53 protein-coding genes and 5 tRNA genes (2 of these 58 running past the window's edge) are annotated in these 54,955 nt (G+C 72.7%); 36 read left to right on the top strand and 22 right to left on the bottom strand.

Annotated features, from left to right (window positions below; translation table 11 throughout):
- From ACI3ET_RS13510 to ACI3ET_RS13520, 3 genes are all read left to right on the top strand, one after another.
- Positions 1 to 361 carry the final stretch of an alpha-ketoacid dehydrogenase subunit beta gene (locus ACI3ET_RS13510; RefSeq protein ID WP_405033585.1) on the top strand. It extends 689 nt beyond the left edge of the window, so the window shows 361 of its 1,050 coding nt (coding positions 690-1,050); the start codon falls outside the window, past its left edge; it ends in the stop codon at positions 359 to 361.
- A gap of 32 nt (positions 362 to 393) precedes the next feature.
- Positions 394 to 1,851 carry a dihydrolipoamide acetyltransferase family protein gene (locus tag ACI3ET_RS13515; RefSeq protein ID WP_405033586.1) on the top strand — a complete coding sequence of 486 codons (1,458 nt, stop codon included), beginning with the start codon at positions 394 to 396 and terminating at the stop codon, positions 1,849 to 1,851.
- A 157-nt stretch (positions 1,852 to 2,008) separates the two neighbouring features.
- The gene (locus ACI3ET_RS13520; RefSeq protein WP_405033587.1) at positions 2,009 to 2,413 is read left to right on the top strand and encodes a hypothetical protein; all 405 of its coding nucleotides are present in this window, start codon (positions 2,009 to 2,011) and stop codon (positions 2,411 to 2,413) included.
- A 72-nt stretch (positions 2,414 to 2,485) separates the two neighbouring features.
- Here ACI3ET_RS13520 and ACI3ET_RS13525 read toward each other — a convergent pair whose 3' ends face one another.
- From ACI3ET_RS13525 to ACI3ET_RS13535, 3 genes are all read right to left on the bottom strand, one after another.
- Positions 2,486 to 3,319 (bottom strand): patatin-like phospholipase family protein, encoded by an 834-nt coding sequence (locus ACI3ET_RS13525; protein WP_405033588.1) that lies wholly within the window; start codon positions 3,317 to 3,319, stop codon positions 2,486 to 2,488.
- Positions 3,320 to 3,327: 8 nt separating this feature from the next.
- Positions 3,328 to 4,251 (bottom strand): maleylpyruvate isomerase family mycothiol-dependent enzyme, encoded by a 924-nt coding sequence (locus ACI3ET_RS13530; protein ID WP_405033589.1) that lies wholly within the window; start codon positions 4,249 to 4,251, stop codon positions 3,328 to 3,330.
- Positions 4,252 to 4,322: 71 nt separating this feature from the next.
- Entirely contained in the window at positions 4,323 to 4,838 is a 516-nt protein-coding gene (locus ACI3ET_RS13535; protein ID WP_405033590.1) for a hypothetical protein, read from the bottom strand.
- A 226-nt stretch (positions 4,839 to 5,064) separates the two neighbouring features.
- Here ACI3ET_RS13535 and ACI3ET_RS13540 point away from each other — a divergent pair, with 226 nt between their 5' ends.
- The 5 genes from ACI3ET_RS13540 to ACI3ET_RS13560 all read left to right on the top strand — a co-directional run bounded on the left by ACI3ET_RS13540 (position 5,065) and on the right by ACI3ET_RS13560 (position 10,759).
- Positions 5,065 to 7,128 (top strand): bifunctional copper resistance protein CopD/cytochrome c oxidase assembly protein, encoded by a 2,064-nt coding sequence (locus tag ACI3ET_RS13540; RefSeq protein WP_405033591.1) that lies wholly within the window; start codon positions 5,065 to 5,067, stop codon positions 7,126 to 7,128.
- Positions 7,125 to 8,018 carry a carbon-nitrogen family hydrolase gene (locus ACI3ET_RS13545; protein WP_405033592.1) on the top strand — a complete coding sequence of 298 codons (894 nt, stop codon included), beginning with the start codon at positions 7,125 to 7,127 and terminating at the stop codon, positions 8,016 to 8,018. Before ACI3ET_RS13540 ends, ACI3ET_RS13545 begins: the two co-directional genes overlap by 4 nt.
- 34 nt (positions 8,019 to 8,052) lie before the next feature.
- Complete coding sequence (locus ACI3ET_RS13550) at positions 8,053 to 8,286, top strand: DUF6458 family protein (RefSeq protein ID WP_405033594.1); 234 nt, start codon at positions 8,053 to 8,055, stop codon at positions 8,284 to 8,286.
- Between the two features lie 93 nt (positions 8,287 to 8,379).
- On the top strand, positions 8,380 to 8,883 hold the full coding sequence (locus ACI3ET_RS13555) for a GtrA family protein (protein ID WP_405033596.1): 504 nt from the start codon (positions 8,380 to 8,382) through the stop codon (positions 8,881 to 8,883).
- A 100-nt stretch (positions 8,884 to 8,983) separates the two neighbouring features.
- Complete coding sequence (locus ACI3ET_RS13560) at positions 8,984 to 10,759, top strand: N-acetylmuramoyl-L-alanine amidase (RefSeq protein WP_405033598.1); 1,776 nt, start codon at positions 8,984 to 8,986, stop codon at positions 10,757 to 10,759.
- A gap of 20 nt (positions 10,760 to 10,779) precedes the next feature.
- On the opposite strand, the gene ACI3ET_RS13565 is transcribed toward ACI3ET_RS13560, so the two are convergent.
- On the bottom strand, positions 10,780 to 12,639 hold the full coding sequence (locus tag ACI3ET_RS13565; protein ID WP_405033599.1) for an acyl-CoA dehydrogenase: 1,860 nt from the start codon (positions 12,637 to 12,639) through the stop codon (positions 10,780 to 10,782).
- Between the two features lie 131 nt (positions 12,640 to 12,770).
- Here ACI3ET_RS13565 and ACI3ET_RS13570 point away from each other — a divergent pair, with 131 nt between their 5' ends.
- The 10 genes from ACI3ET_RS13570 (at position 12,771) to cutA (ending at position 22,888) form a co-directional block, all read left to right on the top strand.
- Positions 12,771 to 14,348: an ABC transporter substrate-binding protein gene (locus tag ACI3ET_RS13570; RefSeq protein ID WP_405033600.1), complete on the top strand. Its 1,578-nt coding sequence runs from the start codon at positions 12,771 to 12,773 to the stop codon at positions 14,346 to 14,348.
- A 70-nt stretch (positions 14,349 to 14,418) separates the two neighbouring features.
- Positions 14,419 to 15,369: an ABC transporter permease gene (locus ACI3ET_RS13575; RefSeq protein ID WP_405033601.1), complete on the top strand. Its 951-nt coding sequence runs from the start codon at positions 14,419 to 14,421 to the stop codon at positions 15,367 to 15,369.
- Complete coding sequence (locus ACI3ET_RS13580) at positions 15,366 to 16,241, top strand: ABC transporter permease (protein ID WP_405033602.1); 876 nt, start codon at positions 15,366 to 15,368, stop codon at positions 16,239 to 16,241. The genes ACI3ET_RS13575 and ACI3ET_RS13580 overlap by 4 nt, the downstream gene beginning before the upstream one ends.
- A complete protein-coding gene (locus tag ACI3ET_RS13585; protein ID WP_405033603.1) occupies positions 16,238 to 17,248 on the top strand; it encodes an ABC transporter ATP-binding protein in 1,011 nt (336 codons plus the stop codon). The genes ACI3ET_RS13580 and ACI3ET_RS13585 overlap by 4 nt, the downstream gene beginning before the upstream one ends.
- On the top strand, positions 17,245 to 18,108 hold the full coding sequence (locus ACI3ET_RS13590; protein ID WP_405033604.1) for an ATP-binding cassette domain-containing protein: 864 nt from the start codon (positions 17,245 to 17,247) through the stop codon (positions 18,106 to 18,108). The genes ACI3ET_RS13585 and ACI3ET_RS13590 overlap by 4 nt, the downstream gene beginning before the upstream one ends.
- Positions 18,105 to 19,283 (top strand): P1 family peptidase, encoded by a 1,179-nt coding sequence (locus tag ACI3ET_RS13595; RefSeq protein WP_405033605.1) that lies wholly within the window; start codon positions 18,105 to 18,107, stop codon positions 19,281 to 19,283. The genes ACI3ET_RS13590 and ACI3ET_RS13595 overlap by 4 nt, the downstream gene beginning before the upstream one ends.
- A gap of 10 nt (positions 19,284 to 19,293) precedes the next feature.
- Complete coding sequence (gene purU, locus ACI3ET_RS13600) at positions 19,294 to 20,160, top strand: formyltetrahydrofolate deformylase (RefSeq protein ID WP_405033607.1); 867 nt, start codon at positions 19,294 to 19,296, stop codon at positions 20,158 to 20,160.
- Between the two features lie 32 nt (positions 20,161 to 20,192).
- Positions 20,193 to 21,029: an SDR family NAD(P)-dependent oxidoreductase gene (locus tag ACI3ET_RS13605; RefSeq protein ID WP_405033608.1), complete on the top strand. Its 837-nt coding sequence runs from the start codon at positions 20,193 to 20,195 to the stop codon at positions 21,027 to 21,029.
- A 114-nt stretch (positions 21,030 to 21,143) separates the two neighbouring features.
- Positions 21,144 to 22,511: an aspartate aminotransferase family protein gene (locus ACI3ET_RS13610; RefSeq protein ID WP_405033609.1), complete on the top strand. Its 1,368-nt coding sequence runs from the start codon at positions 21,144 to 21,146 to the stop codon at positions 22,509 to 22,511.
- The gene (gene cutA / locus ACI3ET_RS13615; RefSeq protein ID WP_405033610.1) at positions 22,508 to 22,888 is read left to right on the top strand and encodes a divalent-cation tolerance protein CutA; all 381 of its coding nucleotides are present in this window, start codon (positions 22,508 to 22,510) and stop codon (positions 22,886 to 22,888) included. Before ACI3ET_RS13610 ends, cutA begins: the two co-directional genes overlap by 4 nt.
- A gap of 21 nt (positions 22,889 to 22,909) precedes the next feature.
- On the opposite strand, the gene ACI3ET_RS13620 is transcribed toward cutA, so the two are convergent.
- Positions 22,910 to 22,980: transfer RNA gene (locus ACI3ET_RS13620), tRNA-Gly, on the bottom strand.
- A gap of 135 nt (positions 22,981 to 23,115) precedes the next feature.
- Here ACI3ET_RS13620 and dcd point away from each other — a divergent pair.
- On the top strand, positions 23,116 to 23,697 hold the full coding sequence (gene dcd, locus ACI3ET_RS13625) for a dCTP deaminase (protein WP_405033611.1): 582 nt from the start codon (positions 23,116 to 23,118) through the stop codon (positions 23,695 to 23,697).
- A gap of 73 nt (positions 23,698 to 23,770) precedes the next feature.
- Here the strand turns inward: dcd and ACI3ET_RS13630 are convergent, their stop codons facing one another.
- Complete coding sequence (locus ACI3ET_RS13630) at positions 23,771 to 26,086, bottom strand: (Fe-S)-binding protein (protein ID WP_405033612.1); 2,316 nt, start codon at positions 26,084 to 26,086, stop codon at positions 23,771 to 23,773.
- Positions 26,087 to 26,218: 132 nt separating this feature from the next.
- On the opposite strand from ACI3ET_RS13630, the gene cysK reads away from it, so the two are divergent.
- Complete coding sequence (gene cysK / locus ACI3ET_RS13635) at positions 26,219 to 27,154, top strand: cysteine synthase A (RefSeq protein ID WP_405033613.1); 936 nt, start codon at positions 26,219 to 26,221, stop codon at positions 27,152 to 27,154.
- On the top strand, positions 27,154 to 27,774 hold the full coding sequence (gene epsC, locus ACI3ET_RS13640) for a serine O-acetyltransferase EpsC (RefSeq protein ID WP_405033614.1): 621 nt from the start codon (positions 27,154 to 27,156) through the stop codon (positions 27,772 to 27,774). The genes cysK and epsC overlap by 1 nt, the downstream gene beginning before the upstream one ends.
- 69 nt (positions 27,775 to 27,843) lie before the next feature.
- Here the strand turns inward: epsC and ACI3ET_RS13645 are convergent, their stop codons facing one another.
- The 3 genes from ACI3ET_RS13645 to ACI3ET_RS13655 all read right to left on the bottom strand — a co-directional run bounded on the left by ACI3ET_RS13645 (position 27,844) and on the right by ACI3ET_RS13655 (position 30,190).
- Positions 27,844 to 28,188, bottom strand: a complete 345-nt coding sequence (locus tag ACI3ET_RS13645; protein WP_405033615.1) for a YtxH domain-containing protein — start codon at positions 28,186 to 28,188, stop codon at positions 27,844 to 27,846.
- Positions 28,189 to 28,405: 217 nt separating this feature from the next.
- Positions 28,406 to 28,488: transfer RNA gene (locus ACI3ET_RS13650), tRNA-Ser, on the bottom strand.
- Between the two features lie 73 nt (positions 28,489 to 28,561).
- Complete coding sequence (locus ACI3ET_RS13655) at positions 28,562 to 30,190, bottom strand: LCP family protein (protein ID WP_405033616.1); 1,629 nt, start codon at positions 30,188 to 30,190, stop codon at positions 28,562 to 28,564.
- Between the two features lie 190 nt (positions 30,191 to 30,380).
- Here ACI3ET_RS13655 and ACI3ET_RS13660 point away from each other — a divergent pair.
- Positions 30,381 to 30,472: transfer RNA gene (locus ACI3ET_RS13660), tRNA-Ser, on the top strand.
- A 115-nt stretch (positions 30,473 to 30,587) separates the two neighbouring features.
- Here ACI3ET_RS13660 and ACI3ET_RS13665 read toward each other — a convergent pair.
- Positions 30,588 to 30,863 carry a hypothetical protein gene (locus ACI3ET_RS13665; RefSeq protein WP_405033617.1) on the bottom strand — a complete coding sequence of 92 codons (276 nt, stop codon included), beginning with the start codon at positions 30,861 to 30,863 and terminating at the stop codon, positions 30,588 to 30,590.
- The gene (locus ACI3ET_RS13670) at positions 30,860 to 32,686 is read right to left on the bottom strand and encodes a phosphoenolpyruvate carboxykinase (GTP) (RefSeq protein WP_405033618.1); all 1,827 of its coding nucleotides are present in this window, start codon (positions 32,684 to 32,686) and stop codon (positions 30,860 to 30,862) included. The genes ACI3ET_RS13665 and ACI3ET_RS13670 overlap by 4 nt, the downstream gene beginning before the upstream one ends.
- Before the next feature lie 147 nt (positions 32,687 to 32,833).
- Between ACI3ET_RS13670 and ACI3ET_RS13675 the strand changes: the two genes are divergently transcribed.
- The 4 genes from ACI3ET_RS13675 (at position 32,834) to ACI3ET_RS13690 (ending at position 35,668) form a co-directional block, all read left to right on the top strand.
- A complete protein-coding gene (locus ACI3ET_RS13675; RefSeq protein ID WP_405033619.1) occupies positions 32,834 to 34,129 on the top strand; it encodes a cation:proton antiporter in 1,296 nt (431 codons plus the stop codon).
- Positions 34,130 to 34,144: 15 nt separating this feature from the next.
- A tRNA-Arg gene (locus ACI3ET_RS13680) sits at positions 34,145 to 34,217 on the top strand.
- Positions 34,218 to 34,352: 135 nt separating this feature from the next.
- A complete protein-coding gene (locus ACI3ET_RS13685; protein ID WP_405033620.1) occupies positions 34,353 to 35,255 on the top strand; it encodes an NAD-dependent epimerase/dehydratase family protein in 903 nt (300 codons plus the stop codon).
- Between the two features lie 128 nt (positions 35,256 to 35,383).
- Complete coding sequence (locus ACI3ET_RS13690; RefSeq protein ID WP_405033621.1) at positions 35,384 to 35,668, top strand: hypothetical protein; 285 nt, start codon at positions 35,384 to 35,386, stop codon at positions 35,666 to 35,668.
- Here the strand turns inward: ACI3ET_RS13690 and ACI3ET_RS13695 are convergent.
- Positions 35,665 to 36,633: a 2-hydroxyacid dehydrogenase gene (locus ACI3ET_RS13695; protein ID WP_405033622.1), complete on the bottom strand. Its 969-nt coding sequence runs from the start codon at positions 36,631 to 36,633 to the stop codon at positions 35,665 to 35,667. The genes ACI3ET_RS13690 and ACI3ET_RS13695 overlap by 4 nt on opposite strands.
- Positions 36,634 to 36,746: 113 nt before the next feature.
- Here ACI3ET_RS13695 and ACI3ET_RS13700 point away from each other — a divergent pair, with 113 nt between their 5' ends.
- Complete coding sequence (locus ACI3ET_RS13700; protein WP_405033623.1) at positions 36,747 to 38,159, top strand: sugar porter family MFS transporter; 1,413 nt, start codon at positions 36,747 to 36,749, stop codon at positions 38,157 to 38,159.
- Positions 38,160 to 38,184: 25 nt separating this feature from the next.
- Here ACI3ET_RS13700 and def read toward each other — a convergent pair whose 3' ends face one another.
- Positions 38,185 to 38,754, bottom strand: a complete 570-nt coding sequence (def, locus tag ACI3ET_RS13705) for a peptide deformylase (protein WP_405033624.1) — start codon at positions 38,752 to 38,754, stop codon at positions 38,185 to 38,187.
- 47 nt (positions 38,755 to 38,801) lie between these two features.
- On the opposite strand from def, the gene ACI3ET_RS13710 reads away from it, so the two are divergent.
- Positions 38,802 to 39,434: a hypothetical protein gene (locus ACI3ET_RS13710; protein ID WP_405033625.1), complete on the top strand. Its 633-nt coding sequence runs from the start codon at positions 38,802 to 38,804 to the stop codon at positions 39,432 to 39,434.
- A gap of 9 nt (positions 39,435 to 39,443) precedes the next feature.
- Here ACI3ET_RS13710 and ACI3ET_RS13715 read toward each other — a convergent pair whose 3' ends face one another.
- The 4 genes from ACI3ET_RS13715 to upp form a co-directional block, all read right to left on the bottom strand.
- Entirely contained in the window at positions 39,444 to 40,160 is a 717-nt protein-coding gene (locus ACI3ET_RS13715; protein WP_405033626.1) for a PH domain-containing protein, read from the bottom strand.
- Positions 40,161 to 40,169: 9 nt separating this feature from the next.
- Positions 40,170 to 40,355 carry a hypothetical protein gene (locus tag ACI3ET_RS13720; protein WP_405033627.1) on the bottom strand — a complete coding sequence of 62 codons (186 nt, stop codon included), beginning with the start codon at positions 40,353 to 40,355 and terminating at the stop codon, positions 40,170 to 40,172.
- 106 nt (positions 40,356 to 40,461) lie between these two features.
- Positions 40,462 to 41,622 carry an aminotransferase class I/II-fold pyridoxal phosphate-dependent enzyme gene (locus tag ACI3ET_RS13725; RefSeq protein ID WP_405033628.1) on the bottom strand — a complete coding sequence of 387 codons (1,161 nt, stop codon included), beginning with the start codon at positions 41,620 to 41,622 and terminating at the stop codon, positions 40,462 to 40,464.
- 1 nt (position 41,623) lies between these two features.
- Entirely contained in the window at positions 41,624 to 42,262 is a 639-nt protein-coding gene (upp, locus tag ACI3ET_RS13730) for a uracil phosphoribosyltransferase (protein ID WP_405033629.1), read from the bottom strand.
- 106 nt (positions 42,263 to 42,368) lie between these two features.
- On the opposite strand from upp, the gene ACI3ET_RS13735 reads away from it, so the two are divergent.
- Entirely contained in the window at positions 42,369 to 42,803 is a 435-nt protein-coding gene (locus ACI3ET_RS13735; RefSeq protein WP_405033660.1) for a nucleoside deaminase, read from the top strand.
- A 23-nt stretch (positions 42,804 to 42,826) separates the two neighbouring features.
- On the opposite strand, the gene ACI3ET_RS13740 is transcribed toward ACI3ET_RS13735, so the two are convergent.
- Positions 42,827 to 43,135: a MerR family transcriptional regulator gene (locus ACI3ET_RS13740; protein WP_405033630.1), complete on the bottom strand. Its 309-nt coding sequence runs from the start codon at positions 43,133 to 43,135 to the stop codon at positions 42,827 to 42,829.
- Positions 43,136 to 43,274: 139 nt separating this feature from the next.
- Here ACI3ET_RS13740 and ACI3ET_RS13745 point away from each other — a divergent pair, with 139 nt between their 5' ends.
- Both ACI3ET_RS13745 and ACI3ET_RS13750 read left to right on the top strand, forming a co-directional pair.
- Positions 43,275 to 43,706 (top strand): Hsp20/alpha crystallin family protein, encoded by a 432-nt coding sequence (locus ACI3ET_RS13745; RefSeq protein WP_405033631.1) that lies wholly within the window; start codon positions 43,275 to 43,277, stop codon positions 43,704 to 43,706.
- 23 nt (positions 43,707 to 43,729) lie between these two features.
- Complete coding sequence (locus tag ACI3ET_RS13750) at positions 43,730 to 44,008, top strand: hypothetical protein (RefSeq protein ID WP_405033632.1); 279 nt, start codon at positions 43,730 to 43,732, stop codon at positions 44,006 to 44,008.
- Between the two features lie 104 nt (positions 44,009 to 44,112).
- Here ACI3ET_RS13750 and ACI3ET_RS13755 read toward each other — a convergent pair.
- From ACI3ET_RS13755 to ACI3ET_RS13770, 4 genes are all read right to left on the bottom strand, one after another.
- A tRNA-Ser gene (locus ACI3ET_RS13755) sits at positions 44,113 to 44,199 on the bottom strand.
- 82 nt (positions 44,200 to 44,281) lie between these two features.
- A complete protein-coding gene (locus ACI3ET_RS13760) occupies positions 44,282 to 44,761 on the bottom strand; it encodes an SRPBCC family protein (protein ID WP_405033633.1) in 480 nt (159 codons plus the stop codon).
- 4 nt (positions 44,762 to 44,765) lie between these two features.
- A complete protein-coding gene (locus ACI3ET_RS13765; protein ID WP_405033634.1) occupies positions 44,766 to 45,287 on the bottom strand; it encodes a LytR C-terminal domain-containing protein in 522 nt (173 codons plus the stop codon).
- A 51-nt stretch (positions 45,288 to 45,338) separates the two neighbouring features.
- A complete protein-coding gene (locus tag ACI3ET_RS13770) occupies positions 45,339 to 45,650 on the bottom strand; it encodes a type II toxin-antitoxin system VapB family antitoxin (protein WP_405033635.1) in 312 nt (103 codons plus the stop codon).
- Positions 45,651 to 45,674: 24 nt separating this feature from the next.
- On the opposite strand from ACI3ET_RS13770, the gene ACI3ET_RS13775 reads away from it, so the two are divergent.
- From ACI3ET_RS13775 to hrpB, 5 genes are all read left to right on the top strand, one after another.
- Positions 45,675 to 47,261, top strand: coding sequence for a helicase HerA-like domain-containing protein (locus ACI3ET_RS13775; protein ID WP_405033636.1), 1,587 nt, complete (start codon positions 45,675 to 45,677; stop codon positions 47,259 to 47,261).
- 175 nt (positions 47,262 to 47,436) lie between these two features.
- A complete protein-coding gene (locus tag ACI3ET_RS13780) occupies positions 47,437 to 49,947 on the top strand; it encodes an ATP-dependent Clp protease ATP-binding subunit (RefSeq protein WP_405033637.1) in 2,511 nt (836 codons plus the stop codon).
- Positions 49,948 to 50,035: 88 nt separating this feature from the next.
- On the top strand, positions 50,036 to 51,082 hold the full coding sequence (locus tag ACI3ET_RS13785; protein ID WP_405033638.1) for a lipid II:glycine glycyltransferase FemX: 1,047 nt from the start codon (positions 50,036 to 50,038) through the stop codon (positions 51,080 to 51,082).
- A gap of 40 nt (positions 51,083 to 51,122) precedes the next feature.
- Complete coding sequence (locus ACI3ET_RS13790; protein WP_405033639.1) at positions 51,123 to 52,445, top strand: threonine/serine exporter family protein; 1,323 nt, start codon at positions 51,123 to 51,125, stop codon at positions 52,443 to 52,445.
- Positions 52,442 to 54,955, top strand: the 5' portion of a protein-coding gene (gene hrpB, locus ACI3ET_RS13795; protein ID WP_405033640.1) for an ATP-dependent helicase HrpB. The gene runs 90 nt beyond the window's last position; only the first 2,514 of its 2,604 coding nucleotides appear in the window; the start codon lies at positions 52,442 to 52,444; its stop codon lies beyond the right edge, outside the window. Before ACI3ET_RS13790 ends, hrpB begins: the two co-directional genes overlap by 4 nt.

Raw genomic sequence — 54,955 nt, forward strand, 5'->3', positions numbered from 1 at the left:
GCTGACCTACGGCCCGATGCTCAAGGTGGCGCTCGCCGCCGCCCAGGCCTCCGAGCTGGAGGACGGCCCCTCCCTGGAGGTCGTCGACCTGCGCTCGCTGTCCCCGCTGGACACCGGCACCATCGAGGCGTCGGTCCGCAAGACCGGGCGGTGCATCACGCTGTCGGAGGCGCAGTCCTTCAGCAGCATCACCGCCGAGCTCGCCGCCCACGTGCAGCGCGAGTGCTTCTACGACCTGGAGGCGCCGGTCGTGCGGGTCGGGGGCTACAACATCCCCTACCCGCCCAGCCGCCACGAGGAGGTCTTCCTCCCCGACCTCGACCGCGTCCTGCACGCCGTCGAGACCGTCCTGGGCTACTGACCCGCCCGCGCGCAGCACCCGAAGGAGCCCGCATGCCCGAGTTCACACTCCCGGACCCCGGTGAGGGCCTCGTCGAGGCCACGATCATCCAGTGGAAGGTCGCCGTCGGCGACACGGTCCAGACCAACGACATCGTCGTCGAGGTCGAGACCGCCAAGTCGCTCGTCGAGCTGCCGATCCCGTGGGCCGGCACCGTCACCGCGATCCTCGCCCAGGAGGGCGACGAGGTCGAGGTCGGCGCCCCGATCATCGCGATCGACACCGGCGACGGCGGGGGAGGCGGTGGTGGGACGACGGCGGAGGACGTGACCGACGCCGCGACCGCGGCCTCCGACAACCTCGTGCCGACGGTCCCGGCCGCCCCGGCCCGCGAGGCCGTGCTCGTCGGCTACGGCGCCATCGAGTCCTCGACGACGCGTCGCCGCCGCCGCGGCGACGCGCTGACCGCCGAGGCCGCCGAGGAGGTCGGCCAGCCGCGCCGCGCCAAGGCAGCCCCGCCCGTGCGCAAGTACGCCAAGGACCGCGGCGTCGACCTCACCCAGGTCGCCCCGTCGCGCGAGGACGGCGTCGTCACCCGCGCCGACGTCGACCGTCACCTCGCCGGTGCCGCGGCCACCCCGTCGGCCGCGCCCGCCGAGGGCGCAGCGCCGGCCGCACCCGCCTCTGCGCCTGTCGCACCCGCCTCCGCGCCTGCCGCCGCGCCTGTGGCACCCGCCGCCGCGGCGGCACCGACCCAGGCGACGCCATACCAGCGCCCGACCCTGGACCGCTCCGGCGAGCGCGAGCAGCGCGTCGACGTCAAGGGCGTGCGCCGGCTGACCGCGAAGGCGATGGTGGCCAGCAAGTTCACCGCGCCGCACGTCACCGAGTTCATGACGGTGGACGCGACGGCGACGATGGAGCTGGTCGAGCGGCTGAAGAAGGACCGCGACTTCCGCCACGTCAAGGTCAGCCCGCTGCTGGTCCTGGCCAGGGCGATGACGATCGCGATCCGCCGCAACCCCGGCGTCAACGCGGTGTGGGACGAGGCGGAGCAGCAGATCGTGCAGCGCAACTACGTCAACATCGGGATCGCCGCCGCTACCCCCCGCGGTCTCGTGGTGCCCAACATCAAGGACGCCGACCTCATGGACCTGCGGCAGCTCGCCGAGGCGATGCAGGACCTCGTCGCGACGGCCAAGGCCGGGCGCACCCAGCCGGCCGACATGTCGGGCGGCACGATCACCATCACCAACGTCGGCGTCTTCGGCGTCGACACCGGCACCCCGATCATCAACCCCGGCGAGTCCGCGATCGTGGCCTTCGGCGCGATCCGGCGCATGCCGTGGGTCGTGGGCGAGGGTGACGAGGAGCGCATCGAGCCGCGCTGGGTCACCCAGCTCGCTGTCGCCTTCGACCACCGGCTCATCGACGGCGAGCTCGGGTCGATGTTCCTCGCCGACCTCGGGGCGCTGATCCAGGACCCGGCCCGCGCGCTGGTCTGGGGCTGAGGGGCGAGCGGGTGCTCTGGGGGCCGAGGGCGAGCGACAGGACGGCACGTCGGTTCATTGGTCGTGGTGCCCGCGACGTCGACGTGCGGCCACGGCGCAGGCATGGAGGCCAGGCCCGCGCGGCGGAACCCCGGCGGGCGCGGCATACCATCGGCGCATGTCCCCTCGGCCCCGTCTCAAGGACCGGTTGTTCTCGCTCCTCGCCACGCTGGGGGCCGTCGTCGTCTTCGTGGTCGGGATGTCGCGCGGCAACACCCGGTTCGCGGTCGTCGGGGCGCTGTTCTTCCTGGGCTACGGGGCGCTGCACGCGGCCACCCGCCGCCTGACGCCCGGCGCGCGGCTGATGACCGGCGACGGCGCGGACGCGGCCGAGCGCCTCGCGCAGTTCCGGGCCACCCGGCTGGCCGGGCAGGTCGCGCTCGGCGTCGCGCTGCTCGGCCTCGTGCTCGACCTGGTGCTCCAGTGGGAGCCGGGGCTGTGGGTCGCGGGGTCCTCGCTGGTCGTGGTGGCCGCGTTCGTCGCGGGCCTGTGGGCGTTCGGCAGGGCGGCGCGCTCGCGCTGACGCACCACCCGACCTCAGGTGTTCCGCGGAACACCCCCCCGCCGCAGGTGTTCCGCGGAACACCTGCCCTCGTCAGCGACCCACCATCTCCAGCAGCTCCACCACGCGCTCCTGCGCCGCGGTCGCACCGGCCTCGATCGCCTGCCGCGCCTTGTGGAAGTCGGGCAGGTCGACGCCGTCGATCCGCGGGTCGAGCAGGACGTCGGGGCGGTAGAACGACAGCCTCGCCATCGTCAGCTGCGCCTGCATCACGTCGGTCGCGCGCAGCAGCTCGCGGAAGGCCCCGCCCGGCCGGCGCCGCTGCCCGCCCCCCTCGTCGCCGCTGCGCTCGACCGTCGCGAGCGGCGTGGCGTTCACCGCGAGCACCCGCCGGGCGCCGAGGAAGAGCGCCCCGTCGACCGGGATCTGGTTGAGCACGCCGCCGTCGAGCAGCGTCGCGCCGTCGAGGTGCACCGGCTGGATGGCACCCGGGTAGGCGGTGGTCGCCCGCACCGCGGTGATGAGGTCACCCGTGTGCGCGTAGTGCAGCCGTCCCTCGGTCAGGTCGGTCGCGGTCAGCACCAGCGGCAGCTCGAGCTCCTCGAACGTCGCCGGCAGCAGGTCGGAGAGCCACCCGACGAACGCCCGGGAGCTGAGCAGCCGCCCCGACGGCCGCCAGTCGATCAGCCGCGCCCAGCGCACGTCCGTGGCGATCTTCTCCATCTCCGACGCGCTGTAGCCCGCTGCCAGGAACGCCCCGATCAGCCCGCCCATGCTCGTCCCGGAGACGACGTCGGGGTGGATGTCGAGCTCGTCCAGCACCCGGAGCACGCCGATGTGGCACAGGCCGCGCGCACCGCCACCACCGAGCGCCAGCCCCAGCCGCGGGGGGTGGGGGGCGTCGGGCTCGGGGGTCGCGCGCGCCATCGCCGGTCTCAGGGGGTGAGCACGAGGGCCTCGAGGACCTGGCGCGCCAGGTCCTCGTCGCCGGTGACGTTGTATGCCGTCTCCGCCGTGCTCACGCGCCCGGCGGCGCGCCGCGCCAGGGCGGAGGTGGACAGCGCGATGGTCGTGGTGCGGTCGTGCGAGTCGTCGTCGACGCTCGGCCGGACGTCGTCGGCCCCGGTGTGGCCGGTGAAGAGCTCGTGACCCACCAGCGCGCCCTCGGCGTCGAGGCCGACGCGCACGCCGCCACGACCGTTGACCGGGCCGGTGCTCTCGAGGATGACGACGGTGCCCGGTTCCGGACGGACCCGGCGCACGACCAGGCGCGGCAGCGCGTCGAGGATCGCCTGGACGTAGGTGCTGGCGCCGGGGGAGTCCAGGGACCCCGGGCGGCCGACGGCGTCGCGGAGGTCCTGCTCGTGGGCCCAGATGTCGATGAGGCGGTGCTGCGTCACCGGGCCGAAGGGTCCGTCCAGGCCCATGACCGAGCGGACCGGCGTCTCGAGGGTGAGCTCGGGGGTGTACATCGCGGCGCTGCGGACCTCCATCAGCGTCCGCAGCTCGGCGAGCAGACCGGCCGGGTCGCGGTCGCGCCGGGCGAGGACGCCCTCCTCGTTCCAGACGCCGAAGTCGTTGCGGACGTGGGGCGGGTCGCCGACCGTCACGGCGGGGGCGGCGGGGGCGGGGGAGGGGACGGAGGCGTCCCCGCCGGGGTGCTCCATACCCGCCAGGTAGCTCTCGATGTGCACGACGTGGGCCAGGTGGTCGCGGGTGGACCAGCCGGGGCAGGTGGTCGGCAGCTCCCACTCCTGCGGCCGCAGGCCCTCACCGACGTCGGCGAACGACGACACCGTCTGGCGGTAGGCCTCGATGAGGGTGGGGACGTCGGCGGGGACGGCGGGGTGCACGGGCATGGACCCAGGTTACGGGTGCGCCCGCCCGGACGAGGTCCGGGCGGGCGCTGGGGGTCAGCTGGCGCTGGGGGTCAGCTGGTGCAGGCAGCCTCGAGCTCGCCCTGGGCGGCGGCCGAGTCGGTGACGTCGATCTCCGGGACGGTGATCTCGGGGTCCGTCGGCAGCTGCTCGTCGTCGTCGAGCACCGCGGCGCTGGCCTCGAGGAAGGGGGCGTTGACCCGCTCCAGGAGGGCGGTCTGGTCCTCGCCGCCGGCGTCGACCAGCTGGCTGATGCGCTGGCTCAGCAGGTTGACCTCGCCCCAGGTGGCGGGGTCGGTGACCGCACCGGCCTCGAGCAGGTCGCGGTCGGCCTGGGCGCGGTCGGCCAGGGTGACGGGGCCGGTCTGGAAGAAGCCGGCGCACGCCGGGTCGTCCATCACGGCCTGGGTCACGTCGGTGCTTGTGCTCTCGGCCGCCTCGTCGCCGGCCGCGGTGCTGGTGCTGGTGCTGGTGCCGGCGCCGGGAGCCGTCTCGTCCGCGTCGGTCCCGCAGGCGGTGAGGGCCAGGCCCAGGCCCAGGGCGGCAGCGGTCAGGGTGATGCGTCGCATGAGTTGTGTCTCCATCTCGTCTCGTGTCGTATGTCTCCGCAGCCGGGCGGGGCGACACGAGGTCCGACGGACACCCGCAAAGCCGGCGTCCATGTCGCTGCGACCTTCCATTGTGCGCCTCTTCCCCCTGCACCCCAAACGCCACTCCCGCCCCCACCCGCAGGGGTGGTACCGGATCGGACCGGGTCGGCCGTGGGCTGTCGGCCCGCGCGCCTACCATGAAGAGGTGACCTCCACCCAGCGCTCGGCAGAGCCGGGCACGCCCCCGGCGGGTCCAGACCGGCGTCTGGACCGGCGTCCGGACCGGCGTCCGGACCGGCGTCCCGACGACGTCCTGGGCGGATGGTCGCTCGTCGTCACCACCGTGGTCGTCGCCCTGGTCGCAGCGGTGCCGGTCGCCGCCTTCTCCGGAGCTGCGGCGCCGCTCCTCATCGGGGACGCCGGCCCGCTCGTGCGCTGGGGGATGACCCTCGTCGGCGTGGTCCACGACCTCGCCGCCGCCCTGACGGTCGGGCTGCTCGTGGTGGCGGCGTTCCTCGTCCGCGAGGGTCGCGGCACCGACCGCCGCGGGACCGCCGCCCGCGCCGCGCTGCTCTCGGTCCTGGTCTGGTGGGTGAGCGCGGTCGTGCTGCTGGTCCTGGGGTTCGGGGAGCTGGCGGGTGTGCCGCCGTCCTCGCCGGGCTACCTGGGGGACCTCTGGGCCAACCTGTGGGACCTGGAGATCCTGCGGCTGGCGGTGACCGAGATCCTGCTCGTGACCGCGCTGCTGGCGCTGGTGTCCTGGGCGCGGACCAGGTGGGCCCTGGCGGGGTCGGCGGCGCTGGCGCTGGCAGCCCTCGTCCCGCTCGCCTTCTCGGGGCACGCCGGGTCGATCGTCGGTCACGAGACCGTGGTCACGGCGCTGGGTCTGCACCTGCTCGGGCTGACCGTCTGGGTCGGCGGGCTGATGGCCATCGGCCTCCTGCTCCCTGTCCTGGGCCCTGCCCTGCCCGACACGGTCCGGCGCTACTCCGTGCTGGCCGCCTGGTCCTACGCCGCGGTGGCCCTGTCCGGCGTGCTCTTCGCGACCGTCACGGTCGGCAGCCCGGCCAACCTGGCGACGTCCTACGGCGCGGTGCTGCTGCTCAAGGTCGCCCTGCTCGGGGTCCTCGGGGTCGCCGGCCTGCTCCAGCGCCGCACCGTCGTGGCGCGCGGCGTCGACTCACCCGCGCGGTTCGCCCGGCTGGCGCTCGGCGAGCTCGTCGTCATGGGGCTGGCCGTCGCCCTGGGCGTCGTGCTGTCGCGGACGCCGCCCCCGGTCGCCGACCCGCTGCAGGTCGACGTCGCGCTGGACCTGACCGGCTTCCCGATGCCGCCGCCCTGGGCGCTGGACCGCACCTTCACCACGTGGCAGGTGGACTGGCTGTTCACCCTCGGTGCGCTGCTGGCGGTCGGCCTCTACGTGCGGGGCATGGTCCGGCTGCGCCGCCGCGGCGACAGCTGGCCCGTCTGGAAGCTGCTCGTGTGGGTGCTGGGGTGGGCCCTGTTCGTCCTCGTCACCAACGGTGCGCCGGCCGTCTACGGGCGGGTGCTGTTCTCCATGCACATGGTCGAGCACATGGCGCTGATGATGGCCGTGCCGATCCTGCTGGTGCCGGCCAACGCCATCACGCTGGCCCTGCGGGCGCTCCCGGCCCGCCAGGACCGCACGCTCGGCCCGCGCGAGGTGCTGCTGGGTGTCGTGCACTCGCGCTGGGCCCGGTTCGTCGTCAACCCCGGCGTGGCCGGCCTGATGTTCTTCGGCAGCCTCGTCGTCTTCTACTGGAGCGGGATGCTGCAGTGGGCGCTGACCACGCACGTGGGCCACGTGTTCATGGTCCTGCACTTCTCCCTCACCGGCTTCGCCTTCGTCTGGTCCCTCGTCGGCACCGACCCGGGGCCGCCGAAGTGGCCGGCACCCGCCAGGGTCATCGTGCTGCTCGCCACCCTGGCGGCGCACGCCTTCTTCGGGCTGTCCATCATGCAGGGCACCTGGCTGCTCGCCCCGGAGTTCTACAAGACGCTGGCCGTCCCGTGGGTGCCGGACCTTCTCGTCGACCAGCAGCTGGGCGGCACCATCGCCTGGGGCATCGGCGAGCTGCCGACCGTCGTGCTCATGCTCATGGTCGTGATGGACTGGATGCGCCGCGACGAGCGCGAGAGCGTCCGGTCCGACCGGCAGGCCGACCGCGACCACGACGCCGAGCTCACCGCCTACAACGCCCGCCTGCAGGCGATGGCCCGCAGGGACACGAACAGGAGCACCTCGTGAAGATCGCCGTCGTCCAGCTCTCCTACGGCGAGGGGGCCGACGAGTCCGTCGCCGACCGCGCCACCCGCGTCGCCGACCTGGTGCGCACCCACGGGGCCGGCCACGACCTCGTCGTCCTGCCCGAGCTGTGGAGCGCCGGCGGCTTCGCGGTCGACGACTGGCAGGGGCGCAGCCAGGAGCTGGGGGAGGACCTGCTGGTCGAGTCCTCCGTCGCCCCGCTGCCGGAGGCGCTCGCGCCGCTGGCCGACGCCGCGCGCGAGACCGGTGCGGTGCTGCATACCGGCTCGGTCGTGGAGCGCACCCGGCAGCCGGGCGCCGAGGGCCGGCACCTGTGGAACACCTCGGTGGTGCTCGACCCGCAGGGCCGCATCTGCGCGACCTACCGCAAGATCCACCGGTTCGGCTTCGCCGGCGGCGAGCCGCGGCTCATGGAGGGCGGTGCGCAGATCGTCGTCGTCGACCTGCCCGCCCCCGCCGACGCGCTCACCGTGGGGCTGTCCACCTGCTACGACCTGCGCTTCCCCGAGCTCTACCGGGCCCAGCTCGACCTGGGGGCCGAGCTCTTCGTCGTGCCCGCGGCCTGGCCGGCCGCCCGGGTGGAGGCCTGGCGGGTCCTGCTGCGCGCCCGGGCGGTCGAGGACCAGTGCTTCGTCGTCGCCTGCAACACCGCGGGCGAGCATGCCGGCGTGCCGATGGGCGGACGCAGCGCGGTCGTCGACCCGTGGGGGACGGTGCTCGTCGAGGCCGGGACCGGCGAGGAGGTGCTCTCCGTGGAGATCGACACCGACGCGGTGGACGCGGCCCGCACCAGCTTCCCCGTGCTGGCGGACCGTCGGCTCCGCCGGGACGGCGCGCGCGTGTTTCCCGCCGCGGGAGCACCGCTGACGTAGGCTCGACCCCGACCACTACGGAAGGGGCATCACCATGGGTATCGGCATCGGTATCTTCCTGCTCGTCGTCGGCGCCATCCTGAGGTGGGGCGTCGAGATCTTCGTGGAGGGCGTGAACCTCGACACGATCGGCTACATCCTCATGGGTGCCGGCGTCCTCGCGCTGCTGCTCGGCCTGGTGATGAACACCCAGCGGACCAACACGACGCACCGTGAGGTCGTCGACCGCCGCACCGACGCCGACGTGCGTCGCCGCGACGTCGAGTAGGGCTCGACCGCTCGGACAGGGACAGGTTCCTCCCAGCATGTCGCCCTAGGGTGGAACCTGTCCCTGTCTGCTGCCCGGAGGCACCCACCGCCGATGACGAACGCGCTCGAGCGCCCCCCCGACCTGTCGACGGGCCCCGCCGTGACCGCAGCCACGCGCTTCGCCGCGCTCCGCGACGCCGGGCACGCCCTCCTGCCGGCCTGGCTCGGACGCCTCGTCCCCGCGACCGCGATCGGGTTCGCCGTCCTGTCGAGCCTCACCTACGCGATCGACCTGCTCGTGCTCGCCGTGCTCTTCGACGGACTGGCCCTGCCCTACCCGGTGGCCGTCACCGGCGGCTACCTGGTCGCGTTCACCCTCGCGTTCGTGCTCAACCGGTGGCTGAACTTCCAGTCGCACGGGTCGGTGGGGCGGCAGTCGCAGCGCTACGTGCTGACCGTCGCCGCCAACTACGTGCTCTTCATCCTCCTGCTGGCCACGACCCTGGAGGCCCTCGGCGTGCAGTACCTCGTCGCGCGCCTCGTCGCCGGCGCCGGCGAGGCGGTCTTCATGTACCTGATGATGCGCTTCGTCATCTTCCGGCAGCGCTCCGCCTGACCTGACCGTCGCCGCCGGCCCGGGCAGGACCGGTCGTGGACGGTGCCCGCCCCCTCCAGCTAGGGTGCGAGCCGTCGACCCTTCGCGCCCAGGAGCACTGATGGCAGCCTCACTTCCCCGCCGGTCCGCCGTCTACGCCGCCGTGATGAGTGTGCTGGTCTCGCTGCTGGTCTGGGTGGAGCCGTCGGTGGCCGTCATGGCTCCGAGCACGCTCGCGGACCGCAAACCCGTGCAGGCCGGCCCGGTGCAGACCGACTTCCCGATCGACTACCTCGGCGTGCTGTGGGACACCCCCGCTGCGCACGAGCACGCGGACGACCACGGGGGAGCCGGTGCGAACGGGGCGGTGCGCTTCCGCCACGACGGCGTCTGGGGCAGGTGGGTGCCGCTGGTCGAGGACGGCGTCGAGGCGGAGGGCCGGTGGGCCAGCGGACTGGTGCACGGTGGTGGCGCCGAGGCGTACCAGGTCCGCGGTGTCCCGGCCGCGGCGCTCGACTCGCGGGCGGTCGCCATCAACACCACGGACGGGCCGGTGGAGAAGGTGGGGGAGCGGCGCGGCGGGGCGGCGAACGCGAGCGCGACCACCGGCTGCCAGAGTCGCGCCGAGTGGGGCGCCGACGAGGCGATGCGGTTCACCCGGAAGGGGGACGAGATCTTCGAGCCCACGTTCCACGAGGTCCAGGCACTGACGGTGCACCACACGGCGACCCTGAACGGCGACGAGAACCCGGCCGCGACCGTGCGGGCGATCTACCGCTACCACGCGGTGGACAACCGCTGGGGCGACATCGGCTACCAGTACCTCGTCGACGAGGACGGAGTGGTCTACGAGGGTCGGTGGTCCGGGGAGGCCAGCACGTCCTGCCTCGCCGGCGGAGACGGCTCCGACTTCGCCCACGAGACCGGGGGAGACCGGGTCGTGACGGGCGCTCACACGGGAGGCTGGAACTCGGGCAACGTGGGGGTGGCCCTCCTGGGCGACTTCACGACCAGCTCCTCCGGGGCCGACCCTGCCGCGGCGGCGCTCGGGTCGCTGGAGAACCTCCTCGTCGACCTCACCGCGCGGCACGGGCTCACGCCCCAGGCCGAGATCACCTACGCCAACCCCGTCAGCGGCGAGACGAAGGTGGTCGACACGATCGGCGGCCACCGCGACTACATGGCGACCGAGTGCCCCGGTGAGCGGCTCTACGGGCTGCTGCCCGACATCCGCGACGCCGTCGCGGCGACGCTGGTCACGCCGGGCGACGGCGCGCCCACCGTCAGCGTGACCAGCCCGAGCGCCGGCGACACCGTGAGCGGCGTGGTCACCCTGGCCGCCGATGCCACCGACGACGGAGGCGTCTCGCAGGTCGCCTTCTCGGTCGACGGGGCAGTGGTGGGCACGGACACGGACGGCAGCGACGGCTGGACGGCATCGTGGGACACCGGGACGGCCCCCGACGCCCAGCGCACGGTCACGGCGGTCGCGACCGACACCGGCGGTCGGTCCACGACCCACTCCGTCACCGTCACCGTCATGAACGGCGTCGGCACCCCGGGCTCCGTGCACGTCGGTGACCTCGACGGCACCGTCGCGTCGCAGAAGAGCCGGTGGACGGCCGGCGTCGAGGTCACGGTCGTGGACGGCCTCGGTGCTGTCGTCGGTGGCGCCCTGGTCTCCGGCACCTGGACCACGACCGGCACCACGGACTCGTGCACCACCGGGTCCGACGGCACCTGCTCGGTGAGCCAGGGGGCCGGCAAGGGAACCGGCTCCCTGACCTTCGTGGTCGACGACGTGAAGAAGGACACCCTGTCCTACGCAGCGGACGACAACGACGACCCGGACGGTGACTCGGACGGCACGACCATCACCGTCGTCCGCAGCGGGTAGGGGTCACCGGACGCCCGACGTCAGAACGCCTCCTCCGGAAGGTCCATGAGGGCGGTGTCGGGAGCGGTGATGGTGCGCCGGTCCGCGCCCAGCCTGGGCAGGACCTCGCCGGCGAAGAACCGCGCCGCCGCGACCTTCCCCTGCAGGTATGCCGTGTCGCCGGGCCGTTCACCCGTGGCCAGCAGGCGCTCGGCCACCTCGGCCTGGCGCAGCAGCAGCCAGCCGATGACGAGGTCGCCCGCGGCGAGGAGGAAGCGCGTGGTGCCCAGGCCCACGGCATACAGCTGCTGGGGGTCCTGCTGCGCGGCCGTCGCGCGGCCGGTCAGGAACTCGACCATCGCCTGGATCTCGCCGAGCGCCCGGGCGACGGCGCCGCGCACGTCGCCGAGTCCGTCGTCGGTCTGCGCCGTCACGGTGGCGAGGACCTCCTGGGCGACGTAGCCCAGCGCCGCACCCTTGTCGCGCAGGATCTTGCGGAAGAAGAAGTCCTGGCCCTGGATCGCGGTCGTGCCCTCGTAGAGCGAGTCGATCTTGGCGTCGCGGACGTACTGCTCGAGCGGGTAGTCCTGCAGGAAGCCCGAACCGCCGAAGGTCTGCAGCGACTCGGTGCCCAGCAGCACCCACGCGCGCTCGGACCCGCAGCCCTTGACCAGCGGCAGGAGCAGGTCGTTGACGCGCGCGGCCATCCCGGCCTCGCTGTCCGCCGCGACCGCCTCGTCCCCGCTCGCCTGCTGGGCGGCGAAGACGGTGTCCTGGAAGCTCGCCGTGTAGAGCATGAGCGCCCGCAGACCCTCGGCGTAGGACTTCTGCAGCATGAGCGAGCGCCGCACGTCGGGGTGGTGGGTGATCGTCACGCGTGGTGCGGTCTTGTCCGTCATCCGGGTGAGGTCGGCGCCCTGGACGCGCTCCTTGGCGTAGTCGAGGGCGTTGAGGTAGCCGGTCGACAGCGTCGCGATGGCCTTCGTGCCGACGAGCATCCGCGCGTACTCGATGATCCGGAACATCTGCGCGATGCCGTCGTGGACCCCGCCGAGCAACCAGCCGACGGCCGGGTTGTCCGCGTCCTCGCCGAAGCGCAGCTCGCACGTCGTCGAGGCCTTGATCCCCATCTTGTGCTCGATGTTGGCGACCTGGACGCCGTTGGCGGGGCCCTGCTCGCCGGTCTGCAGGTCGAGGTGGTGCTGGGGGACGATGAACAGCGACAGCCCCTTGGTGCCCGGGCCGGCGCCGGCGGGCCGGGCGAGCACGAAGTGGATCACGTTGTCGTAGAACGGTGCCGTGCCGCTGGTGATGAACCGCTTGACGCCGGTGAGGTTCCACGTCCCGTCCGCGTTCTCGACGGCCCTCGTCCGCCCGGCGCCGACGTCCGAGCCGGCGTCGGGCTCGGTGAGCACCATCGTGGCGCCCCACTTCTTGTCGATCATCAGCTGGGCCAGACCCTGCTGCTCGGGGGTGCCGAGCCGGTAGAGCACGTTGGCGAAGGTGAAGCCCGCGGCGTACATCTTCACCGGCGGGTTGGCGCCGAGCACGAGCTCGGACAGCGCCCAGGTCAGGCTGGGCGGGGCCGGGGTGCCGCCCAGCTCGGCCGGGATCTCCAGGCGCCACCACTCGTTGTCGACCCAGGCCTGGTAGGAGTCCTGGAACGACTGCGGCATCGTCACGGTGCCGGTCGCCGGGTCGAAGACGGGGGGCGTGCGGTCGGACTCCAGCAGCGAGGACCCGATCGGCCCCTCGGCCAGCTCGGCGACCTGGCGCAGCACGTCGCCCGCGGTCTCGCGGTCGATGTCGGCGAACGGCGCCCGCCCGAGCACCTCCCCACGCTCCAGCACGTCGAAGAGCATGAACTCGATGTCACGCACGTTGCTGCGGTAGTGGCTCACGGCCGTCCTCCAATGTATCCGGTACTCGCGGTATCTACTTGCTGGTAGCAAGTCTTCCCCGTCGGCCGTCCTTTGGCAAGGGGCCGCCCCCGGGTGGCGCCCGGGCACCTGCATGCAGGATGATGCGGGCCATGAACGCGTCGACGAAGACACGGGCCCTGGTGGCCTCCCTGGCCACCGCCACGCTGCTCGCGGGCTGCAACGCCGGGGCGGGGGACGGGGCGGCGACCCCGGACAGCACGTCGGGGGCGACCGAGGGGACCGGCGGCACGGCAGCGCCGGGCGAGGACGACGGGGGCCAGGACGACCTCGTCCGGGTCGGGCTGGTGGCCGAGCCCGCCAGCCTCGACTTCACGACCACCGACGGGGCCGCCATCCCGCAGCTGCTGCTCGACAACGTCTTCGAGACGCTGGTGACGGTGGACGTGGAGACGGGCGAGGTCGTCGGGGCGCTCGCGGAGGACTGGGAGGTCAGCGAGGACCGCCTGACCTACACCTTCACGCTCAAGGACGGCGTCACCTTCAGCAACGGCGCCGACTTCACGGCCGAGGACGCGAAGTTCTCCCTCGAGCGCGTGCAGTCGGACGCCTGGACCACGAGCCTGAAGGCCCAGCTGGACGTCGTCGACTCGGTCGAGGCCCCCGACGACGGCACGCTGGTGGTCACGCTGACCCAGCCGCGCAACAGCTTCCTCTACTCCCTGACCACCCGCGTCGGGGCCATGTTCGACACCGAGGGGGTGGCGGACCTGGCCACGGACCCGATCGGCACCGGACCCTACGTGTTCGGCGACTGGCAGCGCGGGTCGATGATCACGATGGGACGCAACGAGGACTACCACGGCGAGGCGCCCCACTTCGCGACCGTGGAGATGCACTACTTCCGCGACCCCAACGCCCTGAACAACGCCATGCTCACCGACGCCATCGACATCGTGTCCACCGTGCAGGCGCCCGAGTCGCTCACCGAGTTCGAGGGCGGCGACTACCAGATCGTCGAGGGCAGCACCAACGGCGAGGTCGTCCTGTCGTTCAACAACGGGGAGGGCCCGTTCACCGACCTGCGGGTCCGGCAGGCCGCGCGTCACGCCATCGACCACCAGACGCTCGTGGACACCTGCTGGGCGGGGCGCGGCGAGCTCATCGGCTCGATGGTCCCGCCGACCGACCCCTGGTACGAGGACCGCACCGGCGACTACCCCTTCGACCCCGAGGGTGCGCGCGCGCTGCTCGTCGAGGCCGACGCCGAGGGCCAGGAGGTGCGGCTGCGGATCCCGACCCTTCCGTATGCCGTGGCCTGCGGCACCGTGGTCGAGTCGATGCTCGAGGACGCGGGCTTCGAGGTCACCGTCGACGAGCTGGAGTTCCCCTCGGCGTGGCTGGAGACGGTCTTCACCTCCCGCGACTACGACATGTCGATCGTGGCGCACGTCGAGCCCCGCGACCTCGGCAACGTCTTCGGCAACCCCGACTACTACACCGCCTACGGCACCGAGGACCTGCAGGCCCTGCTGGAGGAGGCCGAGACCGGCACCGAGGAGGAGCAGGTCAGTGCGATGCAGGAGGCGGCCACGCTGATCAGCGAGGACGCCGCCGCCGACTTCCTCTTCCTGCTGCCCAACCTGATGGTGGCCGACCCGGACATCACCGGGCTGCCGGAGAACGCCATCAAGGAGTCCTTCAGCCTCGCCGCGCTGGGTCGCGGCTGATCGACCTCCGAACCCGCCCCCGGCCCCGCCCGCCCGACGGCGGCGCGGAGCCCGGCGCACGGCATACCCGATGATCCGCAGACTCCTCCACCGCGCGGCGGTGCTGGTGCTGAGCGTCGCGGGCGCCTCCCTCGTGGTCTTCGGGTTCATGCGGGTGCTGCCCGGCGACCCGGCGCGGGTGGCGCTGGGCGTCAACGCCTCCGACGACGCGGTCGCGCAGCTGCGGACGCAGTTCGGGCTGGACCGGCCGGCCGCGGTGCAGTACCTCGACTGGGTCGGGGGGCTGCTCACGCTCGACCCCGGGATCGAGTTCGTGTCCAGGGCGCCGATCGGCCCGCAGATCGCCGACCGGCTGCAGGTGACGCTGTGGCTCGTGGGCGCCTCGATGGTGCTCGCGCTCCTCGTCGCGCTCCCGCTGGGGCTGTGGATGGCGGTCCGGCACCGGCACTGGGACGGGGTGGCGGTGTCGGCGGTGTCGCAGGTGGGCGTGGCGGTCCCGGCCTTCCTGGCCGGCATCGTGCTCATCGCGGTCTTCGCCGTCCGGCTGCGCTGGGTGCCCTCCGGGGGCTGGGTGGTCCCGGCCCAGGACCCGCTCGGGTTCCTGCAGCGGCTGGTGCTGCCGGCGGTCTCCCTGGCGCTCGTCCAGGGCGCGGTGCTCGCGCGCTACATCCGGTCGGCGGTGCTCGACGTGCTGCGGGAGGACTACCTGCGGACCGCGCGGGCCAAGGGGCTGCGGCCGGTGCAGGCGCTGGTGCGGCACGGCCTGCGCAACGCCGCGGTGCCGGTCGTGACCGTGCTCGGCCTGCAGCTGGCGACCCTGCTCGTCGGTGCCGTCGTCATCGAGCGGGTCTTCGTCATCCCCGGTCTCGGGTCGCTGCTGCTGGACTCCGTCGCCAAGCGCGAGCTGCTGACCGTGCAGGCGGTCGTGATGCTCCTGGTGGTCGCGGTGCTCGTCATCAACTTCGTCGTGGACCTGCTCTACCTGGTGATCGACCCGAGGCTGCGGACGGGGCCCCGATGAGCGGGCTACCGCTGCCGACGGCGGTCCCCGTGGGGCCCGCGCCCGGGCGGGGTGCCCGTCGCGGTCTCAACCCGAGCCTGGTCATCGGCGGCGTGCTGGTGCTGCTGGTCGTCGGGCTGGCGCTGCTGTCCTACGTCTGGACGCCGTGGCCGCCGATGAAGGTGCTGCCCGTCGAGGCCTACCAGACGCCGAACGCCGAGCACTGGCTCGGCACCGACAAGCTGCGGCGCGACGTCTTCACCCAGATCCTCGTCGGGGCACGGACCACGCTCTACGTCGGGCTCGTCGCCGTGGGCGTCGCCGCGCTCGTGGGCGTGCCGGTCGGCATCCTCGCCGCCATGTCGCCGGGGTGGCTGGGGCAGCTGGTGATGCGGACCAACGACGTGCTGCTGGCCTTCCCGGCACTGCTGCTGGCGATCATGTTCGCCGCGCTCTACGGAGGGTCCACACGGGTCGCGATGATCGCGATCGGCATCGCCACGATCCCCGCCTTCGCGCGGATCACCCGCTCGGGCGCGCTGGGCGTGATGAGCTCGGAGTATGTCGTGGCCGCCCGGGCCGCGGGCCGCTCGCCCCTCGCGATCGCCTGGCGGCACGTGCTGCCCAACGTCGCCGGCCTGGTCATCGTGCAGGCGTCGGTGTCCTTCGCGATCGCCATCCTCGCCGAGGCCGCGCTGGCCTACCTGGGTCTCGGCACGCCCACCGGCCAGGCCTCCTGGGGCCGGATGCTCTACGAGGCCCAGACCACCCTCCGCTCCGCCCCGCACCTGGCGCTGATCCCCGGCGCCGCGATCGCGCTGTCGGTGCTCGGCTTCAACCTCTTCGGCGACGGCCTGCGCGACCGCCTCGACCCCAAGCTGGAGGCGCGATGACCGACCGCACCGTCCTGCGCGTCGAGAACCTGTCCGTGGGGGCCCGGCACACAGCCCTCCTGCACGACGTCTCCTTCTCGATCGACAAGGGCGAGCGCGTCGGGCTCATCGGCGAGTCCGGCTCCGGCAAGTCGCTCACCGCGCTCGCGGTGATGGGGCTCCTGCCCGAGGGCCTGACCGCGGGCGGCGCCGTGCGCCTGGCCGCCCGCAGCCCCGCGACCTCCAACCTCCTCGACCGGTCCGAGCGCGAGATGGCCCGCGTGCGCGGCGACGGCATGTCGATGGTGTTCCAGGAGCCGATGACCGCGCTCAACCCGACCATGCGCGTCGGCGACCAGGTCGCCGAGGTGATGCTGCTGCACCGCACCCAGCCCTCCCGCGCCGCGGCCCGCCGCCGGGTCGTCGAGCTCCTCGAGCAGGTCGACCTGCCCGAGCCGGCGTCGCTGGCCCGCTCCTACCCCCACGAGCTGTCCGGCGGTCAGCGGCAGCGGGTGGTGCTGGCGATCGCGCTGGCCAACGACCCCGCGCTGCTCGTCTGCGACGAGCCGACGACCGCGCTGGACGTCACCGTGCAGGCCACGGTCCTCGACCTCGTCGTCCGCGGCGTGGAGGAGCGCCGCTCCGGGCTGCTGTTCATCACCCACGACCTCGGCGTGGTGGCCACCGTCTGCGAGCGCGTCCTCGTCATGTACGGCGGCCGCATCGTCGAGGCCGGCCCCGTCCAGCAGGTGTTCACCGACCCGCGGCACCGCTACACCGAGGGGCTCGTCGCCGCCAGCGACCTGTCCGGCGCCGACGGCCGACGCGGGCGCGCGCAGCTGCCGACGATCCCCGGCTCGGTGCCGCCCGCGGGCCGCTTCCCGGAGGGCTGCGTGTTCCGGACCCGGTGCGGGCACGCCACCGAGGCCTGCGCGACCCAGCCGCCGTGGACGGTGCGCGGGGAGCACGCGGCGGGGCCCACGGCCGACGGTCACGCCTGCTTCCACCCCGCCGGAGGTGGGCGATGACTGACGCCGCCACCACGCCGGCCGTCGAGCTCCGCGGCGTGGGCCGCCAGTTCCGCCGCCGGCGGACCTCGCTCCTGACCCCCGCACCGGTCGTCGACGCCGTCCGCGACGTGTCGGCCACCGTCGCCCGCGGCGAGCGCTTCGGCATCGTCGGCGAGTCGGGCTCCGGCAAGTCCACGCTGCTGCGCCTGATCTGCGGCCTCGACCAGCCGACGTCGGGCGAGGTCCTCGTCGAGGGCCGCCCGATCCACGACCAGCCGGCCCGTCGCCTGCGCTGGCTGCGGCAGCGGCTGCAGCTCGTCTTCCAGGACCCGATGGGTTCGCTCGACCCGCGCATGCGGGTCCGCGACATCATCGCCGAACCCCTGGTGGCGCAGGGCAAGCACGACAACGAGGCCCGCGTCGTCGAGCTCCTCGAGGCGGTCGGCATGTCGGCCGGGGACGCGCACCGCTACCCCCACCAGTTCTCCGGCGGGCAGCGCCAGCGCATCTCCGTCGCCCGCGCGCTGGCGCCCGGCCCGGACATCCTCGTCGCCGACGAGCCGGTCTCCGCGCTCGACGTCTCCGTCCGGGCGCAGGTCCTCAACCTCATCGACGAGGTCGTGGAGGGCTTCGACCTCACGCTGATCTTCGTCTCCCACGACCTGTCCGTCGTCCGCCACGTCTGCGACCGCGTCGCGGTGATGCGCCGGGGCGAGTTCGTCGAGGTCGCGCCCACGGAGCAGCTGTGGACGGCACCGCAGCACCCCTACAGCCAGCAGCTGCTCGCCGCCGTCCCCGACCTCCATGCCGCGCTGGCCGGCCGCACCGCCACCGACCTCGCCCGCGACGTCGAGCGGGCCCTGGGAGAGACGCCGTGAACGATCCTGCCGGCACCGCCGTCGCCGCTGCTGCCGCCGGCGCCCCCGGTCCCACCAACAGCCTCGTCGACGTCGCCGGGCTCGCGGTCGGCCACCACCAGCAGGTCGGCGACGGCTGGCTCACCGGCACCACGGTCGTCCTCGCCCCGCCGGACGGCGCGGCCTGCGGCACCGACGTGCGCGGCGGCGGCCCCGGGACCCGCGAGACCGACCTGCTCGACCCGTGCACCGTCGTCGACCGTGTCCACGCGGTCGTCCTCTCCGGCGGCTCCGCGTTCGGCCTCGGCGCCGCGGACGGCGTCATGCGCTGGCTGCTGGCGCGCGGCCGCGGCCTCGTCATGCGCGAGCCGGACGAGGTCGTGCCGATCGTGCCCGGGGCGGTCATCTTCGACCTCGGCCGGGGCGGACGCTGGGACGCGACCCCCGGCCCCGACTTCGGGGCCGCCGCCTGCGACGACGCCGAGCGTGCGCTCGGCGCAGGCACCGGGGGGCATGCCGTGCCGCCCGCCCAGGGCGTGGTCGGTGCCGGCACCGGCGGCCAGCTCGCCGGCGGGCTCAAGGGCGGCGTCGGCACCGCCAGCCTCGTCCTGCCCGGCGGCGCCACCGTCGCGGCCCTCGTCGTCGTCAACGCCGTGGGCTCCACCGTCGACCCGCAGACCGGCGAGCTCCTCGCCGCGCGGCACCTCCTCCCCGGCGACCTGCACGGCATACCCGGGCTGGGGTCCGCGGCGGTGCACCTGCGCACGCCCGACCGGGCCGAGGTGGACGAGGCACGACGGCGCGCGCAGGAGGTCCCGTGGCCGCCGCGCACCCTGGCCACGACGATCGGCGTCGTCGCGACCGACCTGACGCTCTCGGACGCGCGGTGCCAGCGCCTGGCGATGAGCGGTCAGGACGGGCTGGCGCGCGCGATCGAGCCGGCGCACACGATGCTCGACGGCGACACGCTCTTCGGGATGTCGACCGGTCGCCGTCCGGCGCCCGACCTCGCGGCCCTCGACGTGCTGCTGCACGCCGCGTCCCAGGTCGTGAGCCGGGCCATCGTGCGGGCGACGCTCGCTGCCGAGACCGTCGAGACCCCCGCGGGGACCTGGCGGTCCTACCGCGACGCGTTCCCCAGCGCGCTGGTGCGCCAGCCCGGGAGGACGCCGAGGGCCTCGTCCGGCGGCTCGTAGACTCGCGTCCGTGACCTCCGAACCCGGGCGCGACGTCGTCCTCACCCTCTCCTGCCCCGACCGCCCCGGCATCGTCCACGCGGTGACCGGCGTCGCGCTCGAGCAGGGACTGACGATCCTGGACAGCCAGCAGTTCGGCGACCCCTCCAGCGGGGAGTTCCACCTGCGGATGGAGCTGCGGCGCGCGGGGGACCCCGTCGTGGTCGAGGACCTGCGGGCGGCGTTCGGCGTCGTCGGTGACGCCCTGGGGGCGCAGTGGCAGGTGCACGACCGGGCCGAGCCGCACCGGCTGCTCGTCCTCGTCAGCCGGATGGGGCACTGCCTCAACGACCTGCTCTACCGCGCACGCAGCGGCCAGCTGCCCGTCGAGATCCCGGCGGTCGTGTCGAACCACGAGGACTTCCGCGAGCTCGTCGAGTGGCACGGGATCCCGTTCCACCACATCCCCGTCACCGCCGCCACCAAGCCGGAGGCCGAGGCGCAGCTGCGCGCGGTGATCGATCGGACGGGCGCCGACACGGTCGCGCTCGCGCGCTACATGCAGGTGCTCTCCGCCGAGCTCTGCGCCGACTACTCGGGGCGCATCATCAACATCCACCACTCCCTCCTGCCCAGCTTCAAGGGCGCCAAGCCCTACACCCAGGCCCACGACCGCGGCGTCAAGGTCATCGGCGCGACCGCCCACTACGTCACGGCCGACCTCGACGAGGGTCCGATCATCGAGCAGGACTTCCGCCGCGTCGACCACCGGCTCACGCCCGAGCAGCTCGCGCAGCAGGGCCAGGAGCTCGAGGCCGCCGCGCTCTCGCGCGCGATCCGCTGGCACGCGGAGCACCGGGTCGTGCTGCGCGGGGGCCGGACCGTCGTCTTCGGGTGAGCGCCGGGCGGGGGACTGGCACACTCCGGGGTATGACGTCCCTCGACTACGCGCAGATGTTCCGGCTGGACGGGCGGCACGCGGTCGTCCTCGGGTGCGGCGGGATCGGGGCCGAGCTGGCCGCCGGGCTCGCGGCCCAGGGCGCGCGCGTGTCCTGCCTGGACAAGGACCCGACCGTCGCGGGGGCGACCCGTGACCGGCTGGAGGCGGCCGGGGGTGGGGGTGGCGCCGGTGGTGCCGGGGGTGCGGGCGGTGCCGGGGGCGCCGGGCACACGGCATACCCCGTGGACGTGCTGGACCCGGGGTCGCTGCGGGAGGTCGCGGAGGAGCTCGGGGACGTCGACGTGCTCGTCCTGACGGCGGCGATGAACGTGCGCAAGCGACTGCTGGACTACAGCGAGGACGAGTTCGACAGGGTGGTGGACCTCAACCTGCGAGGGACGTTCAGCGCCGTGCGGGCGTTCGCGCCGGGGATGGTCGCTCGGGGGCGTGGGTCGATCGTGGCGATGACGTCGATCCGTGCGGTGACCGTGGAGCCCGGGCAGGGGGTCTACGCCGCGACCAAGGCCGGCGTGATGCAGCTGGTGCGGACGTGGTCGGCCGAGCTCGGGCCGGCGGGCGTGCGGATCAACGCGGTCGCCCCGGGGGTCGTCGAGACGCCGCTGACCGGGCAGATCCGGGCCGACGAGGGGTGGAACCGGGCCTACGCGGAGAAGTCCGCGCTCGGACGCTGGGCCTTGCCGCAGGAGATGGTCGGGGCGGTGTGCTGGCTGGCGTCGGACGCGGCCAGCTTCGTGACCGGCAGCCAGGTGATGGTCGACGGCGGCTGGACGGCGATCGACGGGCGGTTCACGCCGCCGTTCGGGTAGGGGGGAGCCCGGCTGCGACTGGCGACGCGACTGGCGACGCGACTGCCATCACGCGGCGGCCACTGGCTGTGGGTCTCTATCCGGAGCGTCCGGTGGTGGTGGATACTCGGCTGCATGACGGCCGACACCGAGCAGGACCTCAGCACCGACGCGCGGATCCGGGAGCTGACGCGCAAGCACGTCTTCGTCTCGTGGTCGGCGCAGCGGACCGTGGACCCCCTGCCGATCGCCGGGGGTGAGGGCGCCTGGTTCTGGGACCACAGCGGGCGGCGCTACCTCGACTTCAGCAGCCAGCTCGTCAACGTCAACCTCGGCTACCAGCACCCGGGGATGACGGAGGCGCTGCAGGAGGCGGCCGCGCGCATCACGACCGTGGCACCGTCGTTCGCCGTGGAGTCGCGGGCGGAGGCGGCCCGGGCCATCGCCGAGCTGACCCCGGAAGGGCTGGACAAGGTCTTCTTCACCAACGGCGGCGCCGAGGCCACCGAGAACGCGATCCGGATGGCCCGTCACCACACCGGCCGCCACAAGGTCCTGGCGGCCTACCGCAGCTATCACGGCGCCACCGCAGGGGCGATCGCGCTCACGGGCGAGCCGCGCCGCTGGGGCTCGGAGCCGTCGATCCCCGGCGTCGTGCACTTCTGGGGGCCCTACCTCTACCGCACCGAGTTCCACGCCAGCACCGGGGCCGAGGAGAGCGAGAGGGCGCTGACCCACCTGCGGCACACCATCGCCGCCGAGGGACCGCAGCACGTGGCTGCGATCATCCTGGAGACGGTGGTCGGCAGCAACGGCATCCTCGTGCCGCCGCCCGGCTACCTCGAGGGGGTGCGGGCGCTGTGCGACGAGCACGGCATCCTGCTCATCCTCGACGAGGTGATGGCCGGCTTCGGGCGCACCGGCGCCTGGTTCGCGTTCGACCACTGGGGCGTGCCTCCCGACCTGATCGCCTTCGCCAAGGGCGTCAACTCCGGCTACGTCCCGCTCGGCGGCGTCATCATCTCCGACGAGGTCGCCGCCACCTTCGACGACCGGCCCTACCCCGGCGGCCTGACCTACTCCGGTCACGCGCTCGCCACCGCCTCGGCCGTGGCCGCCCTGCGCATCATGCGCGAGGAGGGGATCGTCGAGCACGCTGCGCAGGTGGGCGAGGGCACCCTCGGACCGGCGCTGCAGGGCCTGGCGGAGCGGCACGAGGCCATCGGCGAGGTGCGGGGGCTGGGCGTCTTCTGGGCGCTGGAGATGGTGGCCGACCGCGCCACCCGTGAGCCGCTCGGTGCCGACACGATGAAGGCCGTCCACCGGGCCTGCACCGAACGGGGCCTGTGGCCGCTGGTGATGGGCAACCGGGTGCACGTCGTGCCGCCGTGCGTCATCTCGCACGAGGAGGCCGCCGACGGCGTCGCGATCCTGGACGAGGCGCTCGGGGTGGTGCTGGGCGGCGAGACCGGCGGCACGACCGGTGGGGCCCAGGCCCGATGACCGACCCCGGCCACAAGCCTGACCCCGCCCTCCCGGCGCTGGTGGAGGTGCACGTCAGCGTTCCGGACGCCGAGTCCGCGGAGCGGATCGCCACCGACCTCGTCGCGCGTCAGCTCGCCGCCTGCGTCCATGTGCTCGGGCCGATCGCCTCGCTCTACAGCTGGAAGGGCGACGTCCACCGGTCGCAGGAGTGGCTGCTGATCGTGAAGTCGACGGCCGAGGCCTTCCCGCAGGTCGCGACCGCCGTGCGCCAGCAGCACCGCTACGACGTGCCGGAGATCATCGCCGTGCCGGTGACCCACGCCCTGACGGAGTATGCGGTGTGGGTCCGGGACCGCTCCGACGGGATCGACGACGAGGAGCTGACCGAGCACTGAGAGGCGTGCGGGTCACGGGGGAGCGGGCGACGAGAATCGAACTCGCGTACTCAGCTTGGGAAGCTGATGTTCTACCATTGAACTACGCCCGCGCGGCCCGGAATCCCGGGCCGGGGAGACAGCATACCCCACCTCCCGGACGGCCCCGTGACCCCCGCTCCGGAACCCCTGCGGCCCTCCTGATCAGCGGCTGCGAGCCCTGCAGACCACCCCACTAGGGTGGTCCCGTGCTGCTCTCCGACCGCGACATCCGCGCCCAGATCGACTCCGGACGGGTCCGGCTCGACCCCTGGGACGCCCGGATGGTCCAGCCCTCGAGCGTCGACGTGCGCCTGGACCGGTACTTCCGGCTCTTCGACAACCACAAGTACCGGGTGATCGACCCCGCGCAGGACCAGCCCGACCTCACCCGGCTGATCGAGGTCGAGGCGGACGAGTCCTTCGTGCTGCACCCGGGCGAGTTCGTTCTCGGCTCGACCTACGAGGAGGTCACGCTGCCCGACGACGTCGCGGCGCGCGTGGAGGGCAAGAGCTCGCTGGGGCGGCTGGGGCTGCTCACCCACGCCACCGCCGGGTTCGTCGACCCCGGGTTCACCGGGCACGTGACGCTGGAGCTGTCCAACGTCGCGACGCTGCCGATCGTGCTGCACCCCGGGATGAAGATCGGCCAGCTCTGCTTCTTCCAGCTCAGCTCGCCGGCCGAGCACCCGTACGGGTCCTCCGCCAAGGGAAGCCACTACCAGGGGCAGCGCGGTCCGACCGCCAGCCGCTCCTTCCAGAACTTCCACCGCACGCGCATCACCGACTGAGCAGGGACGACACCGGGGCCCCAACGGTCGTCAGGTTCCGGCCCTCACGCCTCGGCCGGCCGGACTCCGGCCGTCAGGCCTCGGCCGGCTCGGGCTCCGCCGGCACCGTCTCGGGCCCCCGACCGTTGCGCACGGCCGCCAGCAGCATCTGAGCCACGTCGACGACCTCGATGTCCTCGCGCGTGCCCTCGGACTGCTTCTGCGTCAGCCCGTCGGAGAGCATGACGCGGCAGAACGGGCAGCCGATCGCGATGCGGTCGGCGCCGGTGGCGACGGCCTCCTCGGTGCGGTCGAGGTTGATGCGGGTGCCCAGCTTCTCCTCCATCCACATCCGGGCGCCGCCGGCGCCGCAGCAGAACGACTTCTCGCCGTGCCGGGGCATCTCGCGCAGCTCGACGCCGGGCAGGGCACCGAGCAGCTCGCGCGGCGGGGCGTAGACCTGGTTGTGCCGCCCCAGGTAGCACGGGTCGTGGTAGGTCACGCTCGCCGCCGTGGAGGCGGCGCCGCTGGTGTCGGCCTGGTCGGGTCGGCTGACCGGGACGAGCCGCTTCTCACGCACCAGCCGGTTGAGCAGCTGCGTGTGGTGGACGACCTCGAACTGGCCGCCGACCTGGGGGTACTCGTTCTTGATCGTGTTGAAGCAGTGCGCGCAGGTCACGACGATCTTGGTGGCGTTGACCTCCTTGAGGACCTCGACGTTCTGCATCGCGAGCATCTGGAAGAGGAACTCGTTGCCGGCGCGGCGCGCGGGGTCGCCGGTGCACGTCTCGCCGTCGCCCAGGACCGCGAAGGACACGCCCGCGGTGTGCAGCAGCTCGGCCACAGCCCGGGTCGTCTTCTTGGCACGGTCCTCGAAGGCGCCGGCGCAGCCGACCCAGAACAGGTAGTCCACCTCGCCCAGGTCCTCGACGTCCGCTCCCGCCATCGGGATGTCGAACGGCAGGTCCTTGGCCCAGTCCATCCGGAGCCGGGCGTTCATGCCCCACGGGTTGCCCTTGTTCTCCAGGTTCTTGAACAGCCCGCCCAGCTCGCTGGGGAAGGCCGACTCGATGAGGTTCTGGTAGCGGCGCATGTCCACGATCGCGTCGACGTGCTCGATGTCGACCGGGCACTGCTCGACGCAGGCCCCGCAGGTGGTGCACGACCACAGCACCTCTGGGTCGATGACCGCGCCGCCGTCCGGCACGGTCGGGTCCCCGACGGTCGCGCCGACGAGCGGACGCTGCGCCTCGAGGACCGCGGAGGTGGGTATGCCGTGCAGCTGGTCGGGGCGGGCCGCCCCCTTCGGCAGGGCCGCCAGGGCGGTCGTCGCCGCCTCGCGTGCCTCCGGCGTGGCGGCGATCCAGGGAGCTTTGGCGTGGTGGTGGTTGCGCAGGTTGACCACGAGCATCTTGGGGGAGAGCGGCTTGTCGGTGTGCCACGCGGGGCACTGCTCCTGGCAGCGGCCGCACTCGGTGCAGGTGCTGAGGTCCAGCAGGCCCTTCCAGGTGAAGTCCTCGACCTTGCCCACGCCCAGCGACGCGTCCTCGTCGAGCTCCTCGATGTCCTCGAAGTCGACAGGCTTGCCGTCCACGGCGATGGGCTGCAGCTCGCCGAGCGAGGTGCGGCCGTCCGGGTAGCGCTTGAACCAGATGTTGAAGAAGGCCAGGAAGCGGTGCCAGGCCACCCCCATCGTCGGGGTCAGCGCGATGGTGATCATCCACGCCATCGAGACGAGGATCTTGACGAGCGCCACGACCACGATCGAGGTCTCCAGGGCTTCGACGGACAGGCCGGTGAAGAACGACCCGACCCACGCGGTGAGCGGGAAGTGGGCCAGCGTCGCCCAGCTCTCGCCGGTCGCGCGGCCCAGCGCGTACTCCATACCCCGCAGGAGGACGATCGCCACGCCGACGCCGAGGATGACCGCCTCGACCACGTAGGCCTGCCAGAAGCTGGAGCCCCAGAACCGCGAGCGCCGGCCGAGCCCGCGCGGGTGGCTGAGCTGGCGGACCACGATCAGCACCAGGATGCCGATGATCGCCAGCCACCCGAAGATCTCGGACAGCCACTCGTAGGGCGCGAAGTGCCCGATCAGGGGCAGCGCGAAGTGCGGTTCGACCAGCTGGCCGTAGGCGGTGACCAGGGTCAGCACGAGCAGCCCGAAGCTGACCATGACCACCCAGTGGGCGACCGCCACCACCGGCTTGCGTGCCATCCGGGTGTGGCCGAGGAACTCGCGCACCAGCGTCACCGTCCGCGTGCCCGGCTCGTCGGTCCGCACCGCGGGCTGACCCTGGCCGAACTTCGCGACGAACCCGGCGATCGTGCGCACGAACAGTGCGACGGCGGCCAGGGTGACCAGGGCGGCGACGATGATGGCGATGACCTGCACGGCTCCGACGTCCATGGCGGCAGCGTATCCGTCGGCGCCCACGGACCGGGCGGGCCCTCGCCGCCACCCGCGTGGAATAACCCGTGCTTTCCTGATGTATAACTGCTGGAAACGACGATCGCTGTCCCCGACGAAAGGTTTGTCCCCGTGCCCGTCTACGACGACGTCACCCAGGTCATCGGCCGCACCCCCCTGGTCCGCCTCAACCGCATCACCGGGGGTATCGCCGAGGGTGCCCAGGTGCTCGCCAAGCTCGAGTCGCAGAACCCCGCCGCGTCGGTCAAGGACCGCATCGGCGCCTCCATCATCGACGCTGCCGTCGCCAGCGGTGAGCTCCAGCCCGGCGGCACGATCGTCGAGGGCACCTCGGGCAACACCGGGATCGCGCTGGCGATGGTCGGCGCGGCCCGCGGCTACAAGGTGGTCCTGGCCATGCCGGAGACGATGAGCCTCGAGCGCCGCGCACTGCTGCGCGCCTACGGCGCCGAGCTGGTCCTCACCCCGGGCGGCGAGGGTATGAAGGGTGCCGTCGCCAGGGCGGAGGAGATCGCTGCCGAGCGCGGCGCCGTCCGGGCCCGGCAGTTCGCCAACCCGGCGAACGTCAAGGTCCACTACGAGACCACGGGTCCGGAGATCTGGGCCGACACCGACGGCACGGTCGACATCTTCGTCGCGGGCGTCGGCACGGGCGGCACGATCACCGGTGCCGGCCGCTACCTGCGGGAGCAGAAGCCCGACGTGCACCTGGCCGTCGTCGAGCCGGCCGACAGCCCGATCCTGTCCGGCGGTCAGCCCGGCCCGCACAAGATCCAGGGTCTCGGCGCCAACTTCGTGCCCGAGATCCTCGACACCGAGCTCTACGACGAGGTCGTGGACGTCACCCTCGAGGACTCGGTGAGCACCGCGCGGGCGCTGGCGACGCAGGAGGGCATCCTGGCCGGCATCTCCTCGGGCGCCAACGTCTGGGGGGCGCTGCAGATCGCGAAGCGGCCCGAGAGCGCGGGCAAGACGATCGTCGTCGTCATCCCGTCGTTCGGCGAGCGCTACCTGTCCACCGTGCTCTTCGAGGGGCTGCGCGACTGATGAGCCTGTTCCTGTCCGGTGTGCCGCGCCGCGCCGTGGGCCTGGTGGGTCGCGTCGCCTCGGGTGTCCGGGAGGACCTGGATGCTGCCGTCGCGCGCGACCCGGCCACCGACAGCCGGCTGGAGATGGCGCTGGCGTCCCCGGGCCTGCACGCGATCTGGACGCACCGCCTCTCGCACGCGCTGTGGAACTCCGGCGCCAGGCTGCCGGCGCGTCTGCTCTCGCAGGCGGCGCGGGCGGCGACCGGGGTGGAGATCCACCCGGGCGCCACGCTCGGCCGACGCTTCTTCATCGACCACGGCATGGGCGTGGTCATCGGGGAGACGGCCGAGGTGGGCGACGACGTCATGCTCTACCACGGCGTCACCCTCGGCGGCCGGTCCATGGAGGCCGTCAAGCGCCACCCCACCCTCGGTGACGGCGTCACCGTCGGTGCCGGCGCCAAGGTCCTGGGCGACATCGTCCTGGGCCACGGTGCGCAGGTCGGCGCCAACGCCGTCGTCACCAAGGACGTGCCTTCGATGGCCGTCGCCACCGGCATCCCGGCGAAGATCCGTCACCCCGAGGGCGGCATCGACCCGCAGCACGCCCTCTACGACGAGCCGGCCCTCTGGATCTGAGGGCCCGCACGACGACAGCGGCCCGCCCCTCTCGACGAGGGGCGGGCCGCTGTGCTCAGGGTGTCAGTCTCAGGGAAGCTTGTCGCCGCCCGGGCCGAAGCCGGTCGAGTCCACCTGCACACCGGCGTTGGGGTCGTAGGACCCCGTCTCGTTGCTGTAGGTGTCGTCCGAGCTCGTGGTCTCGTGCCCGGTGACCTTGGCCTTGACCTCTTCGGCCTTGGACTTGGCCTGCTCACCGACCATCGCGGCGACCTCGGGGGCCTTGGTCTTGGCCTCTTCCACCTTGGTCTGGACGCGCGGGTCGGTCCACAGCTTGTTGGCCTGGTCCGCGATCTGGTCGTAGCGCTCACGTCCGGCGCGTGCACCAAGCACGTAACCGAGTCCAGCACCGACGAGCAACAGAACCTTGTTCATTGTGACTCCCTTCTGTGGGTCAACTTTCACCTTGAGCCTACCCGCCGCAGGGGGTGCGAGCGCGCTCAACCCCCCTCGGGGCCCACGTGCGCGAGCCCTCGCGGAGTCCCTCGGCCGCCCCCACCGCCCACGTGCTCCGCAGTGACCCACGTGCTCCGCGGGGAGCGCCACAGTCCTCAAGGACCCACGTCGGCACCGGGGCGACCGGACCCCACGGCGGAGGGTGTGGGATTCGAACCCACGGAGGTTTCCCTCGGGCGCTTTCAAGGCGCCTGCACTCGACCACTATGCGAACCCTCCGGGCGACCGGTGCGCGGTCGTCCGGCAGGCATCATCGCACGCAGGACCAGGCCCCGGCCAGGAGGCGGGCTGCTCAGCCGCAGACGTCCTCGACGTTCTCGAGGGTGTCCGGTGCGTCCGTCGTGACCTCGGCGTCGTCCGGGGTCGGGGTGTCGGTCCCCGGCGTGCCCTCCGTCGTGGGTGCGGCGGGCTCCGGCGTCGGCGAGGACGTCGCGGGGGCGGTCTCGGCCGGCTCCGGGGCCGGGTGCAGTGCCTCCCACACGCGGTAGCGGATGTCGGAGTAGTCGGGGTCGAAGACGTCGGTGTTGTCGGCGGTGAACGGCAGGCTGCGCATCTCGGCCTGCTGCACGAGCAGCACGAGCTCGGCCCAGACCGGCAGGTCGCTCTGCGGGATGTCCACCAGCACGTTGCGCCCGACCGCCGAGATGATCTGCGGGTAGCGCTGGAGCAGGGTCGTCGGCCGCGCCTGCTCGACGACGGCGGCCACCACGCAGCGCTGGCGCCGCATCCGGTCGAAGTCGTCGGTCGTGACCCGCGAGCGCGAGTAGCCCAGTGCCTGGTTCCCGTCGAGCTGCTGGACGCCCGGCTGCAGCCACACGAGGTCGGGGGAGGTGGGATCCAGCTGCAGCTTCCCGGCGGCGTCGGTGTAGGTCCGGCCGTTGATCGGGATCTCCTCCCGCACGGTCACCGTGATGCCGCCCATCGCGTCGATGAGGTCCGCGAACCCGTCGAGGTTGACGATCACCGTGTGGTGGATCGGCAGGCCCAGCACCGTGGAGAGCACCTCGCGCGTCGCGGTCAGACCAGGGGTGGGGTCGTCGGCATACCACTCGGGGTGCTCCTCCGCGGCAGCCTCGGCCTCGGTCCAGATCGCGTTCATCAGGCACTGGTCCCCGCAGTCGTAGCCGTCGGGGTAGAGGGCGTAGAGCGGGTTCGCGCGAGGGATCGGGACCCTCTGCAGGTTGCGCGGGATGGAGAAGAGGACCGACTCGCCGGTGTGGGTGTCGATGCTCGCCACGATCATCGTGTCCGTGCGGGTCCCCTCGCGCGCCTCCGCGGCGTCCGACCCCAGCAGGAGCAGGTTGACCCGGGGCAGGTCCGCCCACGGGTCCTCGGGGTCCTCGCTGAGCGCGGAGGTCGGCCGCGCCCCCGAGGGGTCCTCGCCGACCTCGGCCTCGTCAGTGAACACCTGGTCCATGGCCGTGAGGTGGCTGCTGATGTAGTTGACACCCAGGACCGCCGGGGCGCTGATCGCCAGGCACAGCAGCGCCGTGAAGAACCCCAGCCCCACCTGCTGCCCCACGCTGGGGCGGCGCGGCCGGGTGACGAGCGCGGTGAGCGCGACGCTGCCGATCCACACCACGGCCCCCGCCACGAGCACGCCCATGACCGTCCGCAGCCGCTCGGGGTCGGCCGCCGTGGCCAGGGCCGTGCTCGTCAGACCGTTGTCCCAGACGTAGGCCGCCAGGACGGCCACGGTGACGAGCGCGAGGCCCACGAGCACGAACCCGAGCACGCGCCGCCGCGTGGGCAGCAGGCCCGCCCCGGGCAGCAGGGCGCTTAGCGCGGTGAGGCCGAGGGCGCGACCGAGACCGCCGCGGTCCGACCGGAGGGAGCGGCGGGTCCACTCCTGGCGCGAGCGAGGGGCGGTGTGCTCCTCGCCGTCGTCGGCATGGCGGGGGGGCGGAGTCGTCGGACTCACGGGAGGGCGGGCATCGTCAGCAGAGGACCTTTCGCGGCGGTAGGAAGCCAATCATGTTCTACCACCAGTGGCTGGTGGGGGGCTGGGAGGCGCCCTCGCGACCGGGACGCGGGGACGCCGCGCACCCCCGCCCACCTGCACCGCACGTTTTGGTGGCAGCCGGGCCGGACGGTACGCTGATCTGCGATCTGGAGGCGTCGCCTAGTCTGGTCTATGGCGCCCGCCTGCTAAGCGGGTTTGGGGTTTAGAGCCCCATCGAGGGTTCAAATCCCTCCGCCTCCGCCGATCACCACGAGACCCCCGGTCCACCAGGACCGGGGGTCTCGTCATGCCTCACCGAGCACCAGGTATGCCGTTCCTCCGCGGCACCGTGCCCGTCGCGGTCGCGGTCGCCGTCTCAGTCGGGGGGCTCGTTCCCCAGCCCGTCGTCCGTCGGGTCCTGGTCGGAGTCCGCGGCGGCGCGGTCCTGCGAGCCGTCCTCGTGCTCGCCGTGACCCTCCACGGCGTCGGCGGCCTCGTCCGCCTCCTCCACCTCGTCGGGGCCGCCCTTGCGGATGCGCTCCTCCATGGCGTCGACGTCGTCGGACCAGTCCTCGACCCCCGGCGGTGCCGGCTCGTCGGCGAGGATCGGCTCCTCGCGGGCTCCGGGGACCTCGCCGGGCGTGATGCTCATCGCGCCGCCTCACCGGCCAGGCGCTGCTCCAGCGTCGCGAGCTCGTCCTCGAGCGCACCCGGCAGGTCGTCGCCGAACTGGCCGAACCACTCCTTGATGAGCGGGAGCTCGGCCTCCCACTCCTGGGCGTCGAACGCGAGCGCCCGGGCGACCTGCGCCTCGCCGACGTCCAGGCCGCCGGTGTCGATGTCACCGGGGTGGGGCAGGAAGCCGATGGGGCTCTCCTGCGCCTCGACCTCACCCTCGAGCCGCTCGAACATCCACTTCAGCACGCGCGAGTTCTCGCCGAACCCGGGCCACAGGAACCCGCCGTCCTCGTCGCGGCGGAACCAGTTGACCATGAAGATCTTCGGCAGCTTCTCGGCGTCGGCCTGCTTGCCGATCTCCAGCCAGTGGTCGACGTAGTCGCCGGCGTTGTAGCCGATGAAGGGCAGCATGGCCATCGGGTCGCGGCGCACGACGCCGACGGCGCCGGTCGCGGCTGCGGTGGTCTCCGAGGAGAGGGTGGCGCCGACGAAGGTGCCGTGCTGCCAGTCGCGGGACTCCGAGACCAGCGGGATCGTCGTCTTGCGTCGGCCGCCGAACATGATCGCCGAGATCGGGACGCCGTTCGGCTCGTCGTACTCGGAGGCGATCGTCGGGCACTGGGTGATCGGCGTGCAGAACCGGCTGTTGGGGTGGGAGGACACGGTGCCCGACCCCGGGGTCCAGGGCTGCCCGTGCCAGTCGATCAGCTCGGCCGGCGGCTCGTCGGTCATCCCCTCCCACCAGACGTCGCCGTCCAGCGTGCGCGCGACGTTGGTGAAGATCGAGTTGCCCTTCTCGATGGTGTCCATCGCCACCGGGTTGGTGTCGGCACCGGTGCCGGGGGCGACCCCGAACAGCCCGAACTCGGGGTTCACGGCATACAGGCGCCCGTCCGGCCCGAAGCGCATCCACGAGATGTCGTCGCCGACGATCTCGGCCTTCCACCCCGGGACGGTCGGCTGGATCATCGCGAGGTTCGTCTTGCCGCACTGGGACGGGAAGGCGCCGGCGATGTAGTGGGTGACACCCTGAGGGTTGGTGAGCTTGAGGATGAGCATGTGCTCGGCCATCCAGCCCTCGTCGCGGGCCATCACCGAGGCGATCCGCAGCGCGTAGCACTTCTTGCCCAGCAGCGCGTTGCCGCCGTAGCCGGAGCCGTAGGACCAGATCGTCAGCTCATCGGGAAAGTGCACGATGTACTTGGTCTCGTTGCACGGCCACGCGACATCGGCCTCGCCCTCGGCGAGCGGGGCGCCGACGGAGTGCAGGCCCTTGACGTAGGGGGCGTCCGTCTCCTCCATCTTCGCCAGCACCGAGGAGCCGATGCGGGCCATGATGCGCATGGACGCGACGACGTAGGCCGAGTCCGTGATCTCCACGCCGAACTTCGGGTCCTGGGCGTCGAGGTGCCCCATGACGAAGGGGATGACGTACATCGTCCGACCCTTCATGGACCCCGCATAGAGCGGCCAGAGGGTGTCCTTCATCTCCTGCGGGTCCATCCAGTTGTTGGTGTGGCCCGCGTCCTTCTCCTCGGCGGAGCAGATGTAGGTCTGGTCCTCGACGCGAGCGACGTCCTTGGGGTCCGAGAGCGCGAGGTAGCTGTTGGGCTTCTTGTCCTCCGCCAGCTTCGTGAAGGTCCCTGCCGCCACCAGCGTGGCGTTGATCTCCTCGATCTCCTCGTCGGAGCCGGTGATCCACACGACCGCGTCGGGGGTCGTGTGCGCCGCCACCTCCTTCACCCACGCGTCGAGATCCGCATACCTCGTGCCGCCGGTGGTCTGGATGTCGTGCATCGCTTGTCCCTTCCCTCGCGCCCCGGGGTCGGGGCCCTGATGAGCCTCATCGCCTGGACCCACCGTATCGGTGGCCCGGCGGGCCGTCAGCAGGGGATCCCCGGCCCGACGGTGCGGAGTCGGTCACACCGGCCCTACGCTTTCCGGGTGCCCCCGGAGATCGTCTACCTCGTGCTCGGCGTCGGTCTGCTCCTCGCCAGCCTGCTGCCCGCGATCGTCGAGGGTCGCGCGCTCTCGGTGCCCATGGTGGTGCTGGCGTTCGGCGTCGTCGTGGGCCTGGTCGTCCCGGGGGAGGACCCGATCAGCCCGCTCCTGGACGCGACCGCCACGGCGCACATCGCGGAGGCGACCGTCATCATCTCGCTCATGGGCGTCGGGCTGGCCCTGGAGCGGCCGCTGCACTGGCGCACGTGGGCGCCGACGTGGCGGATGATCGCGCTCGCGATGCCGCTGTGCATCGCCGCCGTGGCGCTGCTGGGCTGGTGGGCGATGGGGCTGTCGGTGCCGGCCGCGGTGCTCCTCGGTGCCGTCCTCGCCCCGACCGACCCGGTGCTGGCCAGCGACGTCCAGGTCGAGGGGCCGCGCACGGGGGACGGGGAGCGGACGGACGTGCAGACCGAGGAGGACGAGGTCCGCTTCACCCTCACCAGCGAGGCCGGCCTCAACGACGCCTTCGCCTTTCCCTTCGTCTACCTCGGTCTGTTCCTCATGGGCCGCGGCGCCTGGCAGGACTGGGGTATGGAGTGGCTCCTGTGGACCCTGCTCGGCAAGATCGTCGTGGGATGCGTGGTCGGGTGGCTGACCGGGCGGGCGCTGGGCTGGTTGATGTTCCGGGGACGGCTGCGGGGGCAGCGGGTCGCGGAGGTGGGGACGCCGCTGTTCGCGCTGGCCGCCACCTTCGCCGTCTACGGGCTCACCGAGCTCGTGCACGGCTACGGCTTCCTCGCGGTCTTCGTCGCCGCCCTCGCGCTGCGCGACGCCGAGCGGGACCACGGGGTGCACAGCCACCTGCACGGACTCATCGAGCGCACCGAGTCGCTCCTGACGCTGGTGCTGCTGCTCATGGTCGGTGCGGCGATGTCCGCGGGCCTGCTCGCCGGGCTGACCTGGGGCGGCGTGGCGGTCGGCGTGCTGCTCGTCCTCGTCGTCCGGCCGCTCGTCGGCTGGGTCTCGTTGCTGGGCTGCTCCCGCGTGGACGCGGCCGAACGCGGTGCGATCGCCTGGTTCGGCGTGCGGGGCATCGGCTCGATCTACTACCTCTCCTACGCGCTCAGCAGCGAGTACGTCGCCGAGGGCCTGGAGCTGTGGTCGGTCGTGGCGTTCACCATCACGCTGTCCGTCGTCGTGCACGGGCTGCTCGCCACACCGGTCATGCGACGGCTGGACTCCCGCCGTCACGGGGACGCCGACGCCGATTTCGCCACCCCCGACCCGGTGGGCTAAGGTTGGTCGTCGCCAGCGCCCGTAGCTCAACGGATAGAGCATCTGACTACGGATCAGAAGGTTAGGGGTTCGAATCCCTTCGGGCGCGCTCTGTGTTGAGACAGAGGATGAGGGCCCCGACCTGCGTATGCGCGGTCGGGGCCTTCGCTCCGTCCGGGCACCGGAACGCGCAGAGGGCGCGCATCTGCCACTGCGCAGGGGGTCTCGGTGGTTTGATCACCCCATGCGCATCTTCTTCACCGGGGGCAGCGGCAAGGCCGGCAGGCACGTCGTGACGCACCTGGCCGAGCAGGGTCATCAGGTCACCAACGCCGACCTCGTCCCGTCGGGGCGCCCGGCCGTCGCCGATGTGAGGGTCGACCTCACCGACATCGGCGAGACCTACTCCGCGATGGCCGGTCTCGCGACCTTCGAGGAGCTGGAGCTGGCGGAGAAGCCCGGCTACGACGCCGTCGTGCACTTCGCTGCAGTGCCGGCGATCCTGCTGACGTCCGATGCGAGGACCTATGCGACGAACGTGCTCAGCACCTACAACGTGCTCGAGGCCGCGACACGACTGGGTGTCCGCAAGGTCGTGTTCGCATCGTCGGAGACGACCTACGGGATCTGCTTCGCCCAGGGCGAGCGGCGACCGCAGTACGTGCCGGTGGACGAGGACCACCCGACCGTGCCCGAGGACTCCTACGCGATGTCCAAGGTGGCCAACGAGGTGACAGCGCGCTCCTTCCAGGCGCGTACCGGTGCCGACGTCTACGGCCTGCGGATCAACAACGTCATCGAGCCGCACGAGTACGCCGAGATGTTCCCGCCCTTCCTGGCTGATCCCTCGTTGCGGCGCCGCAACATCTTCGCCTACATCGACGCTCGTGACCTGGCCCAGATGGTGCAACGCTGCCTGGAGGTCGACGGGCTGGGCTACGAGGTCTTCAACGTCGCCAACGCCGACATGTCCGTCGCTGCCACGACCCAACAGGTCCGGGACCGCTTCTACGACGGGGTGGAGCTGCGCCGGCCGATGGGGCGGGACGAGACGTTCTACTCCATCGACAAGGCGCGCGAGCTCCTCGGCTACGCACCGCAGCACTCCTGGCGCGACGTCCTGCCGGATCCCGGGGCAGGCACCTGACGGGCGCGCACCGTCGGGCCCGGGCATCCGGCTCGTCCTCGCCGCCACGATCGCGCGACGCCGACCTGTCTCGTTCCTCACACCTGCTGGTCAGCGGCCCGGAGCGGCGTGTAGACAGGGAGTGGACAGTGACGTCGATGGCGCCCGGTGCTGGTGCACCGGCACCGCAGGAGCTGATCGCGATGACCGAGCACGTGCACCGCCCGTGGTTCCGGGTTCCCTGGGTCGGCGTGGTGGTGGGAGCCGCAGCGGGGTTCGTCGTCGGCTGGGCGGTCTACACCCTGGCGACCCCCGTCCTCGAGGCCTCCGACGGTCTCCTCCGCGAGACCCAGGGCCTGGTCTGGAACCTGGTCCCCCTGATGACCGTAGTCGGCGGCGTGCTGGGCTACCGGCTGGCGAAGCGCCGGTCCTAGACGTCCCCCACGGGCGTGACCGGCCCCTCCCCGGCGAGCACCGCCAGCACGTTGCGGGCGGCCAGCCGGGCCATCCCGGTGCGCGTCTCGATCGTGGCCGACCCGACGTGCGGCAGCAGCACCACGTTGTCCAGCTCCAGCAGCCCCGGGTGCACCTGCGGCTCGTTCTCGTAGACGTCCAGCCCCGCCCCGGCGATCGTGCCGTCCCGCAGGGCGGCGACGAGGGCGGTCTCGTCCACGACGGGACCGCGCGCGGTGTTGACGAGGTATGACGTGGCGCCCAGCAGGGCGAGCTCGTCCGCCCCGACCAGGTGGTGGGTGGCGGGGCCGTAGGGAAGGTGGAGGGTGACGACGTCGCCGGCCTCCAGCAGCTCGGGCAGCTCGACCCGGCGCGCCCCGAGCTCCTCGACGATCTCGGCCGGGGCGTCCCGGCGGCCGGAGTAGACGATCGTCATCCCGAACGCGCGGGCCCGACGGGCCGTCGCGGTGCCGATGCCGCCCAGGCCGACGACGCCGAGGGTGCGCCCCTGGAGCCCCCGACCGAGCAACAACCCCATTCCCCACTGCCACGCCTGCCCGGAGCGGACCAGCCTCTCGGCCTCGCCGAGCCGGCGGGTCGTCATGAGGACCAGGGCCATCGCGAGGTCGGCGGTGGCCTCCTCGAGCACGCCGGGCGTGTTGGTGACGACCACGCCGCGCCCGGCGCAGGCGGCCACGTCGATGTTGTCGTAGCCGACCGCGACGTTGGCGACCACCCGCAGCCCGGGCCCGGCGGCGTCCAGGAGCCCCGTGTCGACCCGCTCGGTGACCAGCGTGACGAGGGCGTCGGCCCCTGCGACCAGCCCGAGCAGCTCGTCGCGGGCGACCGGCTCGTCGTGCTCCCAGACCCGGACCTCGTGCCCGGCGCCGCGCAGCAGCCCGACGGCCTCCGGCGGCACCCGCCCCGTCACCACGATGCTGCTCATCGGGTCAGGGTACGTGGCGCGAGGTGTGGCGTACGTCATACCCCCGGTGGCAGACTTGCGGGCACCCCGCCGACGACGACGCCGGCGGCATCCTCCGGCGAAGGGACTCCGTCATGTCGACGACGACAGGTGAGGGACAGCGCGACTACGTCCTCGGCAAGGCGATCCAGCTCGCCTCGGTCGCGGCGCTCGGCGGGTTCCTCTTCGGCTTCGACACCGCCGTCATCAACGGCGCCGTCAACGCCATGCGCGAGGACTTCGGGATGAGCTCGTGGGTGACCGGGTTCGTCGTCAGCTCGGCGCTGCTGGGGTGCGTCGCCGGTGCTTATCTGGCGGGACGGCTGGCCGAACGGATCGGCCGCATCCGCGTGATGATGCTGGCCTCCGCGCTGTTCTCGGTCTCGGCCGTCGGCTCGGGGCTGTCGTTCGGTCCCTGGGACATGATCGCGTGGCGCGTCATCGGCGGTGTCGGCGTGGGTGCCGCGTCGGTGATCGCCCCCGCCTACATCGCCGAGATCTCGCCGGCCTCGATCCGCGGCCGGCTCGGTTCCCTGCAGCAGCTGGCGATCGTCAGCGGCATCTTCGTCGCCCTGCTGTCGGACTACTTCATCGCCACCGTCGCCGGCGGGTCCGGCGAGCCGCTCTGGGGGAGCACCGCGTGGCGCTGGATGTTCCTCGCGGAGGTCGTCCCGGCCGTCGCCTACGGCGTCCTCGCCCTGACGATCCCCGAGTCCCCCCGCTACCTGGTGACCCTCGGCAAGGTCGAGGAGGCGCGCGAGGTCCTGAGCCGGGTCATGCTGCGTGGCGTGGCCGAGCGGATCGTGGAGATCCAGCGCACCGTGCGGCAGGAGGCCAAGGCCTCGCTCTCCGACCTCATGGGAGCCGGGGGCAAGCTGCTCCCGATCGTGTGGATCGGCATCGCGCTGTCCGTCTTCCAGCAGTTCGTCGGGATCAACGTCATCTTCTACTACTCCTCGACGCTGTGGCAGGCGGTCGGTTTCACCGAGGAGGACGCGCTCACCCAGACCGTGCTGACCTCGGTCACCAACATCGTCGTGACGCTCGTGGCGATCGCCCTCATCGACAAGATCGGCCGCCGGGTGCTGCTGCTCATCGGCTCGGCGGGCATGTTCGTGTCGCTGGGCGCGATGGCGTGGATCTTCGCCACCGCGGACCGCGTGGCCAACGACAGCGGGGACATGGTCCCGGCGCTCGGCGACACCCAGGGCGTGGTGGCCCTCGTCGCGGCCAACCTCTTCGTCGTCTTCTTCGGGATGTCGTGGGGCCCGGGCGTGTGGGTCCTGCTCGGCGAGATGTTCAACAACCGGATCCGTGCGACCGCCCTCGGCATCGCGGCCGCGGCGCAGTGGCTGGCCAACTTCGCGATCTCCACCAGCTTCCCGGTCATGGCCGACATCGGGCTCGGCTTCGCCTACGGCTTCTACACCCTGTGCGCGCTGCTGTCCTTCTTCTTCGTCCTGAGGTGGGTGCCGGAGACCAAGGGTCGCGAGCTCGAGGACATGTAGCGAGCGCCGCCGGCGCGGACCGTCGTCAGACCTCGTCGGCGTCGGTCGTCGACGGGTCCCACTTCACGATGCCGTCCGCGACCCAGCCCCGGTCCTTCACGGCCTCGCGTGCCTCGGTCTTCAGCGGCCCGGTGAGCCGGTCGACGTAGAGGTAGCCGTCGAGGTGGTCGGTCTCGTGCTGCAGGCAGCGGGCGAGCAGCCCCTCGCCCTCGACGACGACCTCGTGGCCGTCGAGGTCGGTGCCGGTGACGCGGGCGCGCGGGTGCCGGGCCAGCGGGAACCACTCGCCGGGCACCGACAGGCAGCCCTCGCCGTCCTCCTCGAGGTCCAGCGGCGCCGGGGTGCCCAGCCGCTCGAGCACCGGGTTGACCACCACGCCCCGCGCGTTGGGCCCGTCGGGCACCGGGCAGTCGTAGACGAAGACGCGCAGGCGCACGCCGACCTGGTTGGCGGCCAGGCCGACGCCGTCGGCAGCCTCCATGGTCTCGAACATGTCGGCGACCAGGGTGCGGACGTCCTCGGTGACCTCCTTGACCTTCTTGGTCGGTGCGTGGAGGGCCCGGTGGCCGATGACGGTGATGGGACGGACTGCCATGGGCCCGATTCTAGGTATGCGGTACCCGTGCCCCCTACCCTGCGGTCATGAACTGGATCGACGTCCTCGGCTGGGTCGGCTCGGCCGTCCTCGTCGTCTCCCTGCTCCAGACCCGGGTGCTGAGGCTGCGCTGGATCAACCTGGCCGGCTGCCTCGTGCTCATCGTCTTCAACGCCCTGGTCGAGGTCTGGCCGATGGTCGGGCTCAACGTCGTGCTCGCCGTGATCAACGTCGTCTACCTCTGGAAGATGGTGCGGACCCGCCACGACGACCGCGTCTACACCGTGCTGCCCGTCGACGCCGACGACCGCTACCTTGCCCATGTGCTGACCGTGCACGCCGACGACATCGCCCGGCACACCCCGGGCTTCGCGCGCGCACCCCGGGCCCAGGACACGGCATACCTCGTCCTGCACGGGGACGAGACCGTCGGCGTGGTGGTGCTCCGGGACGCGGGCGGGGGCACGGCGCAGATCGTGCTGGACTGGGTCACGCCGGCCTACCGCGACTTCTCGCCGGGGGAGTTCGTCTTCCGCGGGTCGGGCGTGGTGTCGCGGCTCGGCTACCGACGGGTCGTGTCGCCGGCGGGGCTGCCGAACCCCTACTACCGCCACATCGGGTTCGAGCCCGAGGGCGAGCGCTGGGTGCTGGGGCTGCGCCCGGAGGACGCGACGCGCTGACCCGTGCGGTCACTGCCAGGGCGTCGGGTCCGGGTCCACCGCCACCTCGCGCCCCTCGTGGCGCGCCCGCCAGCGGTCGTCCTCCACCCAGTCCCAGTCGTGCGGCAGCTCGTGGCGCTCGACGCCCTCCCAGTGGTGCGCTGACGGCGCGGCCTGCGCGGGCGCCGTCCCGCCGCGGCGGCCGTCCGCGTCCCGGTCGGGACCGTCCTCGGCCGGGTCGGACGTGCCGAAGATCGTGGCGACGATCTCGCGGTACTTCTCGTCGGGCTGCGGGATGAAGGTGATGTCGCGCAGCGCCTGGTCCTGGCCGGCCGACTCGAGCACGAACTCGCCGTAGCCCAGCAGCCGCCCGAGCACCGAGCGGTCGTAGCTGAGGTCGGTCACCTTGGCCAACGGCATCATCGCGACCCGCTGGGTGATGATCCCGTAGGTGCGCAGCAGGCGCTTGTCGGTCGTGACGAACCACTCGACCCGCCAGTTCCACCAGCGCCACAGCGCCCGCAGCACCAGGGCGGCGAAGACCCAGAAGAGGACCACGACGGTGTCCGACAGGGTGCTGCGGACCGCGACGGTGAGCGTGAGCGTCAGGGCGGCCAGCGCCGTGGCGACGGGCTCGACCAGCGTCGCCCAGTGGGCGCGGGTGGAGATCACGGGACGCTCGTCCCGCATCAGGTAGCGCTTGCGCACCCGCGGGCTGAGCTGGAGGGGCGGTGCCGGAGCGGCCACGACGGCTCGCTACCCGCCGCCGCCGTCGCCGCCGATGATGTTGCTGAAGAACCGGCCGATGTTGAGGAAGCCCTGGCTGATGATGTCCCACACGGCGCGGACGATGTCGGCGGCACGGTCGGGGTTGGTGATGACCGCGTAGATGAGGAAGCCCCACAACAACCAGTGCAGGACCTTCTTGACCGTATGCGGCATGGGGTCCTCCTCGGTGGCGCGGGCACGGATCTGGTGCCAGTGTGGCAGATGGGGCGGGGTATGCCGTCGCACCGCCGGGGTGTGTCTCGCACCGGATGGGCGGGGGTCAGGGGCGCAGGAGCGGGCTGGCGGCCATCCGGTCGAGCGCCTCGCCGACCTCCTCGGTCGAGCCGGCGAACGACAGCCGCACCATGTGGTGCCCCTCGACGGTGTCGAAGTCGACGCCGGGCGTGAGCGCGACCCCGCAGTCGGCGAGGAGGTCGCGGCACCAGCCCACGGAGTCGTCGGTGAGGTGCGCCACGTCGCACCACGCGTAGAACGCGCCGTCCGGCGGGGCGTAGCTGCGCAGCCCGACCTCGGGGAGGCGACGGATCAGCAGCTCCCGCGTGGCCGCATACCTGGCCCGGTGCCCCTCGAGCTCGGTCCGGGCCTGCCGGGTGAAGACGCCGAGCGCGGCGTACTGCGACACGGTCGGCGGGCAGATGTTGAGGTTGCCGGTGAGCACCTCGAGCGGGCGGCGCAGGGACGGTGGGGCGAGGAGCCAGCCGACGCGCCAGCCCGTCATCGAGAAGTACTTGCTGACCGAGCCGACGACGACCGCCTCGCGGGAGGTCTGCCAGGCGCTGGCCGTCGGGCGGCCGTAGGAGAGTCCGTGGTAGATCTCGTCGCTGACGAGCAGGGTGCCGTGGTCCTCGCACCAGCGGGCGATCGCCGCCAGCTCCTCGCTGTCGATGATCGTGCCGGTCGGGTTAGCGGGGGAGGCGACGACGAGGCCGGCGGGGGGCTCGGGCAGTGCGTCGAGCATCGCGACCGTGGGCTGGTAGCGGGTGCCGGGGCCGCAGTCCAGCTCGAGGACGTCGCAGCCCAGGGCCTGCAGGGTGTTGCGGTAGGCGGGGTAGCCAGGGCGGGTCATCGCGACCGTGTCCCCGACGTCGAACGCGGCGAGGAAGAGGGTGGTGAAGGCACCGGAGGAGCCGGGGAAGACCACGACGTCCTCGGGCGTGACGTCGATGCCGCTGGTGGCGCGGTGGTGGTCCGCGATCGCGTGGCGCAGGGGCAGGATGCCGCTGGCCTCGGTGTAGCCCAGCACCTGCGTGCTCGTCGCCGCGACGGCCGCCTCGCGCGCGGCCTCCGGTGCGGGCGTCGAGGGCTGGCCGGCGCACAGCATGATGACGTCCCCGTGGCTGCGCTGCCGCTGCGCCGCAGCCTTGAGCACCTCCATGACGTAGAAGGGCTCGACCGCGCTGCGCCGGGAGACGCGGGACATGTCAGACGACCCCGTAGAGCCGATCGCCCGCGTCGCCCAGGCCCGGCACGATGTAGCCGTGCTCGTCGAGCCGCTCGTCGATGGCGCCGGTGACGACGCTGACGGGCGCCACGACGTCCCTGAGCTCGGCCTGGAGACGCTCGATGCCCTCGGGGGCCGACAGCAGCGTGATGGCGGTGATGTCGTCGGCCCCGCGATCGACGAGGTACCTGACGGCCATCGCCAGCGTGCCACCCGTCGCGAGCATCGGGTCGAGGACGTAGACCTGGCGCCCGTCCAGCCGCTCGGGCAGCCGGTTGGCGTAGGTCGAGGCCTCCAGCGTCACCTCGTCGCGCACCAGCCCGAGGAAGCCGACCTCGGCGGTGGGCAGCATCCGCATCATGCCGTCGAGCATCCCCAGTCCGGCGCGCAGGATCGGCACGACGAGCGGCTTGGGGTTGGCCAGGTGGATGCCGGTCGTCGGCCCCACCGGCGTCTCGATGTCGAAGGGCGCGACGCGCACGTCCCGGGTGGCCTCGTAGGCGAGCAGCGTCACCAGCTCGTCGGCCAGCCGACGGAAGGTCGGAGTGTCCGTCCTCCTGTCGCGCAGGTAGGTGAGCTTGTGGGCGATGAGCGGGTGGTCCGCAACGTGCACGCGCATGGGTCAGACTCTAGTCGTGAGCCAGCGACCTGACGCCGAGCCCGTGGACGGTTCCGCGGAACACCTCGGCGGACCCGGCTGGGGGCAGGACGGGTATGCCGTGTGGATGCGGCTCGCGCTCGCGGAGGCGGGTCGGGTGGCCGGCTCGGGCGACGTGCCGATCGGGGCGGTGGTGGTCGACCGCGGCGGCCGTGTGGTCGGGCGGGGGTGCAACGTGCGGGAGGCCGAGCACGACCCCACGGGTCACGCCGAGGTGGTCGCCCTGCGGGCTGCGGGCGAGGCTCTGGGGTCGTGGCGGCTGGACGGCTGCTCGCTGGTCGTGACGCTCGAGCCGTGCGCCATGTGCGCGGGGGCGGCGGTGCTGTCCCGGGTGGAGCGGATCGTCTTCGCTGCCTGGGACGACAAGGCGGGGGCGTGCGGCTCGGTCTGGGACCTGCCGCGGGACCGCCGCGCCCTTCACCGGCCGGACGTGCTCGGCGGGGTCCTCGCGGAGGAAGGAGCGGCGCTGCTGCTGGGGTTCTTCGCGGGCCGTCGCCCGTGACGGGGTCGTGCGGTGCTGCAGGATCACGCCGGGCGGGTGTGCAGTCGCGCGCAGCGGTCGCGCAGGCGCTCGTTCTCGGCCTGCAGCGCCAGGACGCGGGCGATGCCGGGAAGGTTGACCCCGTCGTCGAGGAGCTGGGCGATGGCGCGCAGCCGGTCGAGGTCGTTGACGCTGTAGCGCCGCGTCCCGCCAGGGGTCCGGTCCGGGTCGAGGAGCCCGTGGGTCTCGTAGAGGCGCAGTGAGGACGCCGCCATGCCGGCCAGCTCGGCGGCGACCGAGATACCGTAGACACCGTGGTCCGAGTCGTGCACCTGCTCGCGCGTAGGGGTCATCTCGTCCTTGGGGCTTCGTGCCAGGTCACCTCTTGCGTCCTGACAGGTGAAGTGCTATGAAATCTGTAGCAGCCACCACAGATTGTCGGTGGCCGACCACGCACATGATACCCACAGGAAGGAGAAGAAGGTGGTGTCGATGCTGATGCGCACCGACCCGTTCCGGGAGCTGGACCGGCTCTCCCAGCAGGTCTTCGGCGCGACCGGCACGATGGCTCGACCGTCGGTCATGCCGATGGACGCGTGGCGGGAGGGTGACACCGTCGTCATCGAGTTCGACCTGCCCGGGGTCCAGGCGGACTCCATCGACCTCGACGTCGAGCGCAACGTGATCACCGTCCGGGCCGAGCGCCCGGTCACCGATCCGGACCGCGAGATGCTGGCCGCGGAACGGACGCGGGGCATGTTCAGCCGGCAGCTCGTGCTGGGCGACAACCTGGACACCCAGCGCATCGAGGCCAGCTACGACGCCGGGGTGCTGACGATGCGGATCCCCGTCGCCGAGCAGGCCAAGCCGCGCAAGATCGAGGTCACCCGCGGGTCGCAGGAGCGCCAGGCGATCAGCGCCTGACCGGAGCAGGGAGGAGGTGGACAGTGCCGAACGACGCCGCAGGAACCGCTGACCTGGTAAGGGTCGCGCGCGACGAGGACTTCTGGGACCTCGTGTGCGCGGACGAGGACTGGCTGCGGGCCGAGTTCGACGCCATCATCGCCTCCGGCTTCCGGGACCGTCCGGGTCGACCGGTGCTGCCTCGGCCGGCGCCCCGGCCACGGCCGGGGGTGCTGCACGCCTCCCCGCGGCAGCCGGACACGCTGGGCGGGTGGGGGCCCGAGCCCCAGGTCGCCCGGCAGCGCTCGCCGCCGGGCTGGTGAACCGCCCGCCCGCCCGTCTCGGCCTCCGGGACGGCACGACGGACCGACGACAGGACCCCCGAGCCGTCTGGCTCGGGGGTCCTTGCGTCCTCGGGGGGACACGGCGGTGGCGGTGGGATTTGAACCCACGGAGGACTTGCGCCCTCACACGCTTTCGAGGCGTGCTCCTTAGGCCGCTCGGACACGCCACCGCCGGTCAGGGTACCGGACCACGCAGAGTGGTCGAAATCGCGCGCCCGGCAGTCTCGGTCGTGGGTCCGGCGGGGGGTGGGGTCAGTGGGGGAGGGACTCGGCGGCACGGGCGATGTCGTCCAGCTCGGTGCGCAGGGACTTCTCGGTGAGCTTGAGGCCGAGGGGGGCGACGACGCGCAGGGCCAGGCGCTGGAGTCGCGACGGGTCGGTGACAGCCGCCGAGAAGGTCACCGTCACCAGGGTGGCGACGGCGTCGTCGAGCGACTCGAGCAGGATCGTCGTGCGGTAGCGGGTGGCGCCGTCGACCGCCTCGGTCACGGTGCGCCGCAGCGGGTCGTTCTCCACGACCACGATCTCCTGGGTGTCCGAGGCGCCCATCATCCGACGCGTCTCGCGCCACCGGGTGCCGACGGCGTAGGGACCGCCCGTGATCTGGTGCAGCTCGGTCACCTGGGAGAGCCGTGAGGTGGCGAGGTCGAGGTCGGTGAGGACCTGCCACACGTCGGCGGGCGGGGCCGCGATGCGGCGGGACAGGCGGACCTCGTGCGGGTGGTGCTCCATGGGCTCAGCCGTCCTCCGTCGTGGGACCCCCGGTGGTGGTGGCGCCGTCGACCGCCGGGAGGTCCTGCCACTGGTCGCCCAGGACGAGGTCGACCGAGGCCGAGCCACGGCCGTCGTCGACCAGCTCGACCCCCTCGGGGACCGACGCGAGCAGCAGCTGCGCGCCCTCCAGCCCCAGCTCGCCGTGCCGGATCACGCCCACGCCCTCGATCTGCGCACCCTCCGGGTCGTTGGCCACCGTGCCGACGGTGAAGCCGCGGGCCCGCACCGCGTCCCCCGTCCGGCCGGCCAGGCCGGCCGTGCTGGTCGCGTTGTAGACGTTGACCGTCACCTGCGAGGGCTCCAGCGACGGCGCCGGCGCGACCACGGCGGTGGTGGACGCGGAGCCGTCGGCCCCGCCGCCGGGGGTGCCCAGCCAGCCCTGGACGTAGGCCAGCGACAGCGCGAAGACGAGCAGGAGCCCCACGAGCAGGGCGAGGATGACCAGCATGGCGCGGCGCCTGCCCCGGCGGGCGGCGGTGGACATGCCGGCAGTACGGACGTATCCCACGAGCAGACTCCCTTCGGCCGTCCGAGGCTAACGACCGGCGGGGTGGTCGAGGTCGAGGACACGCCCGTGGACCACGGGTCGGCCCTGGAGAGCGGCCCGCAGGGCGCGGTGCAGCCCGTCCTCGAGGTAGAGCTCGTCCTGCCACTTCACGACGTGGCAGAAGATGTCCCCGTAGAAGGTGGAGTCGGGCGAGAGCAGCACGTGCAGGTCGAGCTGGGCGCGGGTCGTCACCAGCTGCTCCAGGCGCAGCATCCGCGGGGGCAGGTGCGCCCAGTCGCGGGCGTCGTCCAGCCCGTGCGCCGGGTAGGGGCGCCCGTCGCCCACGCCCTTGAAGATCATGCGGCGCAGTCTATTGTCTGCGGTGTGAGCGACCAGACCAGCAGCCAGATCGACCAGATCCGCCAGGGGTACGCCTTCACCGAGCCGAGCATCGTGCTCGGCGGCGCGCTCGAGGGGGGAGAGGTCGTCCCTGACGCCGTCGTCCGTCTCCCGCTGAGCTCGATGAACCGCCACGGCCTCGTCGCGGGCGCGACCGGCACCGGCAAGACCGTCACCCTGCAGGTCCTCGCCGAGCAGCTCTCCGACGCCGGGGTCCCCGTCTTCCTCGCCGACATCAAGGGCGACCTCACCGGGATGGCCACCCCGGCCACCGCCAACGCGAAGATCGACGAGCGGATGGGTGCCCTGGCGCAGGAGTGGAGCGGCACGGCATACCCCCTCGAGCTGCTGCACCTCGGGGGCCAGGGCGTCGGGACCTCGGTGCGCGCCACCGTCACCTCCTTCGGCCCCACCCTGCTGTCCAAGGTGCTGCGCCTGAACAAGACGCAGGAGTCCAGCCTCGGTCTCGTCTTCCACTGGGCCGACCAGCAGGGCCTGGCCCTCCTCGACCTCTTGGACCTCACCACCGTGATCCAGCACCTCGTCAGCGACGAGGGCAAGGGCGACCTCAAGGGCCTGGGCGGGCTGGCGAAGTCGACGGCCGGCGTGATCCTGCGCGAGCTGGTGGCGCTCTCGGCGGCCGGTGGTGACGACTTCTTCGGCGAGCCCGAGTTCGACACCTCGGACCTCATGCGCACCACCGCCGAGGGCAGGGGTGTCATCAGCTGCCTCGAGCTGCCCGGCGTCCAGGACAAGCCGGTCCTCTTCTCCACCTTCCTCATGTGGTTGCTCGCCGACCTCTTCCAGGACCTGCCCGAGGTCGGCAACCCCGACAGGCCCACCCTCGTCTTCTTCTTCGACGAGGCGCACCTGCTCTTCGACGACGCCTCCGACGCCTTCCTCGACTCCGTCGAGCAGGCGGTGCGGCTGATCCGCTCCAAGGGCGTCGGCGTCTTCTTCGTCACCCAGACCCCCAAGGACGTGCCGGACAGCGTCCTGGCCCAGCTCGGCAACCGGGTCCAGCACGCGCTGCGCGCCCACACCCCCAACGACGCCAAGGCGCTCAGGGCGACCGTCTCCACCTTCCCCACCAGCGAGTACGACCTCGCCGAGGTGCTGACCTCGATGGGCACCGGCGAGGCCGCGATCACCGTGCTGTCGGAGAAGGGCGCGCCGACACCGGTCGCGGTCACGCGGCTGCGGGCACCGCAGGGGCGGATCGGTCCGTCCGAGGAGGGCGTGCTCGCCCAGGTGGTGGAGGCCTCGCAGATCCGGACCAGGTATGCCGAGGTGGCGGACCGCGAGTCCGCGTACGAGATGCTCACGGCCAGGCTGCAGAAGGCGGCCGCGTCCGCGGAGGCAGCGGCGGCCGCCGAGCGGGTCGAGCGGGTCGAGCGGGCCGAGCCCGAGCGAGAGCGGTCGTCCGGGTCGCGACGCTCCCGCGCCGAGGACGAGGGGCTCGTCGGGCAGGTCGTCGGCTCGACGGCGTTCCGGTCCATGATGCGCTCGGCGGGCACCGTCATCGGCCGCGAGATCACCCGCTCGATCTTCGGCACCGGCCGCCGCCGCTGACCTCCGATTTCGCCAGGGGCGAACACGGCCCCCCGGCGGAACATCGGGGGTGTGCACAGGCGTTGTGCCCAGCAGATGGCACGTAGAGTGAAGGTCCGGCCTGCGCACGGTGGGTGCTGCGGACACCGTCCCAGCTCACCGTGGGCGTGCCACGACGATAGTTGAGGAGTAAGGCATGTTCGAACGGTTCACCGACCGCGCGCGGCGCGTGGTGGTGCTCGCGCAGGAAGAGGCGCGGCTGCTCAACCACAACTACATCGGCACCGAGCACCTGCTGCTCGGGCTGATCCACGAGGGCGAGGGGGTCGCGGCGAAGGCGCTGGAGTCCCTCGACATCTCGCTGGACGCGGTGCGCCACCAGGTGCAGGAGATCATCGGTCAGGGGCAGCAGTCCCCGACCGGGCACATCCCCTTCACGCCCCGGGCCAAGAAGGTCCTGGAGCTGTCGCTGCGCGAGGGCCTGCAGCTGGGCCACAACTACATCGGCACCGAGCACCTCCTGCTCGGACTCATCCGCGAGGGCGAGGGCGTCGCCGCCCAGGTCCTCGTGAAGCTCGGGGCCGACCTGCCCCGGGTGCGCCAGCAGGTCATCCAGCTGCTCTCGGGCTACCAGGGCAAGGAGACCGCGTCCGCGGGCGTCGGCCCCGGTGCCCCCGAGGGCCAGCCGGCCGGCTCGCTCGTGCTGGACCAGTTCGGCCGCAACCTCACCCAGGCCGCCCGCGAGGGCAAGCTCGACCCTGTCATCGGTCGCGGCAAGGAGATCGAGCGGGTCATGCAGGTGCTGTCCAGGCGCACCAAGAACAACCCGGTGCTGATCGGCGAGCCCGGCGTCGGCAAGACCGCCGTCGTCGAGGGCCTGGCCCAGGACATCATCCGCGGCGAGGTCCCCGAGACCCTCAAGGACAAGCAGCTCTACACCCTCGACCTCGGCGCGCTCGTCGCCGGCTCCCGCTACCGCGGTGACTTCGAGGAGCGGCTGAAGAAGGTCCTCAAGGAGATCCGCACCCGCGGCGACATCATCCTGTTCATCGACGAGATCCACACCCTCGTCGGGGCCGGAGCCGCCGAGGGCGCGATCGACGCCGCCAGCATCCTCAAGCCGATGCTGGCCCGCGGCGAGCTGCAGACGATCGGCGCGACCACCCTGGACGAGTACCGCAAGCACATCGAGAAGGACGCGGCCCTCGAGCGCCGCTTCCAGCCCATCCAGGTCGCCGAGCCGACGCTCTCGCACGCCATCGAGATCCTCAAGGGCCTGCGCGACCGCTACGAGGCGCACCACCGCGTCTCGATCACCGACGGTGCGCTCGTCGCCGCAGCCAACATGGCCGACCGCTACATCAACGACCGGTTCCTGCCGGACAAGGCGATCGACCTCATCGACGAGGCGGGCGCGCGACTGCGCATCCGCCGGATGACGGCGCCGCCGGACCTGCGCGAGTTCGACGACAAGATCGCGCACGCCAAGCGGGAGAAGGAGTCCGCGATCGACGCGCAGGACTTCGAGAAGGCGGCCCGGCTGCGCGACGAGGAGCACAAGCTCACGCAGGCGCGCGCCGAGCGGGAGAAGGAGTGGAAGAACGGTGACATGGACGTCGTCGCCGAGGTCGACGAGGAGCTGATCGCCGAGGTCCTCGCCGCCGCCACCGGCATCCCGGTCTTCAAGCTCACCGAGGAGGAGTCCAGCCGGCTGCTCCACATGGAGGACGAGCTGCACAAGCGGATCATCGGCATGGACGACGCCATCGGCGCCCTGTCCCAGGCGATCCGCCGCACCCGCGCCGGCCTCAAGGACCCCCGTCGTCCGGGCGGCTCGTTCATCTTCGCCGGCCCCACCGGCGTCGGCAAGACCGAGCTGGCCAAGGCGCTCGCCGAGTTCCTCTTCGGGGACGAGGACGCGCTCATCACGCTGGACATGTCCGAGTACTCCGAGAAGCACACCGTCTCGCGGATGTTCGGCTCGCCCCCCGGCTACGTCGGCTACGAGGAGGGTGGCCAGCTGACCGAGAAGGTGCGGCGCAAGCCGTTCTCGGTGGTCCTCTTCGACGAGGTCGAGAAGGCGCACCCGGACATCTTCAACAGCCTGCTGCAGATCCTGGAGGACGGTCGGCTGACCGACGCCCAGGGCCGGGTGGTCGACTTCAAGAACACCGTCATCATCATGACGACCAACCTGGGCACCCGCGACATCGCCAAGGGCATCTCGCTCGGCTTCTCGGCCGGGCCGGACACCCAGAGCAGCTACGACCGGATGAAGAACAAGGTCATCGACGAGCTCAAGCAGCACTTCCGTCCCGAGTTCCTCAACCGCGTGGACGACACGATCGTCTTCCCGCAGCTGTCGCAGGCCGAGATCGTCCAGATCGTGGACCTCATGATCGCCAAGCTCGACGTGCGGCTCAAGGACAAGGACATGGCCATCGAGCTCACGTCCGCGGCCAAGGAGCTGCTCGCCAAGAAGGGCTACGACCCCGTGCTCGGCGCCCGGCCGCTGCGCCGCGCGATCCAGCGCGAGATCGAGGACCAGCTCTCCGAGAAGATCCTCTTCGGGAACCTGCGCGCCGGTCAGATCGTGGTGGTGGACGTCGCCGGCGAGGGCAGGGACGCCGCCTTCACCTTCGCCGGCCAGGACAAGCCCTCCGCCGTCCCGGACACCGTGCCGGTGGAGGAGGAGCAGACCAGCTGAGCGGCGCGCGGCATACCCGCGCTGCCCGTCCCGTCAGGGGGCGTCCACCGAGTCCGGTGGGCGCCCCCTCGCCGGTTAGGGTGCGGGTATGACGTTGCGCGAGGCGACCCCCGACGAGCTGTCCCGGTGGGACGACCTGGTCTGGGGCAACCCCGGTGGTCCCGAGCTCTACCAGTGCCGCACCTACGCCGAGCTCAAGGCCCCGGTCTGGAAGGCCCGATACCTCGTGCACGAGCACCCCGACCGGGAGCCCGTGCACGCGCTCTACCTCTACCGTCGGGTGCCGCCGTTCGGCGAGCTCTGGTACTGCCCCATGGGACCCCGCGTGGCCGACGCCGACCACGCGCGGGCCTGCTTCGAGGACCTGCGCGCCGACGGACGGGCGTTCGCCGTGGTCCTCGAGCCGTCGGTGTCGGCGACCTCCCCGCAGGACCGCGAGGACCTCATCGCCTCGGTGCCCGGCATGCGCTCCATGCCCGACCTGCAGCAGGGCCAGCACACCGTGCTCGTGGACCTCCGGCCGGACGAGGCCGAGCTCCTCGCCTCCTTCCGGCAGCGCGCGCGCCGCACGATCCGCAAGACCGACGAGGCGGTCGTCGAGCACCGCACCGACCCCGAGGCCCTGGCCATCATGTGGTCGCTGTTCTCGGAGACGATGGAGCGGGCAGGGGTCGACCACCGCCACCCCGACTACCACCAGGACGCGTGGCGCCGCTACATCGACGCAGGTCTGGGGCACTTCGTGCTGGCCCGCCCGCGCGAGGGCGGCGAGCACGAGGCCGGTGCGTTCATCATCCACCGCGGGGAGCTGGGCTACTACAAGGACGGCGGCTCGCGGCGGACCAAGGACAGCAACGGGCTGCAGTACCGCGTGCAGTGGGAGGCCATGCGCTGGTGCAAGGAGCACGGCGCCACGACCTACGACATGTACGGCGCGCCGCCCAGCTGGCAGGCCGAGGACGAGGACCACAAGCTCTTCCCGCTCGTGCAGTTCAAGACCGCGTTCGCGCCGATCGTGGACCAGGTGGGCACCATGCAGCTGGTGCTGAAGCCGCGGGTCTTCCGCGCCTGGGACCGGGTCGGGATGCCGGTCTACCGCCGGCTGACCGCGAAGGCCAACCCGCTGTTCTACTGAGTCGTCGGGGACTCGCGCCCCGCGGGTGACAATGGGGGGCGTGCCTCCCACCCCCGAGCCTGCCGAGACCCGGACCCGCCGACTGCTCGCCTGGCTGGGCGCGGCGCTGCTGGCCGGGGGGATGCCGGTCCACGAGGTCGAGGACGACGTCCGGGCCGCCGGCTCCGCACTGGGGCGCGGCGCGGTCCAGGTGGCCTGCTCGCCCACCGGCATCCTGCTGGCGCTCGGGCCAGGTGAGCCGTCGACCTTCGAGGCGGTCGAGGGCGGCCTGCGGCTGGACCAGCTCGCCGACGCCACCGCCCTCCACGCCGGGCTGTGCACCGGGACGCTGTCCGCCGACGAGGCGCTGGCGCGGCTGTCGACCCTCCGGGCGCAGCCGCACCGCTACGCGCTCGTCGGGCTCTTCGCCGGAGCCGTGGCCTCCGGCGTCGGCATCGCCCTCGTGCTCGTCCCGAGCTGGCCGTCCGTGCTCTTCGCCGGGCTGCTCGCACCGCTGACGATGCTGCTGCTCGTGCTGGCCGGCCGGAGCCCGACCGTCCGGACGCTGATGCCCTTCCTGGCCGCGTTCGTCGTGGCCGTGGCGGCGTTCGCGGCCGCCGGGCAGGGGCTGGTCGACGCCCCGCTGTGGACGCTCGTGCCGCCGATCGCGGTGATGCTTCCCGGGGCGGCCATCGTCACCGGGCTGACCGAGCTGGCCGCCGGGTCGATGGTGGCGGGCACCTCGCGGCTGGCCCACGGCACCTCCCAGATGCTGCTCTTCGCGCTCGGCGTCGGCGCGGCGATCGTGCTGCTGCGGGTGCCGGGGGAGGACCTCCTCCCGACGCGGGTCGTCGACCTGGGGTGGTGGGCGCCGCTGCTCGGCGTGGTCGTGGTGACGATCGCCATCTCCCTCCTGGAGTCGGTGCCGGTCTCCCTCGTGCCCTGGCTGCTCCTCACCGTGCTGGCGACCTACCTGGCCCAGTGGCTCGGGGTCTCGCTCACCGACGCCCTGTGGGTCGGTGCCTTCCTCGGGGCGACGGCCGCCAGCCTCGTCTCGACGGTGGTGGAGTTCGTGCGGCCGCAGCTGCCGCGCGCCGTGGCCTTCCTGCCCAGCTTCTGGCTGCTCGTCCCCGGGTCGCTGGGTCTGGTCTCGGTCACCGGCCTCGAGCTCGACCCCGACCGCGCGGTCGGGGCGGTCGTCGGCGTGACGATCATCGTCGTGGCCATCGCGCTCGGCGTCGTGGTCGGTGCGAGCCTGGCCCGGCCGCTGCGCGCCGTCGCCCGCGGGGTCGGCCTCGTCGCGCTGCTCAGGCTGCGGCCCGGGCGCCGGCGCCGGCCGGGGACGGTGGCGGAGGTGCGGTCGGCCGGCGAGGACCGGGCGTGAGCCGTCCGTCCGCCCGTCCCGGGGCCGGGTTCGACCTCGAGGTCGTCGGCCGTGGGCTGCCGTTCGCGGACGCCCTGCCGGACCTGAGGCGCGCACTGGCGGCGCGGGGCGTCGCCGTGGTGCGGGCCGAGCCGGGCGCCGGCAAGACCACGCTGGTGCCACCCCTCGTCGCGACCGTGCTCGCGGACCGTGGCGCCGGCCCGGGGCGGGTCGTGGTCACCGGGCCGCGTCGCGTCACCGTCCGGGCCGCCGCGAGACGGCTGGCGTCCCTCACCGGCACGGCCGAGGGCGGGCTGGTCGGCAGCACGGTCCGTGGCGAGCGCCACGTGGGGCCGGGCACCGTCGTCGAGTTCGTCACCGCCGGGATCCTGCTGCGCCGGCTGCTCTCCGACCCGGAGCTGCGCGACGTGGGCGCCGTGGTCCTCGACGAGGTCCACGAGCGCGGGCTGGACACCGACCTGCTCGTCGGCATGCTGGCCGAGGTCCGGCAGCTGCGCCCCGACCTGCTCCTCGTCGCGATGTCGGCGACCCTGGACACCACGGCGCTCGCGCGGCTGCTCGGCGACGCCGACGCCCCGGCACCCGTGGTCGACCACCCCTCCGCCCAGCACCCGCTCGAGGTGGTGTGGGCACCGCCGACCGGGTTGCGCACCGACGCACGCGGGGTGAGCGACGCCCTGCTGGCCCACGTGGCCACGACGGCCGCGCGGCACCACGCCCGGGCGGTGGCTGCGGACCCGACGACCGACGCCCTCGTCTTCGTGCCGGGTGCCCGCGAGGTCGACCGGGTCGTCGAGCACCTGGGACGGCTGTCGCCGGACGTGGAGGCACTGCCGCTGCACGGACGGCTCGACCCGCGCGCCCAGGACCGTGCGGTCTCCGGGCGCCGTCCCGGCGACCGTCCGCGCATCGTCGTCTCCACGGCGCTGGCCGAGTCCTCGCTCACCGTCCCCGGCGTCCGGCTGGTCGTCGACGCCGGCCTGTCCCGGGAGCCCCGGCGCGACCAGCGGCGCGACATGTCCGGGCTCGTGACCGTGCAGGCGTCCAGGGCGGCGATGACCCAGCGCGCCGGGCGCGCCGCCCGCCTGGGACCCGGCACCGTGGTCCGGTGCCTCGACGAGGGCACCTACTCGCACGCGCCCGAGCACCTCACGCCGGAGATCGCCTCCAGCGACCTCACGGGCGCGGCGCTGCTCCTGGCCGCGTGGGGATCACCCCGCGGCGAGGGTATGCCGATGCTCACGCCACCCCCGCCGGCCGCGATCACGGCGGCGGAGGGGACGCTGCGCGCGCTCGGGCTGGTCGAGGCCGACGGACGGGTGAGCGACGAGGGGGTGCGGGTCGTGCGCGTCCCGGCCGACCCGAGGCTTGCGCGCGCGCTGCTCGTCGGGGCGGCGACCGTCGGCGCGCGGGCCACGGCCGAGGTCGTCGCGGCGCTGGCCGACGACCACCGCGCACCCGACGCCGACCTGGCCGGGCTCCTCCAGGGCCTGCGCTCCGGCCGGGCACCGGGCGCGGCGCGGTGGCGCACCGAGGTGGGTCGCCTGGAGCGGCTCGTCGGGGCGGACCCGGGGGCGGCGGGCGCGCCCGGCCTCCCCGGGGGTGGGGTCCCGGCCCAGGACGTCGCCGGGCTCGTGGTCGCCCTGGCCCACCCCGCCCGGGTCGCGCGCCGGGACGGGGCGACGTGGCTGCTGGCGTCCGGGACCCGGGCCGCGCTGCCGCCGGGCAGCCCCCTGCAGCACTTCGAGTGGATCGCGGTCGCCGACGTGGCGCGTGCCGAGGGGCGGGTCGCGGCGGGCACGGGCGCGGTGGTGCGGCTGGCCGCCGGGATCGGGCGCGAGGCGGTGGAGCTGGCCACCTCGCGGCTGCGGTCCCGGGAGGTGCGCGCCACGCTCGTCGCCGGGAGGGTGGTGGCCCGTGAGGTGGACGCGGTCGGGGCCATCGAGCTGTCGTCCACGCCGGTGCGGCCGGACCGGGAGACGGGGGCCAGGGCGGTCGCCCGGGCGCTCGCCGAGGAGGGGCTGGGGCTGCTGGTCTGGTCGCCGGCCGCCGACGCGCTGCGTCGACGTCTCGCGCTCCTGCACCGGGTGCTCGGGGAGCCGTGGCCCGACGTGTCCGACGCGGCGCTGTCCGCACGGCTGCAGGAGTGGCTCGGCCCGGAGCTGAGGCGGCTCGCCGGTGGGACCTCCGTCGACCGCCTGGACCTGACCGACCCGCTGCGGCGGCTGCTGCCCTGGCCGCAGGCCGCCCGGCTGGACGAGCTGGTGCCGGAGCGGCTGGCCGTCCCCAGCGGGTCGCGGGTGGCCGTCGACTACCCGCCGCACGACGACGCCGACGCGCCGCCGGTGCTGGCCGTGAAGCTGCAGGAGTGCTTCGGGCTGGCGCAGACGCCGCGCCTCGTGGACGGCCGGGTCGGCACCCTCTTCCACCTGCTCAGTCCCGCGCGGCGACCGGTGGCGGTGACCGACGACCTCGCGTCGTTCTGGTCGGGGCCCTACCAGCAGGTGCGG

Source organism: Ornithinimicrobium jinqii (assembly GCF_045032595.1).
Lineage (GTDB): Bacteria > Actinomycetota > Actinomycetes > Actinomycetales > Dermatophilaceae > Ornithinicoccus.

Bases quoted from the DNA above. Each gene is read 5' to 3' on its own strand.
- ACI3ET_RS13575 (WP_405033601.1), top strand. From the start codon at position 14,419: ATGATCCGCAGACTCCTCCACCGCGCGGCGGTGCTGGTGCTGAGCGTC.
- cutA (WP_405033610.1), top strand. From the start codon at position 22,508: ATGACCGACCCCGGCCACAAGCCTGACCCCGCCCTCCCGGCGCTGGTG.
- ACI3ET_RS13745 (WP_405033631.1), top strand. From the start codon at position 43,275: ATGCTGATGCGCACCGACCCGTTCCGGGAGCTGGACCGGCTCTCCCAG.
- ACI3ET_RS13760 (WP_405033633.1), bottom strand. From the start codon at position 44,761: ATGGAGCACCACCCGCACGAGGTCCGCCTGTCCCGCCGCATCGCGGCC.
- ACI3ET_RS13525 (WP_405033588.1), bottom strand. From the start codon at position 3,319: ATGGCGCGCGCGACCCCCGAGCCCGACGCCCCCCACCCCCCGCGGCTG.
- ACI3ET_RS13520 (WP_405033587.1), top strand. From the start codon at position 2,009: ATGTCCCCTCGGCCCCGTCTCAAGGACCGGTTGTTCTCGCTCCTCGCC.
- epsC (WP_405033614.1), top strand. From the start codon at position 27,154: ATGAGCCTGTTCCTGTCCGGTGTGCCGCGCCGCGCCGTGGGCCTGGTG.
- ACI3ET_RS13710 (WP_405033625.1), top strand. From the start codon at position 38,802: ATGAACTGGATCGACGTCCTCGGCTGGGTCGGCTCGGCCGTCCTCGTC.
- ACI3ET_RS13610 (WP_405033609.1), top strand. From the start codon at position 21,144: ATGACGGCCGACACCGAGCAGGACCTCAGCACCGACGCGCGGATCCGG.
- ACI3ET_RS13515 (WP_405033586.1), top strand. From the start codon at position 394: ATGCCCGAGTTCACACTCCCGGACCCCGGTGAGGGCCTCGTCGAGGCC.
- ACI3ET_RS13770 (WP_405033635.1), bottom strand. From the start codon at position 45,650: ATGATCTTCAAGGGCGTGGGCGACGGGCGCCCCTACCCGGCGCACGGG.
- ACI3ET_RS13535 (WP_405033590.1), bottom strand. From the start codon at position 4,838: ATGCGACGCATCACCCTGACCGCTGCCGCCCTGGGCCTGGGCCTGGCC.
- ACI3ET_RS13645 (WP_405033615.1), bottom strand. From the start codon at position 28,188: ATGAACAAGGTTCTGTTGCTCGTCGGTGCTGGACTCGGTTACGTGCTT.
- ACI3ET_RS13665 (WP_405033617.1), bottom strand. From the start codon at position 30,863: ATGAGCATCACGCCCGGCGAGGTCCCCGGAGCCCGCGAGGAGCCGATC.
- ACI3ET_RS13590 (WP_405033604.1), top strand. From the start codon at position 17,245: ATGACTGACGCCGCCACCACGCCGGCCGTCGAGCTCCGCGGCGTGGGC.
- ACI3ET_RS13780 (WP_405033637.1), top strand. From the start codon at position 47,437: ATGTTCGAACGGTTCACCGACCGCGCGCGGCGCGTGGTGGTGCTCGCG.
- ACI3ET_RS13605 (WP_405033608.1), top strand. From the start codon at position 20,193: ATGACGTCCCTCGACTACGCGCAGATGTTCCGGCTGGACGGGCGGCAC.
- ACI3ET_RS13555 (WP_405033596.1), top strand. From the start codon at position 8,380: ATGACGAACGCGCTCGAGCGCCCCCCCGACCTGTCGACGGGCCCCGCC.
- ACI3ET_RS13785 (WP_405033638.1), top strand. From the start codon at position 50,036: ATGACGTTGCGCGAGGCGACCCCCGACGAGCTGTCCCGGTGGGACGAC.
- ACI3ET_RS13550 (WP_405033594.1), top strand. From the start codon at position 8,053: ATGGGTATCGGCATCGGTATCTTCCTGCTCGTCGTCGGCGCCATCCTG.
- ACI3ET_RS13695 (WP_405033622.1), bottom strand. From the start codon at position 36,633: ATGAGCAGCATCGTGGTGACGGGGCGGGTGCCGCCGGAGGCCGTCGGG.
- ACI3ET_RS13585 (WP_405033603.1), top strand. From the start codon at position 16,238: ATGACCGACCGCACCGTCCTGCGCGTCGAGAACCTGTCCGTGGGGGCC.
- ACI3ET_RS13630 (WP_405033612.1), bottom strand. From the start codon at position 26,086: ATGGACGTCGGAGCCGTGCAGGTCATCGCCATCATCGTCGCCGCCCTG.
- ACI3ET_RS13740 (WP_405033630.1), bottom strand. From the start codon at position 43,135: ATGACCCCTACGCGCGAGCAGGTGCACGACTCGGACCACGGTGTCTAC.
- def (WP_405033624.1), bottom strand. From the start codon at position 38,754: ATGGCAGTCCGTCCCATCACCGTCATCGGCCACCGGGCCCTCCACGCA.
- ACI3ET_RS13765 (WP_405033634.1), bottom strand. From the start codon at position 45,287: ATGTCCACCGCCGCCCGCCGGGGCAGGCGCCGCGCCATGCTGGTCATC.
- ACI3ET_RS13580 (WP_405033602.1), top strand. From the start codon at position 15,366: ATGAGCGGGCTACCGCTGCCGACGGCGGTCCCCGTGGGGCCCGCGCCC.
- upp (WP_405033629.1), bottom strand. From the start codon at position 42,262: ATGCGCGTGCACGTTGCGGACCACCCGCTCATCGCCCACAAGCTCACC.
- ACI3ET_RS13720 (WP_405033627.1), bottom strand. From the start codon at position 40,355: ATGCCGCATACGGTCAAGAAGGTCCTGCACTGGTTGTTGTGGGGCTTC.
- ACI3ET_RS13735 (WP_405033660.1), top strand. From the start codon at position 42,369: ATGCGGCTCGCGCTCGCGGAGGCGGGTCGGGTGGCCGGCTCGGGCGAC.
- ACI3ET_RS13700 (WP_405033623.1), top strand. From the start codon at position 36,747: ATGTCGACGACGACAGGTGAGGGACAGCGCGACTACGTCCTCGGCAAG.
- ACI3ET_RS13670 (WP_405033618.1), bottom strand. From the start codon at position 32,686: ATGCACGACATCCAGACCACCGGCGGCACGAGGTATGCGGATCTCGAC.
- ACI3ET_RS13570 (WP_405033600.1), top strand. From the start codon at position 12,771: ATGAACGCGTCGACGAAGACACGGGCCCTGGTGGCCTCCCTGGCCACC.
- ACI3ET_RS13530 (WP_405033589.1), bottom strand. From the start codon at position 4,251: ATGCCCGTGCACCCCGCCGTCCCCGCCGACGTCCCCACCCTCATCGAG.
- ACI3ET_RS13725 (WP_405033628.1), bottom strand. From the start codon at position 41,622: ATGTCCCGCGTCTCCCGGCGCAGCGCGGTCGAGCCCTTCTACGTCATG.
- ACI3ET_RS13685 (WP_405033620.1), top strand. From the start codon at position 34,353: ATGCGCATCTTCTTCACCGGGGGCAGCGGCAAGGCCGGCAGGCACGTC.
- ACI3ET_RS13560 (WP_405033598.1), top strand. From the start codon at position 8,984: ATGGCAGCCTCACTTCCCCGCCGGTCCGCCGTCTACGCCGCCGTGATG.